This is a genomic window from Arthrobacter sp. efr-133-TYG-118 (assembly GCF_030209755.1).
GTDB lineage: Bacteria > Actinomycetota > Actinomycetes > Actinomycetales > Micrococcaceae > Arthrobacter.
Genome location: NZ_JARVRH010000016.1, coordinates 57,501 through 114,052 on the forward strand (window position 1 = coordinate 57,501; position 56,552 = coordinate 114,052).

General features: G+C 64.6%; 51 protein-coding genes and 2 tRNA genes (2 of these 53 cut by a window edge). 33 read left to right on the forward strand and 20 right to left on the reverse strand.

The window, feature by feature from the left end:
- Positions 1-74: the final stretch of a hypothetical protein gene (locus tag QRN59_RS14700; RefSeq protein WP_284983240.1), read on the forward strand. It extends 889 nt beyond the left edge of the window; 74 of the gene's 963 nt are visible here — the last part of the coding sequence; the start codon falls outside the window, past its left edge; the stop codon is at positions 72-74.
- A 10-nt stretch (positions 75-84) separates the two neighbouring features.
- Here QRN59_RS14700 and QRN59_RS14705 read toward each other — a convergent pair whose 3' ends face one another.
- Positions 85-1,077: a DNA-3-methyladenine glycosylase family protein gene (locus tag QRN59_RS14705; RefSeq protein ID WP_284983241.1), complete on the reverse strand. Its 993-nt coding sequence runs from the start codon at positions 1,075-1,077 to the stop codon at positions 85-87.
- 138 nt (positions 1,078-1,215) lie between these two features.
- On the opposite strand from QRN59_RS14705, the gene QRN59_RS14710 reads away from it, so the two are divergent.
- The gene (locus tag QRN59_RS14710; protein WP_284983242.1) at positions 1,216-1,623 is read left to right on the forward strand and encodes a VOC family protein; all 408 of its coding nucleotides are present in this window, start codon (positions 1,216-1,218) and stop codon (positions 1,621-1,623) included.
- A gap of 179 nt (positions 1,624-1,802) precedes the next feature.
- On the opposite strand, the gene QRN59_RS14715 is transcribed toward QRN59_RS14710, so the two are convergent.
- The gene (locus QRN59_RS14715) at positions 1,803-2,231 is read right to left on the reverse strand and encodes a VOC family protein (RefSeq protein ID WP_284983243.1); all 429 of its coding nucleotides are present in this window, start codon (positions 2,229-2,231) and stop codon (positions 1,803-1,805) included.
- Positions 2,232-2,367: 136 nt separating this feature from the next.
- On the opposite strand from QRN59_RS14715, the gene QRN59_RS14720 reads away from it, so the two are divergent.
- Together QRN59_RS14720 and QRN59_RS14725 are read left to right on the forward strand one after the other, a co-directional pair.
- Entirely contained in the window at positions 2,368-3,753 is a 1,386-nt protein-coding gene (locus QRN59_RS14720) for a cystathionine beta-synthase (protein ID WP_284983244.1), read from the forward strand.
- Between the two features lie 14 nt (positions 3,754-3,767).
- Complete coding sequence (locus tag QRN59_RS14725) at positions 3,768-4,931, forward strand: cystathionine gamma-synthase (protein ID WP_284983245.1); 1,164 nt, start codon at positions 3,768-3,770, stop codon at positions 4,929-4,931.
- 110 nt (positions 4,932-5,041) lie between these two features.
- Here QRN59_RS14725 and QRN59_RS14730 read toward each other — a convergent pair whose 3' ends face one another.
- A complete protein-coding gene (locus QRN59_RS14730; protein ID WP_284983246.1) occupies positions 5,042-7,174 on the reverse strand; it encodes a phosphocholine-specific phospholipase C in 2,133 nt (710 codons plus the stop codon).
- Between the two features lie 165 nt (positions 7,175-7,339).
- On the opposite strand from QRN59_RS14730, the gene QRN59_RS14735 reads away from it, so the two are divergent.
- Together QRN59_RS14735 and QRN59_RS14740 are read left to right on the forward strand one after the other, a co-directional pair.
- Positions 7,340-7,867, forward strand: a complete 528-nt coding sequence (locus tag QRN59_RS14735) for a winged helix-turn-helix transcriptional regulator (protein WP_284983247.1) — start codon at positions 7,340-7,342, stop codon at positions 7,865-7,867.
- Positions 7,864-9,222: an MFS transporter gene (locus QRN59_RS14740; RefSeq protein ID WP_284983248.1), complete on the forward strand. Its 1,359-nt coding sequence runs from the start codon at positions 7,864-7,866 to the stop codon at positions 9,220-9,222. The genes QRN59_RS14735 and QRN59_RS14740 overlap by 4 nt, the downstream gene beginning before the upstream one ends.
- Positions 9,223-9,237: 15 nt before the next feature.
- Here QRN59_RS14740 and QRN59_RS14745 read toward each other — a convergent pair whose 3' ends face one another.
- Complete coding sequence (locus QRN59_RS14745) at positions 9,238-10,422, reverse strand: acyl-CoA dehydrogenase family protein (RefSeq protein WP_284983249.1); 1,185 nt, start codon at positions 10,420-10,422, stop codon at positions 9,238-9,240.
- Positions 10,423-10,513: 91 nt separating this feature from the next.
- Here QRN59_RS14745 and QRN59_RS14750 point away from each other — a divergent pair, with 91 nt between their 5' ends.
- From QRN59_RS14750 to QRN59_RS14780, 7 genes are all read left to right on the forward strand, one after another.
- Positions 10,514-11,998, forward strand: coding sequence for a sensor histidine kinase (locus tag QRN59_RS14750; RefSeq protein ID WP_284983250.1), 1,485 nt, complete (start codon positions 10,514-10,516; stop codon positions 11,996-11,998).
- Positions 11,995-12,669 carry a response regulator gene (locus QRN59_RS14755; RefSeq protein ID WP_236812356.1) on the forward strand — a complete coding sequence of 225 codons (675 nt, stop codon included), beginning with the start codon at positions 11,995-11,997 and terminating at the stop codon, positions 12,667-12,669. Before QRN59_RS14750 ends, QRN59_RS14755 begins: the two co-directional genes overlap by 4 nt.
- 21 nt (positions 12,670-12,690) lie before the next feature.
- A complete protein-coding gene (locus tag QRN59_RS14760; RefSeq protein WP_284983251.1) occupies positions 12,691-13,353 on the forward strand; it encodes an MOSC domain-containing protein in 663 nt (220 codons plus the stop codon).
- A 428-nt stretch (positions 13,354-13,781) separates the two neighbouring features.
- Positions 13,782-15,983 (forward strand): DEAD/DEAH box helicase, encoded by a 2,202-nt coding sequence (locus QRN59_RS14765; RefSeq protein ID WP_284983252.1) that lies wholly within the window; start codon positions 13,782-13,784, stop codon positions 15,981-15,983.
- Between the two features lie 297 nt (positions 15,984-16,280).
- Positions 16,281-16,469, forward strand: a complete 189-nt coding sequence (locus tag QRN59_RS14770; protein ID WP_284983253.1) for a LysM peptidoglycan-binding domain-containing protein — start codon at positions 16,281-16,283, stop codon at positions 16,467-16,469.
- A 118-nt stretch (positions 16,470-16,587) separates the two neighbouring features.
- A tRNA-Thr gene (locus tag QRN59_RS14775) sits at positions 16,588-16,659 on the forward strand.
- 62 nt (positions 16,660-16,721) lie between these two features.
- Positions 16,722-16,798, forward strand: a tRNA-Met gene (locus QRN59_RS14780).
- A gap of 988 nt (positions 16,799-17,786) precedes the next feature.
- On the opposite strand, the gene QRN59_RS14785 is transcribed toward QRN59_RS14780, so the two are convergent.
- The gene (locus QRN59_RS14785) at positions 17,787-18,695 is read right to left on the reverse strand and encodes a LysM peptidoglycan-binding domain-containing protein (RefSeq protein WP_284983254.1); all 909 of its coding nucleotides are present in this window, start codon (positions 18,693-18,695) and stop codon (positions 17,787-17,789) included.
- A 595-nt stretch (positions 18,696-19,290) separates the two neighbouring features.
- Between QRN59_RS14785 and QRN59_RS14790 the strand changes: the two genes are divergently transcribed.
- Positions 19,291-19,947: an NAD(P)H-binding protein gene (locus QRN59_RS14790; RefSeq protein ID WP_284983255.1), complete on the forward strand. Its 657-nt coding sequence runs from the start codon at positions 19,291-19,293 to the stop codon at positions 19,945-19,947.
- A 122-nt stretch (positions 19,948-20,069) separates the two neighbouring features.
- Positions 20,070-21,641 (forward strand): Na+/H+ antiporter, encoded by a 1,572-nt coding sequence (locus QRN59_RS14795; protein ID WP_284983256.1) that lies wholly within the window; start codon positions 20,070-20,072, stop codon positions 21,639-21,641.
- 42 nt (positions 21,642-21,683) lie between these two features.
- Here QRN59_RS14795 and QRN59_RS14800 read toward each other — a convergent pair whose 3' ends face one another.
- On the reverse strand, positions 21,684-22,883 hold the full coding sequence (locus QRN59_RS14800) for an ROK family transcriptional regulator (protein WP_284983257.1): 1,200 nt from the start codon (positions 22,881-22,883) through the stop codon (positions 21,684-21,686).
- 107 nt (positions 22,884-22,990) lie between these two features.
- Here QRN59_RS14800 and QRN59_RS14805 point away from each other — a divergent pair, with 107 nt between their 5' ends.
- Both QRN59_RS14805 and QRN59_RS14810 read left to right on the forward strand, forming a co-directional pair.
- The gene (locus QRN59_RS14805; RefSeq protein ID WP_284983258.1) at positions 22,991-24,685 is read left to right on the forward strand and encodes a glycoside hydrolase family 13 protein; all 1,695 of its coding nucleotides are present in this window, start codon (positions 22,991-22,993) and stop codon (positions 24,683-24,685) included.
- A gap of 98 nt (positions 24,686-24,783) precedes the next feature.
- A complete protein-coding gene (locus tag QRN59_RS14810) occupies positions 24,784-25,749 on the forward strand; it encodes an aldo/keto reductase (protein ID WP_284983259.1) in 966 nt (321 codons plus the stop codon).
- A gap of 85 nt (positions 25,750-25,834) precedes the next feature.
- Here QRN59_RS14810 and QRN59_RS14815 read toward each other — a convergent pair whose 3' ends face one another.
- Genes QRN59_RS14815 through QRN59_RS14830 form a run of 4 tightly spaced genes read right to left on the reverse strand, consistent with a single transcriptional unit; the run spans position 25,835 to position 29,708 of the window.
- Positions 25,835-26,755, reverse strand: a complete 921-nt coding sequence (locus QRN59_RS14815) for a TauD/TfdA dioxygenase family protein (RefSeq protein ID WP_284983260.1) — start codon at positions 26,753-26,755, stop codon at positions 25,835-25,837.
- Positions 26,756-26,800: 45 nt separating this feature from the next.
- Positions 26,801-27,709, reverse strand: coding sequence for an ABC transporter permease (locus QRN59_RS14820; RefSeq protein ID WP_284983261.1), 909 nt, complete (start codon positions 27,707-27,709; stop codon positions 26,801-26,803).
- Positions 27,709-28,659, reverse strand: coding sequence for an ABC transporter ATP-binding protein (locus QRN59_RS14825; RefSeq protein WP_284983262.1), 951 nt, complete (start codon positions 28,657-28,659; stop codon positions 27,709-27,711). Before QRN59_RS14825 ends, QRN59_RS14820 begins: the two co-directional genes overlap by 1 nt.
- 2 nt (positions 28,660-28,661) lie before the next feature.
- The gene (locus QRN59_RS14830) at positions 28,662-29,708 is read right to left on the reverse strand and encodes an ABC transporter substrate-binding protein (RefSeq protein WP_284983263.1); all 1,047 of its coding nucleotides are present in this window, start codon (positions 29,706-29,708) and stop codon (positions 28,662-28,664) included.
- 335 nt (positions 29,709-30,043) lie between these two features.
- Here QRN59_RS14830 and QRN59_RS14835 point away from each other — a divergent pair, with 335 nt between their 5' ends.
- The 8 genes from QRN59_RS14835 to QRN59_RS14870 all read left to right on the forward strand — a co-directional run bounded on the left by QRN59_RS14835 (position 30,044) and on the right by QRN59_RS14870 (position 39,532).
- On the forward strand, positions 30,044-33,100 hold the full coding sequence (locus QRN59_RS14835) for a hypothetical protein (protein WP_284983264.1): 3,057 nt from the start codon (positions 30,044-30,046) through the stop codon (positions 33,098-33,100).
- Between the two features lie 98 nt (positions 33,101-33,198).
- Positions 33,199-34,062 carry an HpcH/HpaI aldolase/citrate lyase family protein gene (locus tag QRN59_RS14840; RefSeq protein WP_284983265.1) on the forward strand — a complete coding sequence of 288 codons (864 nt, stop codon included), beginning with the start codon at positions 33,199-33,201 and terminating at the stop codon, positions 34,060-34,062.
- 330 nt (positions 34,063-34,392) lie between these two features.
- On the forward strand, positions 34,393-34,617 hold the full coding sequence (locus QRN59_RS14845) for a DUF3188 domain-containing protein (protein WP_284983266.1): 225 nt from the start codon (positions 34,393-34,395) through the stop codon (positions 34,615-34,617).
- 12 nt (positions 34,618-34,629) lie between these two features.
- Positions 34,630-36,135, forward strand: a complete 1,506-nt coding sequence (locus QRN59_RS14850) for an FAD-dependent monooxygenase (protein WP_284983267.1) — start codon at positions 34,630-34,632, stop codon at positions 36,133-36,135.
- Between the two features lie 55 nt (positions 36,136-36,190).
- Positions 36,191-36,652, forward strand: coding sequence for an FAS1-like dehydratase domain-containing protein (locus QRN59_RS14855; RefSeq protein ID WP_284983268.1), 462 nt, complete (start codon positions 36,191-36,193; stop codon positions 36,650-36,652).
- Between the two features lie 2 nt (positions 36,653-36,654).
- Positions 36,655-37,092: a MaoC family dehydratase gene (locus tag QRN59_RS14860; protein WP_284983269.1), complete on the forward strand. Its 438-nt coding sequence runs from the start codon at positions 36,655-36,657 to the stop codon at positions 37,090-37,092.
- Positions 37,089-38,411: an MFS transporter gene (locus tag QRN59_RS14865; RefSeq protein WP_284983270.1), complete on the forward strand. Its 1,323-nt coding sequence runs from the start codon at positions 37,089-37,091 to the stop codon at positions 38,409-38,411. Before QRN59_RS14860 ends, QRN59_RS14865 begins: the two co-directional genes overlap by 4 nt.
- Positions 38,412-38,464: 53 nt before the next feature.
- Complete coding sequence (locus QRN59_RS14870) at positions 38,465-39,532, forward strand: UDP-N-acetylmuramate dehydrogenase (RefSeq protein WP_284983271.1); 1,068 nt, start codon at positions 38,465-38,467, stop codon at positions 39,530-39,532.
- Between the two features lie 9 nt (positions 39,533-39,541).
- Here the strand turns inward: QRN59_RS14870 and QRN59_RS14875 are convergent, their stop codons facing one another.
- Positions 39,542-40,012, reverse strand: coding sequence for a hypothetical protein (locus QRN59_RS14875; protein ID WP_284983272.1), 471 nt, complete (start codon positions 40,010-40,012; stop codon positions 39,542-39,544).
- A 109-nt stretch (positions 40,013-40,121) separates the two neighbouring features.
- Here QRN59_RS14875 and QRN59_RS14880 point away from each other — a divergent pair, with 109 nt between their 5' ends.
- Positions 40,122-41,240, forward strand: a complete 1,119-nt coding sequence (locus QRN59_RS14880) for a winged helix DNA-binding domain-containing protein (protein WP_284983273.1) — start codon at positions 40,122-40,124, stop codon at positions 41,238-41,240.
- An 85-nt stretch (positions 41,241-41,325) separates the two neighbouring features.
- On the opposite strand, the gene asd is transcribed toward QRN59_RS14880, so the two are convergent.
- The 8 genes from asd to QRN59_RS14920 form a co-directional block, all read right to left on the reverse strand.
- Positions 41,326-42,480 carry an aspartate-semialdehyde dehydrogenase gene (asd, locus tag QRN59_RS14885; RefSeq protein ID WP_284983274.1) on the reverse strand — a complete coding sequence of 385 codons (1,155 nt, stop codon included), beginning with the start codon at positions 42,478-42,480 and terminating at the stop codon, positions 41,326-41,328.
- Positions 42,481-42,542: 62 nt separating this feature from the next.
- Positions 42,543-42,764, reverse strand: a complete 222-nt coding sequence (locus tag QRN59_RS14890) for an NF038396 family protein (RefSeq protein ID WP_284983275.1) — start codon at positions 42,762-42,764, stop codon at positions 42,543-42,545.
- Positions 42,765-42,766: 2 nt separating this feature from the next.
- A complete protein-coding gene (locus QRN59_RS14895; RefSeq protein WP_284983276.1) occupies positions 42,767-43,354 on the reverse strand; it encodes a dihydrofolate reductase in 588 nt (195 codons plus the stop codon).
- Positions 43,351-44,154 carry a thymidylate synthase gene (locus tag QRN59_RS14900; RefSeq protein ID WP_284983277.1) on the reverse strand — a complete coding sequence of 268 codons (804 nt, stop codon included), beginning with the start codon at positions 44,152-44,154 and terminating at the stop codon, positions 43,351-43,353. The genes QRN59_RS14895 and QRN59_RS14900 overlap by 4 nt, the downstream gene beginning before the upstream one ends.
- Before the next feature lie 18 nt (positions 44,155-44,172).
- A complete protein-coding gene (locus QRN59_RS14905; RefSeq protein WP_284983278.1) occupies positions 44,173-45,141 on the reverse strand; it encodes an NUDIX hydrolase in 969 nt (322 codons plus the stop codon).
- A gap of 11 nt (positions 45,142-45,152) precedes the next feature.
- The gene (locus tag QRN59_RS14910; RefSeq protein WP_284983279.1) at positions 45,153-47,402 is read right to left on the reverse strand and encodes an RNA degradosome polyphosphate kinase; all 2,250 of its coding nucleotides are present in this window, start codon (positions 47,400-47,402) and stop codon (positions 45,153-45,155) included.
- A gap of 104 nt (positions 47,403-47,506) precedes the next feature.
- Positions 47,507-48,478 carry a mycothiol synthase gene (gene mshD / locus QRN59_RS14915; RefSeq protein WP_284983280.1) on the reverse strand — a complete coding sequence of 324 codons (972 nt, stop codon included), beginning with the start codon at positions 48,476-48,478 and terminating at the stop codon, positions 47,507-47,509.
- Positions 48,479-48,726: 248 nt separating this feature from the next.
- Positions 48,727-49,425: a winged helix-turn-helix transcriptional regulator gene (locus QRN59_RS14920; RefSeq protein WP_234749023.1), complete on the reverse strand. Its 699-nt coding sequence runs from the start codon at positions 49,423-49,425 to the stop codon at positions 48,727-48,729.
- A 311-nt stretch (positions 49,426-49,736) separates the two neighbouring features.
- Here QRN59_RS14920 and QRN59_RS14925 point away from each other — a divergent pair, with 311 nt between their 5' ends.
- The 7 genes from QRN59_RS14925 to QRN59_RS14955 all read left to right on the forward strand — a co-directional run bounded on the left by QRN59_RS14925 (position 49,737) and on the right by QRN59_RS14955 (position 55,791).
- Positions 49,737-50,471, forward strand: coding sequence for a permease (locus QRN59_RS14925; RefSeq protein WP_284983281.1), 735 nt, complete (start codon positions 49,737-49,739; stop codon positions 50,469-50,471).
- Between the two features lie 166 nt (positions 50,472-50,637).
- Positions 50,638-51,237 carry a nitrobindin family protein gene (locus tag QRN59_RS14930; protein ID WP_284983282.1) on the forward strand — a complete coding sequence of 200 codons (600 nt, stop codon included), beginning with the start codon at positions 50,638-50,640 and terminating at the stop codon, positions 51,235-51,237.
- Positions 51,238-51,324: 87 nt separating this feature from the next.
- Positions 51,325-52,047: a flavodoxin family protein gene (locus QRN59_RS14935; protein ID WP_284983283.1), complete on the forward strand. Its 723-nt coding sequence runs from the start codon at positions 51,325-51,327 to the stop codon at positions 52,045-52,047.
- 22 nt (positions 52,048-52,069) lie between these two features.
- Positions 52,070-53,155 (forward strand): CAF17-like 4Fe-4S cluster assembly/insertion protein YgfZ, encoded by a 1,086-nt coding sequence (ygfZ, locus tag QRN59_RS14940; RefSeq protein ID WP_284983284.1) that lies wholly within the window; start codon positions 52,070-52,072, stop codon positions 53,153-53,155.
- A complete protein-coding gene (locus QRN59_RS14945; RefSeq protein ID WP_284983285.1) occupies positions 53,152-53,565 on the forward strand; it encodes an ankyrin repeat domain-containing protein in 414 nt (137 codons plus the stop codon). Before ygfZ ends, QRN59_RS14945 begins: the two co-directional genes overlap by 4 nt.
- 90 nt (positions 53,566-53,655) lie before the next feature.
- On the forward strand, positions 53,656-54,216 hold the full coding sequence (locus tag QRN59_RS14950; protein ID WP_284983286.1) for a PadR family transcriptional regulator: 561 nt from the start codon (positions 53,656-53,658) through the stop codon (positions 54,214-54,216).
- Positions 54,217-54,270: 54 nt separating this feature from the next.
- Positions 54,271-55,791, forward strand: coding sequence for a DHA2 family efflux MFS transporter permease subunit (locus QRN59_RS14955; RefSeq protein WP_284983287.1), 1,521 nt, complete (start codon positions 54,271-54,273; stop codon positions 55,789-55,791).
- A gap of 82 nt (positions 55,792-55,873) precedes the next feature.
- Here the strand turns inward: QRN59_RS14955 and QRN59_RS14960 are convergent, their stop codons facing one another.
- Positions 55,874-56,552, reverse strand: partial view of a GNAT family N-acetyltransferase gene (locus QRN59_RS14960; protein WP_284983288.1) — the 3' portion only. 53 nt of this gene lie beyond the right edge of the window; only the last 679 of its 732 coding nucleotides appear in the window; its start codon lies beyond the right edge, outside the window — the gene reads right to left on this strand; its stop codon occupies positions 55,874-55,876.

The following is a 56,552-nucleotide window of genomic DNA, read 5'->3' on the forward strand; positions in this document are numbered from 1 at the left end:
GGATCAAGCGGGCGAAACTCCCAACGCGGGGTCACTTACGGCCCATGCCGGGCCGCAACTTGGGCCGTAAGTGACCCCGCGTTGCTAGTGTCCTCGGTGGTCCTGGATGGTCATCCGCGGTCCGAACGTCGGCTTTCGAAAGCCGCTCAGCCCGAGCATGCGGACTACCCGCTGCCGGTGCCCACGCCAGGGTTCCAGCAGGGCGATCATTCCGGCGTCGTCCGTTTTCCTGCCCGTGAGTGCGTAACCGACGTACGAGGCCAAATGGTAGTCGCCCACCGCGATCGAATCCGGGCAGCCATGGGTCCGCTGGACAACCTCGGCAGCCGTCCAGATGCCAATGCCCGGAATGGTCTGCATCTTGGCCCCGGCTTCGGCCGCGCTGAGCGAGGCGAGCCGTTCAAGCGCGACGGCGGACCGCAGCGCCCGCATGACGGTTGCCGAACGTTGGGGACCCACGCCGGCCTTGTGCCACTCCCATGAAGGAATGGCCAACCACTGGATGGCGGTTGGTGCGACGAGCAGGCCCGACGGCAGGCTCGACGTCGAAAGGCGGCCAGCGCCGGGGGCTGCGGTTCCGTACCGGTACATCAGGTAGCGGTAGCCCCGCCGGGCTTCGATAGTGGTGACCTTTTGCTCAAGAATGGTGGGCACGAGGGAGTCCACCACTCGGCCGGTGGTAGGTAAACGGACGGCGGGGTTCCGGCGTCGGGCTTCCCTGACCATCCGCGGAAGGGTGGCATGGAAGGCAGCATCGTCGAAGCCGGACCAGTCGTCGCCGTTTCCCAACAGTGCAGGAACAGAGGCGATGGCGGAGCCCGACCCGGAGCCCCAAGCTTGGGCATCGACATGCGTGTCTTGGCCGGTTCCCGCGGCGGTGAGGCGCAAAGTGGCCGGACCCTCCGGCGTCGTGAAGGCCATCCACACACCGTCCTGCCGCGCCGCGAACGAGGGATCGCCGTTGCCGCGCATGAGGATTCCCAGGGTCTGCAGAAGGTCGAAAGGGCCGTCGGGATGCCATCGCACGGAGGCGTCGGCCGCAGCCGCTGCGGCCGGTGGGACATCGACGATGGTCATTCATTCATGTTCGCATGCTCGTCCGACAAGACTCCAAAAGAGCGGCGTCCAAGCCCTTACGCCGTGAAACCCACAAGACTAGACTCCACGTGTGGCGCGGGGCGTCTGCGCCTTCCATGACAATCTCAGGAGAACGCAATGGCCGGTGTTGTGCATTTTGAAATCCCCGCGGACGACAAGGAGCGGGCCAACACTTTCTACCAAGGTGCCTTCGGCTGGATGCTTAACCCCATGCAGGAGATGGACTACACGATCGCAATCACCACGCCTTCGGACCCGCAGACCGGTATGCCGAGCGCGCCGGGGGCTATCAATGGTGCACTGTTCCCGCGCTCGGAAGAGTTGAAGACGCCCGTCATCACGGTTGACGTCGAAGACATCGAGGCTTCGCTTGGCCAGATCGAGAGTGCGGGCGGTTCGGTGGTCAAAGGCAAGGACGCTGTTCCGGGCATGGGCTACTACGCCTATTTCAAGGACACCGAAGGCAACATCCTGGGCCTCTGGCAGACCGACTCTTCGGCAGGTAGCCCTGCGCCAGCTGAGTGAGCGGATTGCTCGGGGCCAGTTCGCGCTGATCCCGGGGCTTGTTTCTGATTCCGGGGCTTGTGCCCGCGGTCTCGTAAACAAGCCCCGGAATCGGGCCGGGACCGCCCCGGATTCGCCCCGGAATCGCCCCGGAATCGCCCCGGAATCGGCCCGGAACCGGGCCGGCTCTAGGCCAGGTCCTATTCCCCGAAACGCCCGCGGGCCTCCACCGGGATCAACGGCTTCTCTGCCCGGACCTTGAGTTCCTGCACCGCCCACGTGTTGCCGTCCGGATCGCTGAAGCCGAAGAACGTGCCGCCGTCGCGCGCGTCAAAGACGGTGATTTCGCTGGCCTCGACCCCCCGGCCCAGCAATTCTTCGCGCGCAGCGCGCGCATCGGCGACCACAAGTTGAAGGCCTCGCATGGAACCCGGCGCCATCTCGCTCTGCGCCGGCAGGTCTCCGACGACGATCGAACATCCGGAGCCCGGTGGGGTCAGTTGGGCCACGTGCATGTGCTCGTTGGTGGTGTTGTGGTCAAGGTTGAAGCCCACTTTGTCGCGGTAGAACTCGATGGCACGGTCAATGTCACTCACAGGGAGCACAACCACTTCGAGGGTCCAATCCATGGTGCATGTCCTTTCCTTGGAGGGTGTCCCCGCTAGCTTGCCCCGCAAGGCCATCCTTTGGCTAGGCGCATACCCGCCATCGCCCGGGGCCCCGTCTGCACCGAAGCACTCCCGACCAAGCGGTAACTTGGTACCTATGAAGTACGCCCAGTCCGTCCTGGACCTCATTGGCAATACACCGCTCATCAAGCTCAATCACGTGACCGGGGACCTCAAAGCCACCATTTTGGTGAAGCTCGAATATGTGAACCCCGGCGGCTCCATCAAGGACCGGATCGCGGTGAAGATGATCGAGGAAGCGGAGCGGGACGGAAAGCTCAAGCCGGGCGGAACCATCGTGGAACCCACCTCCGGCAACACCGGCGTCGGACTTGCCCTGGTGGCCCAGCAAAAGGGCTACAAGTGCATCTTCGTTGTCCCGGACAAAGTGGGCGAGGACAAGCGCGCCGTGCTTCAGGCGTACGGGGCCGAAGTTGTCGTCACTCCCACCTCCGTGGCCCCGGACAGCCCGCAAAGCTACTACAGCGTCTCCGACCGGCTCGTGTCGGAAATCCCCGGAGCCTACAAGCCGGACCAGTTCTCCAACCCCGCCGCCCCCGGCAGCCACTATGAAACCACCGGGCCTGAGATCTGGCGTGATACCGACGGAAAGATCACCCACGTTGTGATCGGCGCTGGCACGGGCGGCACCATCACCGGTACGGGGCGGTACCTCAAGGACGTGTCCGCCAACCGGCCGGAGTCCGACGGCGGCCGCGTCAAGGTCATCGGGGCAGACCCGGCAGGCTCGGTCTACTCGGGCGGCACAGGGCGGCCCTACTTTGTGGAGGGCGTCGGCGAGGACATGTGGCCGGCCAACTACGACAAGACTGTGCCGGACGATGTCATTGCCGTGAGCGACGCCGACTCCTTCGAGATGACCCGGCGACTGGCCCGCGAGGAAGGCCTCCTGGTGGGCGGGTCCTCGGGCATGGCAGTGGTTGCCGCATTGCAGGTGGCCAAAGACCTTGGCGAGGAAGCCGTCGTCGTCGTGATCCTGCCGGACTCCGGCCGCGGCTACCTGGCGAAGATTTTCAACGACAAGTGGATGCGCTCCTACGGTTTCCTCTCCGGCGGCGAGGAGGCCTCGGTTGGCGAGGTGCTGAAGTCCAAGACGGGCGAGATGCCGGACCTCGTCCACATCCATCCCAACGAGACCGTCCGCGATGTCATCAACATCATGAACGAATTCGGGGTCTCGCACATCCCGGTCCTCTCGCAGGAGCCACCCGTGGTCATGGGCGAGGTCCTCGGCGCCGTCGATGAGCGCACGCTGACCACCAAACTGTTCCGCGGCGAGGCGAAATTGACCGACAAGATCTCCGAGCACATGGGGGAGCGCCTGCCCGTGATCGGCTCCCTGGAAACCATCTCCGCCGCACGCGAGCTGCTTTCCGACGTCGACACCGTCATGGTGACCTTCGTCGGAGCTCCCGTGGGCATCCTGACCCGCCACGACCTTCTCGCCTACCTGAGCAACTGACACTAGGAGTTCATATGTCTGCAAACGAAGCAGGATTCAACACGCGTGCCGTCCACGCCGGCCAGGCCTTCGAACCGCGCACCGGCGCCGTGGTTCCGCCGCTGCACTTCAGCTCGACGTATGCCCAGGACGGCATAGGCGGTTTGCGGGACGGCTACGAATACGGCCGCGGCACCAACCCCACCCGCGATGCGCTGCAGGAACAGCTCGCCGCGCTCGAGGGCGGAGCCCATGCCTACAGCTTCAGCTCGGGCCTTGCCGCGGAGGACTCCCTGATCCGTGCGGTTGCGCGGCCCGGCGACCACATCGTTCTGGGCAACGACGCCTACGGCGGAACCTACAGGCTCATCAACCGCGTGCTCGGCGAGTGGGGCATCGGCAACACACCAGTGGACATGTCCAACCTTGACGCCGTTGCGGCGGCCGTCGCGGCGAACAAGACCCGCATCGTCTGGGTGGAGACTCCTTCCAACCCGATGATGAAGATCACTGACATCGAGGCGCTCGCCAAAGTGGCGCACGACGCCGGTGCCCTCCTTGTCGTCGACAACACCTTTGCTTCGCCCTACTTGCAGACCCCGCTCGCCCTGGGTGCCGACGTCGTGGTCCACTCGACCACCAAGTACATCGGCGGCCACTCGGACGTCGTGGGCGGTGCGATCGTGGTCAAGGACGCCGAACTGGCCGAAAAAATCGGCTTTGTGCAGTTCGCCGTCGGCGCCGTATCGGGACCCATGGACGCGTTCCTGACGACGCGCGGCCTCAAGACACTCGGCGTGCGCATGGACCGCCACAGCGAGAACGCGCAGGCAGTCGCTGAATGGTTGCTCGAGCGACCCGAGGTTGAAGCCGTGCTGTATCCGGGACTGCCTTCCCACCCGGGCCACGAGCTCGCGGCCAAGCAAATGAAGAAATTCGGCGGCATGATTTCCGTGCAGTTCAAGGGCGGGGAGGCTGCGGCCCGCAAGGTGGCGGAGTCCACCCAGGTGTTCACGCTGGCCGAGTCGCTGGGCGGCATCGAGTCCCTCATGAACTACCCCTCGGAGATGACGCACGCTTCGGTCAAGGGCACGGAGCTGGCCGTGCCGGTGAACCTGATCCGGCTTTCCTGCGGCATCGAGGACGTCGAAGACCTGATTGCGGACCTTGAGCAGGCGATCGGCAACATCACGGACTGAAAGCCCCTCCATTCCTGACCTTCTTTGACTAACGGACCGGCCGGGACACGCCATTACAGCGGCGTGTCCCGGCCGATCTGCGTTCAAATATGGTCAGGAAGGGAGTTCCCTTAGCCGGAGACACCTGCCTGGCCGTCTTCTTCGCGACCCGTGAGGCGGCGACGGAAGGAGGAATCGTCAGGCGAGGTGATTTCGACGTCGTACCAGCCCTGGAGCGTCTGCCAGCCGATCTTCTTCTTCTGGCCCGGCTTCAGGACCTGCTGGTCTTTATCCCCGGCGTACTGCAGGGCAGCGATGTTGAGCTGGACGGTCTTGGCTCCGTTGTTGCGCAACTCGATTTCCACCTCCTTCTTGCCGCGGGGACCGTTGACGGTGATGTCGACGCCGGCCGCGGCCCCCGCCGTCGAGCCCTTCAGTTCGTATTGGTAACGGTTGGGGCCGGTGATGATCAGGTCGAAGGCACCTGCGGAAAGCGGAAGCTGCACGTCCATCGGGCCCTTCACATCGAGGTGCCGTGGCTCAGTAACCTCGCCCGCGTAGCCGTAGACGGCGAAGTGGGCAGACTGCGTGCCGTTGTTGTCCAGCGACAGCGTGATGCCGCCGGTCGTCACCGAAGCGGACGTGCGCGGCCGGTAGGGGAGCGGGCGCGCCGGTCGGCTTCCGGATTCCTGGATGGGCGCCACCTGCACGGCCGGCGGGTTCGGACGCCAACGGGAAATCTTGGCCGGGACGGGACCCGGGTGGTCCAGGACCGGCGGCGTGCCCGCGGCATCGAAATTGAAGACGCCGGTCAAGTCGCCGCACACCTCACGACGCCACGCTGAAATGTTCGGCTCCTGCACGCCGGTCCAACGTTCCAGGAAGCGGATCACGGAAGTGTGGTCGAAGATCTCGGAGCTCACGAAGCCGCCAATCGTCCACGGCGAGACGACGGTCATGGGGACGCGGGGACCGAGGCCGACGGGCAGGGCGGTGGTCCAGTCCGTCGATTCGCCTGACGCCGGGCGCGGCTGTACGGGCGGTGGGACATGGTCGAAGTACCCGTCGTTCTCGTCGAAATTCAGGAAGATGGCTGTGCTGGCCCAGGTCTCCGGGTTGCTGGCAACGGTGTCCAGCAGGCGGTAGACGAAGTTGGCGCTTCCGACCGGAGTGGAGGAACTGGGGTGCTCGGAATCGGCGGCGGAGGGCACCAACCAGCTGACCTGGGGCAGGGAACCTGCGCTGATGTCTGCGCTGAGCCGCTTCAAGAGGGTGTCCGGGCGGCCGCGGCGCATGCCTTTGTCGAAGAGCGCCTTCTCGGCGTCGCTCAGTAGCGCACGGCCTTGTTCCAGCTGGGCCAGGAGCCGGTCCTGCTCGGCGGGCGTCTTGCCGGCGAGTTTGTCGTAGAACTCCTCCGTGGTGCGCAGGCTTCCGTCCACGGCCGCCAGCATCTTGTGGCCGATCGTCTTGAACGCCTGGAAATACTCGACAGCGTTGTCCGTGAAGTTGTCCCAATCCTGATAGATCTGCCAAGAGACGCCGGCCTGTTCCAGCCGCTCAGGGTAGGTGGTCCAGTCGTAGCCGCCATGATCGTAGCTGTAGGCGGCGTTGGTCACTGCCCGCTTGGTGCTGCCGGGCTCGGTCCCCGTGGTGCCGCTCCAGAGGTAGTTGCGGTTGGGGTTGGTGGAGCCGTTCACGGAGCAGTGGTAGGCATCGCAAATGGTGAAGGTGTCAGCGAGCTCGTACTGCAAGGGGATGTCCGAGCGCTCGTAGAACGTCATGGTGGAGGCGCTCTTGGCCGGGACCCACTTGTCGCACCAGCCATGGTTCCACGCTGCGGTAGTGCCGGAGAAGGAGTGGTCCAATGCGTTCAGGTACTGGATATCCGAATCCGGCCGTCCGGCGAGCTCGGCAGCCTTGCGAAGAGAGAACGGCAGGACGGTTTCGCCGGTGGCCCGGGGCTGTTCGAACACGGAGCGGCCGTTGGGCAGCCGGGTGATGGACTTGTCGGCGTAGCCGCGTACGCCGCGCAACGAGCCGAAGTAGTGATCGAAGGAGCGGTTCTCCTGCATGAGCACAATGACATGCTTGATGGACTGCAGGCTTCCGGGCGCGACCGGCTTTGCCATGGCTGCCTGGACCGAGGGTGGCAGGAGGGAACCTGTGGCCGCGAGGGCTGTGGCTGCGGCGACGGTGCCGAGGAAGCCTCGTCGGGAGATTCCAGGGTTGGAATGGTTCTTCGTTTGCGGGGTGTCCGTTGACATCGAAGAGAGTGCCTTTCATAAGCAGGAGTTGACCCTGCGAATCTAGGCTCCCCGGATAAACCCTCGGTAAAATTCGTGGACACCATCCGGCCACCGTGCGGTCTCTTGATGGCCACGGACGGGTGAAATCTAGCTTTCTTTAGAAAAGCCAGCTAACCTCAAACCATGCCTTTACGATCCGATTGGTCCGAGCGGACGTGCAGCCTGGCACGTGGCCTCGATATCCTCGGAGACCCTTGGGGCAGCTTGGTGCTGCGGGAGGTCTTCTTCGGCAACGGCCGCTTCGACGCCATCAAGACGCGTCTCCACATCGCGGACAACGTCCTCAGCAAAAGACTGGGTTGGCTGGTTGAAGCGGGCCTCCTTGCCCAGCGGCCCTACCTGGACGGCGCCCGCACGCGCCAAGAGTATGTCCTGACCCCCAAGGGCGAAGATGCCCTGCCTGTCTTGAACGCCATCATCCTGTGGTCCGAGAAACATCTCGATGCCCCTGCCGACAATGCCCACATGCGCGTGATCCACAACGGTTGCGGACTGCCGACGGCGTCGGCTGATACTTGCTCCCACTGCGGGTCCCGCCTGACCGCCGCCAACACCAGCTGGCATAGCCTCACACGGTCGGAACACCCGTTGGCCCTGGCCACTGCTCCTACCAGCCGCGACCTCCCGAACGAATCGGAGCCATCCGCATGACCGCACCCAACCCGACCAAACTTTCCGCTGGCAAGACCCCGCGGAAGCGGCGCCTCCACCCCGCCTGGATGGTGGCCGCCGTCGCGTTCCTGGCACTTGTCGGCGCAGCCGGATTCCGGGCAGCGCCCGGCGTGCTTATGGTGCCGCTGCAACAGGAATTCGGCTGGTCAACAACCGTTCTGTCGCTCGCCGTCAGCATCAACCTTGTGTTGTTCGGCCTGACGGCGCCCTTCGCTGCCGCGCTCATGGAACGCTTCGGCATCCGTACTGTCACCTCGATTGCCCTCTGCCTGATCGGCCTCGGCTCCGCCCTGACGGTGTTCGTGAACCAGTCCTGGCAGATCCTGCTGACCTGGGGTGTGCTGATCGGACTAGGCACCGGATCCATGGCCCTGGTTTTCGCGGCCACCATCGCCAACACGTGGTTCTCGAAGAACCGCGGACTGGTGATCGGCATCCTGACAGCGGGCAGCGCCGCCGGGCAGCTCGTGTTCCTGCCCTTCATCGCGGTGCTTGCGCAGAGCCCGGGCTGGCGCGGCGCCTCGCTGCTGATCGCCGCCGGAGCGCTCGCGGTGGTGCCGCTCGTGCTGCGCTGGCTCAAGAACTCACCGGCCGACGTCGGGGTCCGACCTTATGGTGCCGAAGAAGAGCAGCCGACGACGGCGGAAGCCGCCCCGGTCGCGGACGTCGCCGGGGTAGAGGGTACCGAAGGCGCCAAGACGCCCAACGCGGCCGTGCGGGCACTGCAGGTCCTCAAACGCGCCAGCAAAGTGCGCACCTTCTGGGCCCTTGTTGCCGGCTTTGCTATATGCGGTGCCACCACCAATGGCCTGATCGGCACCCACTTCATTCCCTCGGCGCACGACCACGGCATGCCGGAAACCACGGCGGCAGGCCTGCTGGCCGTCGTCGGGATCTTCGACATCGTGGGCACCATTGCTTCCGGTTGGTTGACGGACCGCTTCAATCCCAAGGTGCTCCTGGCTGTGTATTACCAGTTCCGCGGGGTCGGGCTGCTGGTGCTGCCCGTGCTTTTGGGCTCCACGGTGCAACCGAGCATGATCCTGTTCGTAGTGGTGTATGGCCTGGACTGGGTTGCCACTGTGCCCCCGACGGCGGCCATCTGCCGGAAAGTGTTCGGGGCGGACGGTTCGGTGGTGTTCGGCTGGGTCTTCGCGGCTCACCAGCTCGGGGCCGCGGCTGCCGCGTTGCTCGCTGGTTACATCCGCGACACTACCGGCCACTACACCTATGCATGGATCGGCGCCGCAGCGATGTGCACAGTAGCCGCCGTCATCAGCGCGACAATCCGCAAGGACGCGGGGAAGAAGGAACCCGTCCCGGTCGACGCCTAGGGTGGCAAGAGCCAGCTACCGGAAAGCCGGAACCCCCGTGATGTGCTGGCCGAGAATCAGCATGTGTACCTCGTCCGTCCCTTCGTAGGTGCGCACGGATTCCAGGTTGTTGGCATGGCGCAACGGCGGGTAGTCCAACGTGATGCCGTTGCCGCCCAGAATGGTGCGGGCTTCGCGGGCGACCTTGATTGCCTCCCGCACATTGTTGAGCTTGCCCACCGAGATCTGCTCCGGGCGCAGCTTGCCTGCATCCTTGAGCCGTCCAAGATGCAGCGCGAGCATGCTGCCCTTCTGGATCTCCAGGAGCATGTTCACAAGCTTCTCCTGGGTCAACTGGTAGCTGGCCAAGGGTTTGCCGAATTGCATGCGGCTTCCGGCATATTCAAGCGCGGCCTCGTAGGAGTCGCGGGCCGCTCCCATCGCGCCCCACGCGATGCCGTACCGGGCCTCGTTGAGGCAGGAGAACGGGCCGCGGAGGCCTTGGGCACCCGGGAGGAGGGCCTCTGGACCCAGCCGGACGGCGTCGAACGCCACATCGCACTGGATCGAGGCACGCATGGAGAGCTTCGACTCGATCGGAGTCACCGTGACTCCCGGAGTGCCGGCCGGAACCAGGAAGCCGCGGATGCCGTCGTCGGTGTTGGCCCACACCACCATGACGTCGGCGATCGATGCCATCCCGATCCAGCGCTTCGAACCATTCAGCACCCAGCCGGCGTCGTCGCCCGACCCTTCGCGGCGCGCAAAGCTGGCCATCGACGAGGGGTCCGAACCCGCCGTCGGTTCCGTCAAGGCAAAGCAACCGATCAGCTCGCCCGCGGCCATGCGCGGGAGCCATTGTTCCTTCTGCTTTTCGCTGCCCCACTTGTGGATCGCCGTCATGGCCAAAGAGCCCTGGACGGATACGAAGGTGCGGATGCCGGAATCGCCGGCCTCGAGTTCCATGGCGGCGAGGCCGTATTCGACGGCGGTGCGGCCCGGGCAGCCGTAGCCCTCCAGATGCATGCCAAGGACGCCGAGTTCGCCGAGTTCGGCAGGCAGTTCCCGCGGGAAGACCGCGTCCTCGTACCAGCGGGCGATGTTCGGCCGGATCCGCTGGTCCGTAAAATCGCGTACCTTCTCTCGAAGCTCCAGTTCCTCGGAGCTCAAGAGGGAGTCGAGGGCAAGGACATCGGAGGTATTCGTCGTTGAATGGCTCATGGCAGCATCCTAAGGCCGGACATGTTCCCCGCAGCGGCCTGCAGGGACCGTCGACGCCGGGGGTGTACCTGCGCCGTGCCAGAATTGAGCCATGGCCGCGGCGGACGTGAACGCAATTGGACTGCCGCTACCGGCAGTCAAGGGGATTGGGCGACGCCGCATTCTGGCGGGCCTGGTCCTGGCCCTGCTGTTACCCGTCGCCATCGAAGTCGTGGTATCCGTGCTGCAATACCGGAACTTCGCCATGATCATGCTTTTCCAGCTGGCTGTCTCCGCCGCGGTTGCCGCAATCGGCGGGTTGTGGCCGGCCGTGGTGTCCGCCGTCCTGGGCAGCATGCTCTTGAACTACTTTTCGGCCGATCCGGTGGGTTCCCTGTCCATCGCGGATCCCGCCACCCTTTTCACTCTGGTCATCTTCCTTGCGGTGGCGTGCGGCGTGGCGCTCGCCGTCGGCTTAGCGACACGACGGGCTCAGGAGGCCGCGCATTCCGGCGCCGAGGCAAAAGCCCTCAGCGAATTGGCCCTTCGTATCCTGAGCTCGGACGGCAGCCTCGAATCATTCCTGAACAAGGTCCGCGTCAACCTCGGCATGGACGCAGTGACGCTGCTCTCCACGTTTGACTCTCCGGACGCCCCCGGCCCCGACTGGCAGGTCCTTGCAAGCTCCGGGATTCAACCGCCGGTGACCCACGCGGCCGCCGACCATGCCGCCGTCGTCGATCGCAACTACACGCTCCTGCTCCGGGGCGGACCGCTTTCCGAACAGCATCGCCGCATGCTCGCGGCGTTCGGCGCCTTCGTAGTGGCGTTGCGGGAGCGCCAGCAGCTCGTCAAGAGCAGGCAGGACAACGTGCGCCTGGCGGAAGGCAACAAAATGCGGACCTCCATCCTGCGAGCCGTCTCCCATGATCTCCGCACTCCTCTCGCGGGAATCAAGCTTGCTGTCAGCAGCCTGCGACAGGAAGACGTGAGATTTGCCCCCGAAGACGAGCGCGAACTATTGGCCACGATCGAGGACTACGCGGACCGTTTGGATCACCTGGTGGATAACTTGCTGGACATGTCCCGAATCACCGCGGATGCCGTGAACCCGCTGTTGCGCGGACTCGGCTGGCACCAGATCATGCCGGAGGCTTTGCGAGGCGTGCCGGGGGAGCGCATCCGCAACGAGCTCCCTGCCAACCTTCCGTATATAGAGGCCGACGCCGGGATATTGGAGCGCGTCGTGGCGAACCTCGTGGAAAACGCAGTGAAATACGCGCCTGACTCCGATGTTGTGCTGGTGGCGCGGACCGGTGCGGGCATCACGGTGGACGGGCGGCCGGCCAGTGAACTGCGGGTGATGGACCACGGTTGGGGAATCGCACCCGCGGCAGTCCTGGAGCTTTTCCAGCCTTTCCAACGACTCGATGATTCTCCATCCAGCCGGGACAGTCGCAGTGGAATCGGCTTGGGACTCGCTGTCGCCAAAGGGTTCACCGAGGCCATGGGCGGTACGCTCATGGCTGAGGCGACGCCGGGAGGCGGGCTGACCATGGTGGTCACACTCCCTCTGTGGACAGGAGGGCGGCCTTGAACCTCGTGCTGATCGTGGAAGATGAGGCGCAGATCGCCCGGGCGATGCAAATCAATCTCCATGCCCACGGTTACCACGCCATCAGCGTCGGCAACGGCGCAGACGCACTCAAGGCGGCGGCCCAGCAGCCAGTGGACATCGTGGTCCTCGACCTTGGGCTGCCGGACATGGATGGCGTGGATGTGATCAAAGGCATCCGTGGCTGGAGCAGTATGCCCATTATCGTGTTGTCCGCCCGGCACGGTTCGGAAGACAAGGTGGAGGCCCTCGACGCCGGAGCCGACGACTATGTGACCAAGCCTTTCGGTCTGGACGAACTCCTTGCCAGGCTCCGTGCCGCCTCGCGGCGGGCAGCGCCCCGGCATGAGGTGCCGACACTCCAGACCGCCGACTTCCTGGTTGACCTGGCCGGAAAGAAGATCACCAAGGACGGCGCAGAAGTGCGGCTGACGCCCACGGAGTGGAACATCCTGGAACTGCTGGTGCGCAACGCCGGCCGGCTGGTCAGCCAGCAGCAGATCCTCACCCAGGTCTGGGGGCAGGCCTACGCCAAGGAGACCCAGTACTTGCGTGTCTACATTGCCCAGCTCCGTCGCAAGCTCGAACGCGACCCCGCCCAGCCCCGCCACCTCCACACCGAGGCCGGCATGGGATATCGCTTCGATCCGTAGCTGCGTACGTAGACTGTAGTCATGGATACCGCATCGTTGCTTGCTGTTTGCCGGGTATACGAGCTCCTGCCCGATCCCGAAGGGTCGGTAGGAGTGACGGCCATTGACAAGCGCCCCGTTGACGGGCCCGTGAAGGTCCACAAGCTGGGAATCCACGGGGACATCCAGGCGAGCCGGATCCACCACGGTGGCGAGGACCAAGCGCTCTATGCGTACTCGCAGGCGGACGCCGATTACTGGGCGAATGAACTCCAGAGGGACATGCCCGCCGGAATCTTCGGGGAGAACCTTCGCGTTGCCGGAATCGAGACCAGCGGTGCCGTGATCGGCGAACGGTGGAAGATCGGCCTGGACGTCGAAGTTGAGGTCACATCTCCGCGTGTGCCGTGCGCAACCTTCCAGCGCCGCATGAATGAACCACAGTGGGTCAAGCGCTTCACGGAAGCAGGGCGGGTCGGCACCTACCTGCGCGTGGTCAAGACCGGCACCATTTCGGCCGGTGACTACATCCACAAACTATTTGTGCCGAAACATGGCATCACGGTGGGGCAGTGGTTCAGCAACCCCAACCTCGATGACATGCAATTGCTTCTCGACGCCGAGGCGGACGGAGAAGTCCTTCTGCAGTCCGACTACCACGATGCCTTCGAAAAGCTCATGCGCCGCAACGGGGTGGACGCCTGAAAGCCGCCCTCGGACGGCGGTCCTGAAGGGCGGTCTTGAGGGCGCTCGGGGCGGGATTGTGCGCAAGCTCACCGCCGCCGTCGACCGTTATGTCGCCAAGGGACCAATCTGTGCCCTACACTTGAAATATCCCCCACTCCGGAAATCCCTTTTTCCTGCCCAATTCTTGAGGCAGGACTGGTCAGTGTTGGGGCCCGCAAAATGTGTGTGGGCAGTTTCATAGGGAGAGCCGGGCGAAGAAAACGCTGTACAGACTGCTGAGATAGCAGCCAAGAGATGCAGCGGGAAGTCCTGCCATGGGATTGCGACAGCGCCGGACTTCTTGCGAGCACCAGAACCTCCTGGTTCTTCTGCCCGCAACGTGTACTGCGGCCAAGCCCAACCGGGCCGCGCCGACTGGCCCCCTATGGATGAGGAAACTTTCCCCTATGCCCGAAAACCTGAACGACCCGTTCGTCGCCGAGTCTGCCGAAGTAGCAGAGACCGCCGTCGAGATCGCCGAAACCGCACCCGCCGCTGAGTTCATCGAGGCTGCAGCGCCCGCTGAGGCCCCGGCCCCGGTTGAGGCTCCTGCCTTTGTTGAGGCACCCGCTGAGGCGCCCGCTAAGGCTGAGGCCCCGGCTGCGGCCCAGGCCGAATCACCCGTCGAGGAAGAGGAAGAGGGCATCCGCTTCGTCGACCTCGGAATCGACCCCCGCGTCCTGGCCGCACTGCAGGACGTCGGCTACGAGAAGCCGTCTCCGATCCAGGCAGCAACCATTCCGCTGCTGCTCGAAGGCCGCGACGTCGTCGGCCTCGCCCAGACCGGTACCGGTAAGACTGCAGCATTCGCAGTACCGGCACTGTCCCGCCTTGCCGAACTCCACGACCTCAACGGCCCGTCCCGCAAGACCCAGGCCCTGGTTCTCGCTCCGACCCGCGAGCTCGCGCTCCAGGTTGCCGAGGCCTTCACCTCGTACGCCAAGCACATTGACGACTTCACGGTCCTCCCCGTCTACGGTGGCTCCGCCTATGGCCCGCAGCTTGCTGGCCTGCGCCGCGGTGCACAGGTTGTTGTCGGTACCCCGGGCCGTGTCATCGACCACATCTCCAAGGGTTCCCTGGACCTGTCCGAGCTGCAGTACCTCGTACTGGACGAAGCCGACGAGATGCTCCGCATGGGCTTCGCCGAGGACGTTGAGCAGATCTTCCAGCAGACCCCGGAAGACCGCCAGGTTGCGCTGTTCTCTGCCACCATGCCGAGCCAGATCCGCCGCATGTCCAAGCAGTACCTGAACAACCCGGCCGAGATCTCGGTCAAGTCCAAGACCACCACCGGCGCCAACACGCGCCAGCGGTACCTGCAGGTCATGGGCCCGCACAAGCTCGATGCGCTGACCCGCATCCTCGAGGTGGAAGAGTTCGACGGCGTTATCGCCTTCGTGCGCACCAAGATGGCTACTGAGGACCTGGCTGACAAGCTGAAGTCCCGCGGCTTCCAGGCCGCCGCCATCAACGGTGACATTCCGCAGCAGCAGCGCGAACGGACTGTCGACGCGCTGAAGGAAGGCCGCATCGACATCCTCGTGGCCACCGACGTCGCGGCCCGTGGCCTTGACGTTGAGCGCATCAGCCACGTGGTCAACTACGACATCCCGCACGACACCGAGTCCTACGTCCACCGCATCGGCCGTACCGGCCGTGCAGGCCGTAGCGGCGACGCCATCCTGTTCATGACGCCGCGGGAGAAATACCTGCTGCGTTCGATCGAGAAGGCCACCCGCCAGCCGGTTGAGCAAATGCATCTGCCCACCGCCGAGACGGTCAACACGTTGCGTCTGGGCAAGTTCGCAGACAAGATCACGGAGACCCTCGAGTCCGAGGACGTTGCCGCGTTCCGTGACTTGATCTCCTCCTACGAAGAGGAGCACAACGTTCCGGCTTCGGAGATCGCTGCTGCACTGGCCGTCATGGCACAGGGCGGCCAGCCGCTCCTGGTCAAGGAACTGCCGGCTGCACCGGAATTCCAGAAGCGCGAGCGCTCCAAGGACGGCTTCGGTTCACGTGGCCCCACCCGCACCCTCACCGAGGGCAACGCCACCTACCGGATCGCCGTCGGACGCCGCCAGCGCGTCATGCCGGGTTCGATCGTTGGCGCCATTGCCAACGAAGGCGGCATCTCCTCGGCACAGATCGGCGGCATCGACATCCGCTCGGACCACTCCCTCGTGGAGCTTCCGGCGGACCTGAGCCCCGAGCAACTGCGTGCACTGTCCCGCACCCGGATCGGCGGCGAGCTGATCCACCTCGAGCTGGACAACGGTCGCAAGCCTGCCTCTGACAGGGGCGGCGAGCGTGGCGGTTACTCCGGTGGCAGCCGCGGCGGCGAGCGTGGCGGCTACTCCGGTGGAGACCGTGGCGGAAACTTCAAGGGCAACGGTGGCTTCAAGAAGGAGTTCCGTAAGACTGAAGGCGACCGCGGCGGCTACGCCGGTGGCGAGCGTTCTTCCGCTGACCGCGGCGGCCGTTCCTACAGCGAGCGCAGCGGCGCCGGTACCGGGACGGGCAGCTACGGCGGCAACGCCGCACGCAAGCCGCGCACTGGCGGCGACGCAGGCAACCGCGATTTCAACCGCAAGGGTAAGTGGTAAACAGGACTAGTTCCTGGGTTTCTGGCCAGAGGCCGGCTTTCGAGCCGGCCTCTGGCTGTTTAACGGGCGCGGGTTAACGGTGGCCCAGGTCCGGCGTCCGCTGTGGAAAGGTAGGTTCATGGGATTCCTTGATGGATTGAAGAAGAACCTCGGCTTCGACAAGGCCGAACGGAAGGCGACTGGAGGGCCCTCCGAGGCCCGCAGGAGGCCGCTGAGGCTTCCACGGGGGAGACGGTCCAAAGTGCCGGGCCGGACCCGTCAGCGGAAGCAGGAGCTCTCGCGGCTCCGGGCGCCGCAGTGTCCGACGCCGGTGCTCCCGCCGCCGGCGCACGGCAGGTCACCGAAGTCGTAGTGGAAGCAGACGATACCCTCAGCGGCATCGCCATGCAGTTCGGCGTTGATTTGGATGCCCTGATCGCAGTGAACGCGGATACCGTGCCCAACCCGGACCACATCTACCCGGGCCAGGTGCTCCGCTTGCCCTGATTCAGACTCTTTCCGGGTCAAGAATCCCGTGCGGATGCAAATTGTGTCGGCGCCGTTTTTCCCTGTCCCGCAGCCGATTTGTGGCCTGAGAAATCGTCCGGTAGAGTATTTACTCGTTGCCCCCCTAGCTCAGTGGTAGAGCGCGTTCTTGGTAAGAACGAGGTCACCGGATCGATTCCGGTGGGGGGCTCTGAATGAGGGCCTGTGTCAAGGCGGTTTTTGACCGGCTTGATGCAGGTTTTTCTCATTCGTGGCGGTGTAGCTCAGTTGGTTAGAGCGCACGACTCATAATCGTGAGGTCGGGAGATCGAGCCTCCCCACCGCTACCAAGAAAATCCCCGCTACGGCGGGGATTTTTTCGTTTCCGGGTATAGTCGCGCCGAGCAAGACGCCGATCGAAGAAGTCGCCCTTCGCCGGCAGGCCAAGCGTTCCCCTGGTCCTGACCGAAGCCGACAAGTCTGCTGGGCACTTGCCGTAAAGATTTCGTAAAGATCCTGTCGAAAAGCTGAGAGCGCGCGAGAGCTGCCGATAGTTTTTAGAGGCGCCGTCACTTGGGTGTCCCCCAATCCTCAGGTGGCGGCGCTTCTCGAAGTTGGCCACTTCCTTAGGGGACAAACAGATTCTTGCATAAGCATTTGGCGCGCGAGCGGGCAGTCTTAGTTGAATCTTGATCTTTTCTTAGTGTTTCCTTGAGGTTCACCCTGTAATGGGGCGGTTTCGTCGGCGGGCTATCTCCAGCTACGATCAGGAGGTTGTCCGGACCGAAAGGCATTCCTGCTCGTGGATTTTGGCCGCTATCTCATGGACCTTGTGGTCTTCCTTGGCATCACAGTTGTGCTGATGTGTTCTTTCCACCTGCTGGTGCTGAGGCACAAGCAGCGGAAGTTCGCGAAGTTGCCGCGCCCTGAGAAACGGTCACTTCCGGGCCGCGATGCCCAGGCGGGCTCGGGGCGAAGTCATATGCGGGTGCTACATGCTTGCGATCAACAGGCGGCTGTCACCGGCGTCCAAAGGCCATGACAATGGCTACTATCGCCGCGACGACCAGCACCGTCGCAACCCAGATCCATTGTTGCCCGTCCAAGTTCGCCCCACTCTCAGGTGTTGGTCCAGTCTCCCAAAATGGAGGGTATTGAGCGAGCTCTGGCCGGAAGATTCCGCCTCTTCGGGACGGCGGAGCCCCAAGGCCTCCCGTCCTGACCTTCTTTGAAAAGCGATGCCGCGCAACACGCCGACGACACGCCGCTGACGGGGCCTTCTCGGATTCAAAGAGGGTCAGGATTGGCGCGCGCACACACCCTGTCGCCGGGATCCCCTTAGTTCAGTGCGATGACAAGCATCTGATTGGTGCCCGGGATGCATGTCTGTAGTATCGCCCGAGGAAAGCCTCCGAATACCGCTGCGACGTTGTTGGTGGTCCCGCCTTGGGGCACCTGGCCGCGTGCCGTCACCGTGTACGTGCCGTAACCGGGGATGCTCACCGTTTCGCCGACGCCGATGCCCGAGAATCGTGCCCACCCGCCGCAGAAATCATGTTCGGTAATGAACAGCGAGTAGGCGTCCGTGGGGGTGAAGTGGATCGGGCCAATGCAACTGTCCACGGCGGCCTGGCCGCCTGAACCTGCAACGTAGATGGTCCGCACCGCCGGAGCGGGGGCCGGAGCCGGAGCCGGGGCTGGTGCAGGCGCCGGAGCGGGTGCCGGGGCCGCGGCAACCGGCGGCCCTGTCAGCTTCAGCACTTGGCCGGGCACGATGACGGAATAGGCGCTGAGCCCATTGGCTGCCAGCATCCCGTTGACGTCGACGCCGAACCTGGCAGCTATCGAGCCAACGGTGTCGCCGCTGACCACCGTGTAGGCGTTCGTGTCAGGCGCAGCAGCCGGAGCAGGCGCAGGAGCCGGAGCGCGTGGAGCTGCGACTGCGGCCGGCGCCTGCGCCTGTACTGGCGCCTGCGTGGCTGCCGGCGTCGGACTGGCATCGGCCTGCGAAGGCGCGGCAATCCCGGCTCCCGAACCGACGTGCGGGGCGATTGCGGCGTTCGTGCCCGCCGGCGCAAGTACCTGTGCGTCGTTCTGCATCGTCACGGCCGCAATGGCGACCACTGCCACAATCGCCCAGGTGGCTATTGATGCCTTGTACCTCGTGAGTGTTCTTACCCCCGCGGATATCAGGGTGAGGACGTTGCCTCCGCTGATCCCGCTGTGCCTGTACTCCTGCTGATACATGTCGGATCCCCGTGGTTCATCGTTTCTGGGGCCGGTCGGTTGGCTGGCCCGGGAAGTGATACGCAGGCGCAGGGGATGGCGCTTGTTGAGACCCTTTTGCATAAATGCGCAGCACTGAGGAATCCCTCGATTCCGCCCATTTTGAATATGTCCATCAACGGGATGTAGCCCGGTTTTTTGGATATATCCATCAATGAGATTTATGAATGAGGCATTCCTTTTCCTGCTGCAGGTGATTTGAGTGTAGGAATGGGAAATTCCCTCCACACGAGTGGGTGCCACTTGCTTTTATTTACGACTGCCCGCCAAGCACTCGTAAGTCTTCTTCGGTGGCGGGAGGTTGCCTGCACGGGCCCGTGCTCCCAGCCCGCGGGGGCGGAGGGGTGTTTAGGATTAAACTAAGCCTGCTTAGTAATTAGTAATCATATTTATCCGGAGAATTTACGAATTCGGCAATGCCCCTCCGCAAATGCGGAGCGGCCATTTTTCGAGAATTTACCCGCCGTCCTGGGGAGGGCTTGACCACTGTGCTTGACCACTGTGCTTGACCGCTGTGCTTGACCGCTGTGCTTGACCACTGCGACAGAATGGGTCCATGAGTCGAATCGCAATCATCGGCGGCCACGGCAAAGTGGCCTTGCAACTCTCCCGCATCCTGAGCAACGAAGGTCACGTGGTCACTTCCTTCATTCGCAATCCGGAACACGCGCCCGACGTCACAGTCACGGGCGCGGCCCCGGTAATACTTGACGTCGAGAATTCGACGACGGCGGAGATCGCCTCTGCGCTTGACGGCCACGACGCTGTGGTGTGGTCCGCCGGGGCAGGCGGAGGGAATCCGCAACGTACGTATGCCGTGGACAAGGACGCCGCCATCCGCTCGATGGATGCTGCGGCGCAGGCGGGCGTGGCCCGCTATGTGATGGTGTCCTACTTCGGCGCAGGTCCCAGCCATGGCGTTCCCGAGGGCAACAGCTTCTACGCTTACGCAGAAGCCAAAGCCGCAGCCGACGAGTACCTGCGCGCTACTGATCTCGACTGGACGGTCCTGGGCCCGGGCGCGCTGACCAGTGAGCCGGGGTCTGCGCTCATTGAGGTAAGCCCGGCGGACCCGGGCACCGGGACTGAAACCTCACGGGCCAATGTCGCCTTGGTGGCTGCCGCCGTCTTGGAACTGCCCGAGACTGTCCGCCGCACCATCGAGTTCCGGGACGGCTCGGTGCCCGTGGTGGAGGCCCTCACCGCGTCCTAGCTGCACCCAAGCGTCGCGGACGGCTCCAAACCGGGCCGGGACTGCGCTCTGCCGGGATATCTTGGTAGGGCTAGTCCCTCGGCCGGGACGCTGCCGCTACGACGTCTGGGGAAATCGGAAACATGGACCAGTTGGCACTCATTGTTGGATTGCTGCTTGCAACCGTGGTAGCCGTGGGCCTGGGGGACCGCTTGCGGCTTCCGTACCCGGTGCTGATGCTGTTGCTCGCTGCGGCGATGACCTTCATCCCGGGGTTCCCCGATTTTGACCTCGCGCCTGAATTGATCCTCCCGATCTTCCTCCCTCCGTTGCTCTTCGCGACCGCCCAGAAGAGTTCCTGGGCCGTCTTCCGGGTCCGGTGGCGGACGCTTCTGCTCATGGCGGTGGCACTGGTTGTAGTTTCGACGGCGGCGGTTGCCGGAGCCGCGTGGCTCATGATTCCAGGGATCGGCATTCCTGCGGCGATCGCACTGGGTGCCATGGTGGCTCCGCCGGACCCCGTGGCGGTTGAATCCGTTGCCGGCCGCGTCCACATGCCGCGCAGGCTCATCACCGTGCTGCAGAGCGAAGGCCTGTTCAACGACGCGGCCGCGATCGTGATCTTCCAGGCCGCAGTGGCAGCGACGGTTTCAGGCACCAAGCTGGGGGCCGGCGTCGTACTCCAATTCGTCATCGGTGCTGCCTTGGCCGTCATTGTCGGCATCGCGATGGGCTGGTTGACGCGGCTGATCACCAAGCTCGTCACCTCCATGGTGGCCCGAAGCGCCGTGACCCTGGTGATTCCCTTCGCCGCATACATCCTGGCTGAAGAGCTGCACGCTTCGGGGGTGATCGCCGTCGTCGTCACCGCCCTCGAGACACAGCGGCATGCGCGGTCGCAGGACGCGGCCGAGCGCGTCACGCGCACCGCCTTCTGGGATGTGGTGGAACTTCTCGCTACGGGCCTGGCGTTCGGCCTTGTGGGGCTGGAGATCCGGCATGTGATCCGGGACGAAGGCGCCGCCGTCTACGGCATGATTGGCCCGGCCGTGGCGGTGTGCGTGCTCGTGTTCGTTGTCCGGTTCGCCTGGCTCGGGCTCTTGGCAATCTCGGCCCGCAAACGGAAGAACCTGCTGCAGCCAACGTCCCCCAAGGAGGTCCTGATCCTGACCTGGTGCGGCATGCGGGGCCTCGCGACGCTCGCCCTTGCCTTGGCCCTTCCGCTGACTATTGCCGACGGCAGCGACTTCCCTGCCCGGCACGAGATCCTGGTCATCGCCTGCGCGGTACTGTTGGCCACCCTGGTGCTGCCGGGGCTGACCCTTCCGTGGCTCATGCGCGTGCTCAAGGCATCCGAAGACGGTTCGCACGAAAAAGATGCCGCGAGGCTCTTGGCCAAGCGCGCCCAGACTGCCGCGATCTCGGCGCTCAAGGAGCACGATCTGATGAAGGAGCTGCCCGCGGACAAGGTGGCCCTCGTCAAGGAAAAGATGACCCGCTTGCATGCCGAGCTGCTGGACGGGACATTGAAGAACGAGTCCGACGCCGAAAAGCGCCAACGCGGCAGGGAACTGGCGATCGCGGTCCAGACCATCGCCCTGGACGCCGCCCGCCAGGAAGTGGTCGCGGCGCGGAGCGAGCCCGGCATGGATCCCGAGGTGGCGGACCGGGTGCTGCGCCAGCTGGACCTCCGCACCATGGCGATGCCGGACTAACGGCCCTCGCCCAGGGGAAACGGCCGGCACCGCAAGGCGCGACTAGGCGCGCCGCAACACCAGATCCAAGGAGTTCTTCTCTACGTGGTCCAGTGCGTGCCGCACGGCGCCGATGCCCACAATCGCATCGCCCAATGGCGATGCCGCTAACCGCGGGGGAGTGGCGGTGTAGGCAGTCAGCTTTCGGGCGGCCGGCTCAAGAAGGACCGACGCCGAATCTGCCACAGCGCCGCCGATCACCACGAGCTCCGGGTTGAGCAAGATGGCTACCGTGGAGACCACCCGGGCAAGCCGGTCCGAAAGCCGGTCCAGGATGCCCAGCGCCACCTTGTCACCCTGGGCAGCGGCGGCGAAGACGTGCTGTGCCGTGACCTCGTGGCCCGCGGGGACTGCCGTCCGCAGCGTGGTTTTCGACTTTCCCGCCAGGGCTTCCGCTGCCCATAATCTGGCCAGCGCGGCGAGGCCGTCCGCTGATCCGACTCCGTCCACCATGTCCAGGTAGGCCATCTCGCCGGCGCCGCCGCGGCTGCCATGAAGCAGACGGCCGGATTCCACCAGGCCCGCGCCGAAACGCTCACCGGCAAGTAGCACTGCCAGGTCCTGGACGCCGCTGCCGGCGCCGCGCCAACATTCGCCCAATGCCGCCAAGTTGGCATCGTTCTCCAGCATTACCGCCCATCCGTGCAGATCGTGCAGGGCCGTCTTCAGGCCGACGTCGAACAGGCTCCAAAACGGCTGGCTGACGAGGATGTTTCCGTCTCGGCCCACCGGGGCAGCAAGCCCGACCGTCACCGCAAGGACCTTGTCCGGCGCCACTCCGGCAGCCTCGAGGGCGATTAGCGCGGTTTGGCTGATGACACGGATCCGTTCCCCGGCTTCGATCTCCCTGGCGCGAAATGGCTTGCTGGCCCGTCCCGTGGTCTTGCCGCGTAGATCGGCCACCACCACGGTGGTCTTGAGGACACCGACGTCGATTCCCAGGACGCAGCCGGCGCTTTCGTCGAGCTCGAAGCGCCGTGCGGGCCGGCCTTTCTGGTAGGTATCGGAGTCCTTTTCCAGCTCGCGGATCCAGCCCCGGGCCATGAGGTCTTCGCACACGGAAATGGTGGTGGCGCGGGTCAGTCCGGTGGCGTCCATCAGCTCGGAAACCGTCACGGCGTTGGAGGAACGGATGGCTCCGAGCACGGTGGCCGCGTTGAACCGCCGGAGCATCTGCGGAGTGGCAGTCGCGATTTCAGGCATGGCTGTTGACCTCCTGTAGGTATGCGTCACATAATACTTGAGGTACTAAATTTAGATTCTAAATAAACACCCATCCACCGCAGCGTCGACACAGAACAGGATTCCCTTTGTCCTCCACCGCCACCATGGCAACTCCCACCGACTCCGAGCGCATGGCCGATCCCAACTGGTGGCGCCAAGCGGCTGTCTACCAGATCTACCCTCGCAGTTTTTCGGATGCGAACGGCGATGGCCTGGGCGATATCAAGGGCATTACCGCCAAGGTGCCGTACCTGAAATCCCTCGGCATTGACGCTGTCTGGTTGAGCCCGTTCTACCCCTCGGCCCTTGCTGACGGTGGTTACGACGTCGATGACTACCGCAACGTGGACCCCAAGTTGGGCACCCTCGCCGACTTCGATGAGATGGCGGCCGCCCTGCACGCCGCGGGCATCAAGTTGATCGCGGACATCGTCCCGAACCACTCCTCGGACCGGCACGAATGGTTCAAGGAGGCGCTGGCTTCCCCGAAGGGCTCGGCAGCCCGTGAACGCTACATCTTCCGCGATGGCCTGGGCGAGAACGGCGAACTGCCCCCGGCCGACTGGGACTCGATTTTCGGCGGGCCCGCCTGGGAACGCATCACCGAACCCGACGGCACGCTCGGGCAGTGGTACATGCACATCTTCACCAAGGAGCAGCCGGACTTCAACTGGGACAACCACGAGGTCCGCGAGGACTTCCTGAAGACCCTGCGCTTCTGGTCCGACCGTGGCGTGGACGGCTTCCGCATCGACGTCGCCCATGCCCTCACGAAGGACCTGCCGGAGGTTCTGCCTTCGAAGACCGAGCTGCCCAAGGAGGGCGAAAACGCTTTGGGCGCCCACCCGTTCTGGGACCGCGACGAGGTGCACGAGATCTACGCCGAGTGGCGCAAGGTGTTCAATGAGTACAACCCGCCCCGGACGGCCGTCGCCGAAGCGTGGGTCCACGCGGACCGCCGCGCCCGCTACGCCAGCCCCGAAGGCCTGGGCCAGGCCTTCAACTTCGACCTCCTCCAGGCCGATTTCGATGCCGGGCAGTTCCGCACGATCATCACCAAGAACCTGAGCGAGGCTGCCGCGTCGGGTGCTTCGTCCACGTGGGTCTTCTCCAACCACGACGTCGTCCGGCACGCCACGCGGTACGGCTTGCCCGCGGGTGGCGGCCGTGACGGCCTGGGCCAGGACGGCAAGCAATGGCTGCTCGACGGCGGTTCGGCCGCCGACGTCGACGCCGAACTCGGCCTGCGCCGTGCCCGCGCCGCGTCGCTGCTGATGTTCGCCCTGCCCGGGTCCGCGTACCTCTACCAGGGCGAAGAACTTGGGCTGCAGGAAGTCGGCGACATCGCGGCCGGCCAGCGACAGGACCCGGCGTTCTTCCGCAACCCGGGAGTGGACGTCGGCCGCGACGGTTGCCGTGTCCCGCTGCCGTGGACCAGCGAAGGTTCGTCGTTCGGCTTCGGCGATGGACATGCCCACTTGCCGCAGCCTGAATGGTTCGCGGGCTACGCGGTGGAGGCGCAGGAGAACGTTCCCGGCTCCACGCTGGAGCTGTACCGCAAGGCCCTGGAACTGCGTTCGGAACTGCGGGCAGCCGAGGATCTTGAATGGATCCCCTCCAGCAACGAATCCGTACTGCACTTCGCCCGGCCCAACGGCTGGCAGTCGGTGACGAACTTCGGCACCGAGCCCGTGGCACTTCCGGAAGGCACCGTCGTCGTGAGCAGCGCACCGCTCGACGGCGGCAAGCTCCCGGCAAACACGACGGCCTGGATCGTCTAATCCCCCCATGCAACGCGGGGTCACTTACGGCCCATAATGTCCCTCGGGACGGGCCGTAAGTGACCCCGCGTTGCTGTGCGTTGTGAAAGAGTTTGAAAATGACTGCAAAAAGCAAAATCGCGTCCGGCCGGCTCATCTATGGCTGCATGGGCCTCGGAGGTCCTTGGGAAGGCAGCGAATACGGGGCTGCCGAAATTGAGCAGGCAGCGTCAGCGATCGAAGCCGCCATGGGCATCGGGATCGCCCTGTTCGACCATGCCGACATCTACCGCAGCGGCAAGTCCGAGGCAGTCTTCGGTGAAGTCCTGGCCAGGACGCGAGGGCTGCGGGAGAAGATCCAGCTCCAGACCAAGTGCGGCATCAAGCTCGGCCAGCCCGGAGTCGAAGGCCACTACGACCTCAGCAAGGATGCCATCCTGGAACGGGTCAACGGAAGCCTGGAACGGCTCAGGACCGACTACGTCGACGTGCTGCTGCTCCACCGCCCCGACCCCCTGATGGAACCAGCAGAGGTGGCGTCCGCCGTCGGGCAGCTCATGGCGGAAGGCAAGGTGCGGCAATTGGGCGTGTCCAACATGTCCGGCGCGCAGATCGCCTTCCTGCAGGACCTCCTGGAGGTGCCGATCGTGGCCAACCAGCTGGAAATGAGCCTGCACCGGCGGGCTTGGCTTGAGGGCACGGTGCTGGTCAACCACGACGATGCCCTCGGCTACAGTTTCCCGCACGGCACCTTGGAACACTGCATCAGCCAGGGGATTGAGCTGCAGGCCTACGGTTCCCTCGCCCAGGGCCGGTACACGGGCTCGACGCCGGAGTCCCAGACCGCCGCCGACACCGCAACTGCCGCTCTGGTCGCCCAGCTCGCGGAGGCAAAGGGTGTCACTCCTGAGTCCGTGTTGTTGGGGTGGCTCATGAAGCATCCGGCACGCATTTCCCCTGTGCTGGGCAGTTCCAACCCGGCGCGGATCGCTGCCTGCGCGGATGCTGCCGCCGTTGCCGCAGCCATGACTCGGACCGAGTGGTACGGCCTGTGGGTGGCTGCGCGGGGCAGCAAGCTCCCCTAAGCGCGTGAAGCCCAACTGACTCGCATTTAATGTCGTTTTGAGGGCTCATAACGACAACAACTGCGAGTCAGTTGGGCTAAGGCAGCTACAGCGGCGCGACAACGGAATAGGCGGACGAGTCACCCTGGATCGACTGGCTCGGCTTGCCGTCCACCCCCACCGGAATGTCGCCGGCGATCGTCACGCGGTTGAGCTTGCGCGGCTGGCCGTCGTAATTGTCGGGGGCGTAGTGCTGGGTGATGCGGTTGTCGAAGAGCACCAGCTGGTTCGGTTCCCAGTTCACGCGCACCACGTTCTCCGGACGGGTGACGTAGGCCTGCAGCAAGCGGATGATGTCCTTCGACTCCGTGTTGGACAGCCCCACGATCCGAAGGCGCTGCGCGAAGCCCCCAATGAACAATCCGCGCTCGCCGGTCAGGGGATGGACACGCACCACCGGGTGGGCGGTTTCGAATTTGATGCGGGTGAATTCCTTGCGGCGCTCATCGGCATTCTCATGTTCCAGGTTCTTCGGCACCGAGTAGTCGTAGTCGTTGGTGTGGATCGCCCATAGCGTGTCCGCGAAGTTCCGGAGCTCGTCCGGCAAGTCCGTATATGCTCCTGCCGTAGAAGCAATCAGGGTCTCGCCACCGTAGGACGGCAGGTCGATGCTGCGCAGGGTGGAAGCCTGCGGCGGGTTGACCACGAACGTGACGTCGGTGTGCCAGTTGTTGGCCGAACCGTTCTCGCTGTCCACGGGCAGTACGTTCTCTTGGCCCTCCACGGAGGCCACAGTCGGGTGCGCCGTGGTGAGCGGGCCGAAATGGCCGGCGAATTTCACCTGGGCCTCGTCGCTGGGAATGTTGGCCTCCCGGAAGACGAGGGCCTTGTGTTCGTTGAGCGCGGCCCGGATCTGCCCCACGATTTCCGGGGAGAGATCGCCGCTGAGGTCGAAGCCGCGGATTTCGGCGCCGATGCGGGATCCGAGCTTGGCGAATTCCAACTTTGTTTCGGTAATGACGGACATTTTGTTCCTTTTCTGTTGTGACTTGCGGGATGGATGGATTGACGGTCAGGACCCGGACCCCACGGCGGTCCGCCAGCGGGAAAAATGCCGTTCCAGGGCTACTAGGAGGAAATTAACGGACAATCCCAGAAGGGACACCGTGAGAATGCCTGCGTACATGTCCGGGATGAGGAAACTGCTCTGCGCGTTCACAATGAGGTAGCCGAGCCCGGCCTTCGCCCCCACCATTTCCGCGGCGATCAACACCAAAATGGAGGCCGTGCCGGCCATGCGGATTCCCGTGAAAATGGTGGGCACCGCGGAAGGCAAGATCACTTTGCGGAACAGGGCGAGGCTCGAGAGGCCGAGCGACTTCGCAGCCCGGATAAGCAGCGGATCCACGGTCTTGACGCCCGCGATCGTGTTCAGCAGGACCGGAAAGAACGCCGCATAGGCAACGATGCTGATCTTGGACTCCTCGCCGATCCCCAGCAGCAGTGTGAAAACAGGCAGCAGTGCAAGCGCGGCAGTGTTGCGGAACAGTTCCAGGAGCGGGTTCAACACCGAATTGAGCCGTCCGTACCAGGCGATCAGCAGACCGAGGGAAACGCCAGCCACGAGGGCCCCGCCGAATCCCGACACCGAACGGGTGAGGCTCGCGGCCAAATGCCCCTGGATGGTGCCGGATTCGAACAGCTTGCCCCACGCGGCCACGACCTCGTGCAAGGGTGGCAGGAATACCCGGGTGGACGGGCTGGCCAGATATGTCGGCCCGAGTTCCCAGAGAGCCAGGAAAGCGATGATCCCTGCGGACTTCCACAGGGCGGAACCGGCGCGGGCGGCGGCCGTCCGTACAAAGGCGGGTATCGCCGTCGTGCTCCGACGCCCCTCCTCCACGGGACCGGAGTGCCCGACGGCGGGCGCTTGCTTGGGTGCGGCGCTCGCCGCGGGCTGTTGCGCGAGCGTTGTGGTCATCAGGCTGCGCTCCTTTCGAGAGTGGTTCCCGGGATTTCATCCGGGGCGGTGCCGTCCGGCAGGATCTTGCGATGCCCGGCGTCCTGGGCAAGGCGGACTTCGTCGTGCAGCAAGGTCCAGACCTTGTGCCGTTGTTCGACGAAGGCGGGGTGCGAACGGATGTCGTCCTCGCCGTCGCGGTCCGGGATGTCCACGTCCACGATTTCCTTGAGCCGTCCGGGCCGGGCGCTGAGGACTGCGACGCGCTGCCCGAGGTACACGGCCTCGTCGATGCCGTGTGTGATGAACACGATCGTCTTTCCGGTGGCCCGCCAGATCCGCAGGAGCTCGTCCTGGAGCTGTTCACGGGTCTGGGCATCCAACGCGGCGAAGGGTTCGTCCATGAGGAGCACATCGGGCTGGTAAGCGAGGCTCCGGGCAATGGCCACTCGCTGCTTCATGCCACCCGAGAGCTCATGCGGGAAACGCTCCTCGAAGCCGGCCAAGCCAACCAGTTTGAGGTATTCGCTTGCCTTGGCGGCACGCTCCCGGCGGTTGGGCTTGCGCCCGTCGATGCCCCTGCCCTCGAGCCCGATCGACACATTGGCCGACGCCGTGCGCCAGGGAAAGAGCGCGTACTGCTGGAAAACAACGGCACGATCCTTCCCGGGTCCCGTCACCGGCCGGCCGTCCACCAATACCTCCCCGGAGGTGGGCGTGGACAGGCCAGCCAGGAGGTCCAGCAAGGTCGTCTTGCCGGAACCGCTCGGCCCCACCAAGGTGAGGAACTCGCCGTCGCGCACGTCCAGGCTCAGGGAGTCAAGGGCGGTCAGCGTAGCGGGCTCTTGCGTGCCGGTCTTGCCAGCCGCCCCGGGCTGGGAGTCCTGGGAGCGCCGGGAGGCCTTGGAACCCTTGCCGGGGCGGACGGTGAATTGCTTGGTGACATTGCGGAGGCTGATTTTTGCGGCCATCACTATCCCTTCGCTGTGCTTGGGGTTGGGGTGCTTGATGCGAGATCGTTGAACTTGTTCGTGTAGTACTTCGACGGTGTGAGATCGTTCTTGACGATTCCCGAGCTCTTCAGCCACGCAGACCAGCGTGTGAAGTCCTCGTCCTTGATCACGCCGTTGTCGGGTACGCCGGGGCTCTTCCAGTACTGCAGGTTCGCGGTACTCTCGTTGCGTCCGCGGGCCTCGATGATCTTCTTGAAGCGCGCGATCACTTGCTCGCGCGGCGTCTCGGTCTCCCACTTGATGGCCTTGGCCACGCCCGTTGCAAAGGTCCGGGCCGTGTTGGGGTTCTTTTCGATGAAGTCGTTGCGGAGCACGTACTGTCCGCCGGCAAACGTGCCGAAGAGTTCATAGTCGTTGAAGAGCGAGCGCAGTCCGCCGGCGGCAACGGCATGGTCCTGCAGGACACCGCCCAGGCTTCCTGCGTCTACCTGTCCGCGGCGTACGGCTTCTTCCGTGTCGTTGGGCGCGAGCACTACTAGTTGTACTTGCTTGATTTCGTCCGGGCTGAGGCCGTTCTTGCTGAGGTAGGTGTTGATGACGGCTTCGGAATGGGCGCCCAGGGTGTTGACTGCGATCTTCTTGCCGATGAGGTCCCGGGCGGTTTTGATGGGGCTGTCCGCCTTGACGTAGAAGCCGTTGAAGGTCTTCGCATCCTCGCCGTAGTAATTCACGACGGCGGTCACCGGAGCCCCTGCCTCAATCAGCTTCACCACGGCTCCGGCGAACGCTCCGCCGAAGTCGGTCTGGTTGGTGGCCGCCGACTGGATGTCCTGGGGACCGCTGATGGTGTTGCCTACCCAATTGAGTTTGATGTCACCCAGGTAACCGAGGTCCGCCGCCAGTTCGGGGAGGCCGACGTTGTTGGCCGAGCCTTGGTAGCGGAGCTCCTTGACTTCCGGTTGGCCGGCTTTCTGGTCTCCCGCTTGGGCATTGCCGCCGCAGCCGGTCACTGTCAGCGCAAGTACGACGGCGGCCGCGACGCTTAGCAGGGGCTGGTGCAGTTTCATGGGAGCTACTTTCTGGGGAGTGGATTTCGTTTTTCCGGACGCCGTCTGGAGCAGACCGAACTGCCGGTGGGAACGATGTAAGCGCATGTCCACTGCTCAGGGGAAGCCCGGCAGTAACGCCCGGAAATGCCGGGAAACCGGGCGAAATCCGGCGAAATGCGCGCGCAACATGGCGACGTATTTCGGAGCGGGTCACCGCGTTGAGGACTGTGACGCCATGCGTACGTCCCGGAATTCATACAGTCGATTGACAAATGGTGCGGCCCGGCGCATCATTCAGGCACGCTCGGCGTTTACCGCGCGCGTAATGGTCGGCACCCGGTGATGGGGGTTGCATGGCAATGAGTCAAGGAACAATCGCTCTGGTGGCCCGCTGGCGGACAGCAACGCTGCTGATTGCCGCGGCGACACTGTGGATAGCCATGGCCGAGATCGACCGCCTGATCGCCGGTACTGTCAGCGCCAACGGCGAGAACAGCAGCATGGCCATCCTCACCGGATTCGGTTCCTGGGGTGCCCGGGACACGTGGCGGATCTGGAGCTCTGTGGGGAACGTGGAACACGGCAATCTCGTCATACTGGCGACCCTCCACGTCGTGCTCGACGGCTTTCTTGCAGCCCTCTACGGGTACCTCCTTTTCCGGCTCGCACGCGGTGCGAAGGTGCTCAGGACTGTCGCGGTATTGGCCGCCCTCACGGATATCGCGGAGGGTTTCCTGACGGTAGGTGCCGTCCAGGACCCGGACCGGGGAGCTCCGGTGGTTGCCGCCGTCCTGGGTACTACGTCCAACATCAAGTGGCTGCTGCTGGGCTTTTTCCTGATAGGGGCCGTGGCGGTCCCGGCGGTGCGGAACGACATGGTGGGCAGGGCTGTCCGAATTGCGCGGGTCGCGCAATTCCACCGCCTGACGGTGACCGCCGCCGCACTGGTGGCAATCCTGGCACTCTTGCCGGTTCCGGGCGTGAATGACCAGATGCCCGACTCCCAGCGGCTGTGGGCTGAAGGGGACGCCCAGCCGCTTATCGCGAGTTCCGTCGTGGTGCCGTTGCTGGCTGTGGGCCTGCAGTACATCGGAAGGCTACGGTCCGTCCTTGCGTGGGAACTTTGGGCACGCTCCTTCACGCAAGAGCTGCCGCCCAGGTGGCGGCTTTGGCTCGCCGCTCCCTTGATCCTTGCTGCCGGAATTGTCCTCATGGTTTTCCTGGGGCCCGTGGAGCGGACAAATTGGTGGCAGTTCGGGATCTTTGTCACTGTCCCCTTGCTCCTCCTGGCAATTTCCATGGTCCTGAAGGCCGCCTCGGTCCTGATCTCTCCTTGGGCTTTCAGGCGCAAATGGGTCATGGAAAAGCATCCGCAGGATCGCCGTCGGGCCTTGGACATCTGGCGCGGAGGCGACTACCTGGCCACGCTGCTGATTGCCGTGGCCGGTATGGCGCTCGTCCGCAGCTTTGCCGGGCCCGTGGCAATGCTGCTCTTGACCCAGAGGACCGGAGCCAGCACCATGCCCCCCGGGTGGCCCGTCAACGCGGTGCTCCTGCTGTCGTTCGGCGCAGTCTTGGCCTGCGGCGTTTTCCCCGTCCGGTGCCTTCTCTTCAGGCGCTTTCCGCGTTGGTTCGGCCCGGACCCGCGCCAAGGCTTCGGCCAGCGCCCGTATTTGAAGCTCCTTGTCCTCTTCCTGGGTGCCGTGCCCTTGCTCCTGCTGCTGGTGGGCCCTTCGTTCCTCACGGCGATCCTTGGAGTCTCCGCGACCGCGGTCCTTGGACTCGGCTCCTGGGCCCTGCTCTTCGGCGCGGTGGTCGTGTGGGCCCAGCAGCGGCAGCCCCTGGAGATCTTCCAGAGAATGGGCCTGCGAGCCAACCCCGTCCTCTCCCTTATGGCTGCCGCTCTGGCACTCGGCCAAATCAGCGGCGGCGCCGGAGAGACGATGCACCTGCCACGGACGAGCCCGGTGCCGGCCACCGTCACCCGCAATTCGCTCGCCGACGAGTTTACGTCTTGGCTTCAAACGTCCGCGGTGTGCGACATGGATCCCGGGCACGGCAAGACCGCGAGGCCGATGCTCATTGTTGCGTCCGAAGGCGGCGGCATCCGGGCTGCCAGTTGGACCACCAGGGCGTTCGGGGCCATCGCGGAATCCCCGTGCGGCAAAGCAGCCACGCTCCTCTCGAGCGGCGTCAGCGGCGGTTCGCTCGGCCTGGCCCTTGTGACCCGTTACGGCTCGCGCACGGGAAGCACAGAGATGACGCCTGTGGTGGCGTCAGACAGGGTGGCAACGCCCGGGGCCCTCTCCGTGAGCGTCGGGGGAGCCATCGCGTCGGATCTCGTGGCCGGAGGGACTGGCCTCCTGCTGCCGAATTGGAGCCGAGGCGAGTATGCCTGGCACGACCGCGCAGCGCTGATGGAACGGGAATGGGAGGCAGAGGCCCCGCTGTTGGCGGATCCTTTCGACCCTTCGGCCCGGGGGCCGGCTGGCGCCCTCATGCTCAATTCCACAGTCACTGGTTCCGGCTGTCGGCTGGTTCTGAGCCAGGTGGCGTTGCCAGGAAGTGATCAGCCAAAGGCGGCCGATGCCGGCGGCAGGTCCCTGGCGACGCCGGATCGTGCCGCGCCCCCTACCCCAGGTCCGCAGTGCCTCTCCGCGGACCATACCCCAGTGTCGATCGACTTCTTTGACCCGGCGAACGGCTTCTGTGGGACGGACGTTGCCTGGTCCACCGCGGCTATGCTCTCGGCAAGGTTTCCGCTGATTTCCCCGGCAGGGCGGGTTCGCTACGGAGTCGCCGGCAGCGCTGGAGCACCGAATGCCGAGACGTCCTGCACACCGGCCGGGGCCTTCCAAGCGATCGACGGCGGTTACGCCGAAGGCTCGGGGCTAGGCACCGTCTCCGATATGTGGGGAGGCTTGAGGCAGCTTGTCGAGGCGCACAACCAAGCGGTGGACGACGGCGACAGCTCGGTTCCGGCGTCGTCGTCCTATGTGGTTCCGATTTTCGTCTACATCCGCAATTCCCTCGGCGTCGACGTCACCGCAAAGGTGCCTGCGCCGATCGCCGAGCTTGCGGTCCCGTTGGCGGGGCTGAAGGCCAAGGCATCCCAAGTGGATGCGGAAGCGTGGCTCCAAAGGTTGGAGCAATCGGCCGATGTGTGCCTCAGCCCGAGCTGTGAGGAAGCAAGCAACGCCGTCCTGGGCCGACTGGGAAGCGGCAGGACGGTGGTGGTTGCGCCGCGGAGCGAGGCAGCCATTGACCCGCCGCTTGGTTGGACCTTGTCCATGCTCTCGCGCACCCGCCTGGACAATGCCTTGGCAGATGAGCGCGGTGCATGCGGCACGAAAGCCAGTCTCTGCCGATTGCTGTCCGTTCTCTCCGGTGCCGCTGTGGCAAGCCGCTGAACTGCCGGTGGCCTGTCACAATCGTTTTGTTCGTATTGATGCCCACACCGGCGACAGATTCTTAGCGTTCCTGGCGGCTGGCCGGATACGGTAGATACATGACGTCTAGCACCGCCGCCGAGTCCATTCGGTCCACCCGCAAAATTCCCGCCGACATTGCCCGCTCCTGGCTCCTTGTGAACGCCATGAAGACGGAGCTTTTCGACCAGTCGGCCTCATCGCGCGCGGACGCCATCATCCTTGACATCGAGGACGCTGTGGACCCGTCCCAGAAGGACATTGCCCGCGACAACGTCATCAACTGGCTGACCGCTGGCGGCCAGGCCTGGGTCCGCATCAACGACGCCACAAGCCCGTTCTGGGCCGATGACCTCGCCGGTCTGCGTGGCACGCCCGGCCTGTTGGGCGTCATGCTGGCCAAGACCGAGTCCGCGGACCAGGTCACCGAGTCCTTCCACCGCATGGACGGCAAGATCCCGGTGGTTGCCCTCGTGGAATCGGCCCTCGGCATCGAGGAAGCCAACCACATCGCCCGTGCCCAGGGCGCCTTCCGCCTGGCCTTCGGTTCGGGTGACTTCCGCCGGGACACGGGCATGGCCGCCACGCCTGAAGCAATGGCCTATCCGCGTGCCAAGCTCGTTGTTGCCAGCCGCGTGGGCAACCTGCCGGGCCCCATCGACGGCCCGACCGTCGGCACCAACCACCCGATCCTGCGCGAGCAGACCGGCATTACGGTGACCATGGGCATGACCGGCAAGCTCTGCCTGGCCATCGACCAGACCACGGTCATCAACGAGGTCATCAGCCCCACGCCGTCGGACGTCGCCTGGGCCACCGACTTCATGAACGACTTCGAAGCCAACGGCAGGGTCATCCGCGACGGTTCCGACCTTCCGCGCCTCGGCCGCGCCGAAAAGATCATGAAGCTCGCCGTCGCCTTCGGGGTCCAGCCCTCCCTGTAAGGGCGCACCCTCCGACGCTCGCTCACTTATCTCCTGCTTTTTCATGACGCCCGCTCACAAACAAGCCCAAACGACCGGATCCTCCTGCAGATGATTTGAGCGAGCGTCCGCGGTTTGGCCCCTATAGGTGAGCGAGGGTCCGCGGTTTGGCCCCTTTAGGTGAGCGAGCGTTCTTTGGAGTCGAGCGGATCGGGGTGTTTGGTTGCCGACGGCGTTCCCGTCCCGACGCTCGCTCACTTAAATCGGGTTCTGGCTGGACGCTCGCTCACTTACATCGGGTTTCCGGCCCCGCAGGACCCGCTGTTCCGACAAGTGCCCTAAACTTGGGTGGTGCTGAACGAATTCTGGGCCACGGCCTCTATCGCCTACAAGACGCTGGTTTTCGGCGCGATGGGGCTCATCGCCGTCGGGATCATCCTTACGATCATCGGCAACACTTCCCATAACCAGGGCCTAGCGCTGACGTCGTTGTTCGTGATCGGGCTCGGCCTGGTCCTGCATGTCGTGGGCATGGTGGTCCGCGGACAGCAGGTCCGCAAGGGCTTGAAGAAGTAAGCCTGCCGGAGCATGGCGATGACCAAGCATGCGGTGGTGATCGCAGGGGGAGGCCCCACAGGGCTGATGCTCGCGGGCGAGCTGGCATTGGCCGGCGTCGACGTCGCGATTGTCGAGCGGCGTGCAAACCAGGACCTCGCCGGCTCACGCGCAGGCGGTTTGCACTCACGTACCATCGAGGTCCTCGATCAGCGCGGAATCGCTGATCGGTTCCTGTCCGAGGGGCAGGTGGCCCAGGTCGCCGGGTTTGGCGGCGTCCGTTTTGACCTCAGCGATTTTCCCACACGACACAACTACGGGCTCGGGCTGTGGCAGAACCACATCGAGCGCATCCTGGCCAGCTGGGTCGCCGAGCTGGCGGTGCCGATCTACTACGGACGCGAGGTGACCGGTTTCGCGCAGGACGAGACCGGCGTCGACGTCGAGCTGTCCACTGGCCAGGCGCTGCGCGCGGAATTTCTCGTCGGGTGCGACGGAGGACGCAGCCTGGTCCGCAAGGCAGCCGGAATCGAATTCCCCGGGTGGGATCCGACCACGAGCGCCCTGATCGCCCAGGTGGAGATGGCCGAGCAGCCGCCCTTGGGCGTCCACACCAATGCTTTCGGCATCCACTCCTTCGGCAAGCTGGAGTACAAGATCCTCGACGGCAAGGTGGTCTACGCGGATGGCGGGCCCGTGGGGGTCATGGTGACCGAGCAGCATGTCGGACCCACCACTGAACCCACCCTTCATGACTTGAGCGAGGCGCTCATCGCCGTATGCGGGACGGATTACGGGATCCACAGTCCAATCTGGATCTCCAGATTCACAGACATGACCCGGCAGGCTGCGAGCTACCGCGACAGACGGGTCCTGCTCGCCGGCGACGCCGCACACGTGCATGCGCCGGACGGTGGACAGGGCCTCAACACGGGGGTGCAGGATGCCGTGAACCTGGGATGGAAGCTGGCCCAGGTGGTCAAGCGGACATCGCCGGAAAGCCTCCTCGACACCTACCACGCCGAGCGCCACCCGGTGGCCGCCCGCGTGCTGCGCAACACCATGGCGAGTGTCGCGCTTCGCCGACCGGACGAACGCACGAAAGCCGTGAGCGAGGTCATTGCCGATCTCCTCGGCATGGAGGAACCGCGCAAGCGCTACGCCGCGATGCAGTCCGGCCTCGATGTCCATTACGACGTCGGCGACGGGCACCCGCTGCTCGGACGCCGCATGCCCGATCTGGACCTTGTCACTGCCAACGGCCCGTTGCGCGTCTTCAGCCTGCTGCACGATGCCCGGCCGGTCCTCCTCAACCTTGGCGAGCCGGGCGGCATCGACATCACGCCGTGGGCGGACCGGGTTCAGCTGATCGACGCCACGTACCCTGGGACCTGGGAGCTTCCGGCACTCGGGGCGGTCACGCCTCCCGCCGCCGTGTTGATCCGGCCGGACGGATATGTGGCCTGGCTGGGAGACCGAACCCGGCTGGGCCTCGACGACGCGCTGACCAGATGGTTCGGACCGCCTGCCGCGCGGTAGAGGCCCGGCGACGATGCTAATCCGGAGACACGTCCCGGGCCGATAGGGTTGGAGCATGACTATTAACCCGGACTTGCAGGGCCGCAGCTACCCTGCCGCAGAGGTGTACGACGTCGGCCGCGAAAAGATCCGGGAGTTCGCCCGGGCCGTGAAGGCCACCCATCCCGCCCACTTCGACGTCGAAGCCGCCAAGGCCCTTGGCCACAGCGACCTCGTCGCTCCGCCGACCTTTGCCATCATCGTCGCCCAGCGGGCCGATGCCCAGCTGATCGAGGACCCCGATTCCGGGATTGACTTCAGCCGCGTAGTGCACGCAGACCAGCGCTTCACGCACCACCGCCCGATCGTTGCCGGGGATCAGTTGCGCGCCGAACTGCACGTCGACGGCGTCCGCGCCATGGGCGGCGGGGCCATGATCACCACGCGTTCGGAAATCTTCGCTGTCCGCGAAGACAACCAACGCGAGAGCGTCGCCACCACCACCTCGTCCATCCTGGTCCGCGGAGAGGGACAGTAACCATGAGCTTGAAACTTGAAGAACTCGCCATCGGGCAGGAAATCGGCACCCGCAAAATCGAGGTCACGCGCCAGGACTTGGTCAAGTACGCCGGCGCGTCCGGCGACTTCAACCCGATCCACTGGAACGAGTCCTTCGCCACCAGCGTCGAACTTCCCGGAGTCATCGCCCACGGTATGTTCACCATGGGCTCCGCCGTGCAATTGGTGAGCGACTGGGCCGGCGACCCGGCCGCCGTCGTCGACTATCAAACGCGCTTCACCAAACCGGTACTGGTCGCCGACACCACCGGTTCCAACGAGCCCGGTGCCGTGATCGAGGTTGCCGGAGTGGTGGGAGCGCTCGACGCCGAAGCCCGCACCGCGCGCATCGACCTGACCGTCACCTTTGCCGGCCAGAAGGTCCTCATGAAGTCCCAGGCCGTTGTGAAGCTCGCTTGAGCCGGCTGCAACAATCAGCACCTCGCGCCACCGCGGCGGAATTGTCGCGGTGGCGCAATGCTGTGGTGGCCGCGTACGGCGCCAGCGGGCTGGCCTTCTCGTCCTGGGTCTCCCGCTTGCCCGCCATCCGCGACGGCCTGAACCTGACGCCCGGCACGGTTGGCCTCCTGCTGATGTGCATGACTGTGGCATCGTTCCTCTCCGTGTCCGCGTCCGGGGTGATCGTGATCCGTCTCGGATCACGACTGACCACGCGGATCGGCGGTGCCATGGTGGGCCTCGGCCTGGCGGTCGCCGGTTTTGGCACCTCTGTGCTGGCCAACCCCGTGGTCGTGGCCCTTGGACTCATGGTGATCGGCCTCGGCACGGCCAGCTGGAACACGGCCTCCAATGTAGAGGGGGCGTCACTTGAACGCGCCCTTGAGCGGCACATCATGCCCCGCCTCCACGGATCCTTCAGCCTCGGTACCGTTGCGGGAGCAGGGCTCGGAGCCTGGGCCGCTGCCGCGGGATTGCCGGTCTTCTGGCATCTGGCTGCGGCCGGCTTGGTGGTGGCGGTCTCGGTGGTGACAGCCGCAGCCTGGTTCCGTGCGGATATCACCCGCCATTCCACTGCACGCGGTACCGCAAAGGCCTTCAAGCCCGGAAAGCCGGACACCTTCGAAGATCCTTCAACCGGCCCCTTGCCCATCATCCAGCCCGGCCAGCAGGGACCGGCCGAACCATTGGACAGCAAGCGCATGGTGGCGCGGGCGTGGCGCGAACGCCGGACCCTCCTGCTCGGCCTGCTAGTCCTCGGGCTCGCCCTGGCAGAGGGCGCCGCGGGGGATTGGGTGGCTTTGGCGTTGGCCGATGGCCACGGTCAGTCCGATGCAGCCGGAGCTGTGGGTTACGGAATCTTCGTGACATTCATGACTGTGGGCCGCTTTGCCGGGACCGTAGTCCTGGACCGCTTCGGGCGGGTGCCTGTAATGCGCTGGTGCTCGGCCACGGCTGTGGTGGGGCTGGCACTCTTTGTCTTCGCCCCGGTACCGTGGCTCGCCTTCGCGGCCCTGGCTATCTGGGGTCTGGGTGCTTCTTTGGGCTTCCCGGTGGGCATGTCCGCTGCCGCGGACGATCCAGCCCACGCCGCGGCCCGGGTTTCGGTCGTCTCCACGATCGGCTATGGGGCTTTCCTTTGCGGTCCGCCGCTCTTGGGGTTACTGGCGGAGCACTTCGGCATCCTGCATTCCTTGCTCGCCGTCCTGGTCCTGCTCGTCGCGAGCTTCTTCCTGGCTCCCGTCTCGCGTAAGCGCGCGCCTGAGCCGGCGTGTCCGTGAGTCGGCGCGTCCCTGAGTCGGCCAGGGCAGGCAATCCCCGCTAGGCTTGTTTGGTGACCCTGACGATGCTTTCCGAACTGACCACGGCCGCCGTTGGTGGCCCTGCCGGCACCTTTGTGGAGGCCCGCACCGAAGGGGAAATCATCGACGCCGTCCGCTCGGCGGATGCCGCGGGCGAGAAACTGCTCATCATAGGTGGGGGATCCAACCTCCTGATCTCCGACGCCGGATACCCGGGGACCGTCCTCAAGATCGCTTCGCAAGGCTTCACCGTCAACTCGGAAGATAGCTGCGGAGGCGTTTCCGTGGTGGTCCAGGCCGGGCACAACTGGGATGCCCTCGTGGAGCACTCCGTGCTGCACGCGTGGTCCGGGCTGGAGGCCCTCTCAGGCATCCCCGGAGCCACAGGTGCCACTCCTGTACAGAATGTGGGCGCTTATGGTGCCGACGTCTCCCAGACCATCGCCGCAGTGCGTACATGGGACCGCGAACGCAACGCTGTGCAAACCTTCACCAACTCCGAGCTCAAGTTCGGCTACCGGGACTCCATCCTCAAACAGACCACCACCGAGGGCTCACCCCGTTATGTGGTTTTGACAGTCGAATTTCAGCTGCCGCTCGGACGCATGAGCGCGCCCATCCGGTACGCGGAGCTGGCCCGGTCCCTCGGGGTCGAGGCGGGGAAGCGCGCGTATTCCAACGACGTCCGGCGCGAAGTCCTGCGGCTGCGTGCCTCCAAAGGCATGGTCCTGGACGCTTCGGACAGGGACACGTATTCCACGGGTTCCTTCTTCACCAACCCGATTGTGCCGGCCACAGCGGCCGCAGCGCTGCCCGAGGGTGCGCCGCAGTACCCGGCCGGAAACGATGGCCTCGTCAAGCTGTCTGCAGCCTGGCTGATCGACCAAGCCGGCTTCGGAAAGGGCTTCGGACTCGAACCCGCAAGCGTCTCCGGCGGCCGCGCCTCGCTGTCCACCAAACACACCTTGGCCATCACCAACCGGGGAGGAGCCAGCGCGGAGGACATAGTGGCGATCGCCCGTGAGGTGCGTCGCGGCGTCGTCGAGCGCTTTGGCATTGAACTGCATCCGGAGCCGCTGCTGATCGGTTTGGCCCTGTAGGAACGCGCTTCAGCGCTTTCCGGTCGGAAGGACCTTGTTGAGCAGCAGGAACGTCAGCCCGCAGCTGGCGGCCCCCAAGAGGAAGATCTGGCTGAACGCTATGCTCTGCGGCGACGGACCGCCGGGCGAAATCCAGCCGGCGGCCGCGAAGCCTGCCACGCCCAGGAGCATGACGATGGCTGCAAGCAGGAAGCTGCGCACTTGATCGCCCGCGCCTGTCTGGAACCCCGATTCGGGATCGTCAAGGTCCCGGTCGGACGATGGCTGGCATGCGGCAGCAAGGCCCAGGAGGAGGGCCGCGGCGCCAGTAGCGGCGAGTCCCACTTCTTGGACAGTCTGCATCGACGGGGACAATCGCACCCCCGCACCAACGGCTATTGCCAAGCCGCAGACAAGCCCGACGGCGGCGGCGCACCAACCAGCGGCCGCTAACCGCCGGCTGAGCGGCCGCAGCAGCGGACCTAACTCACCGAACAGCATTCCCCTAGCGTAGGAGGGCCCGCTGGAAGGCCCCTGTGAGCGGCATGGGAGTTCCTCCTGCGTGCTATTGAGGACCGAAGCTGTCCACCGTGCGTCCTATGATGGGGCCATGGCAGCTTCGGCTAAGATCAGCGTCACTCCCAAAGTCATGGGCAGGCTGCGCCTTGCGAGCCAAGGATTGCTTGGGGGATTCAGCAGCCCGGAGGAATGCGTCTCCAGGATGGGCGCCATGCAGGCCCAAGACCTGGCCTCGGCGTTCTGGGCGGTGGGCCAGCGGGTCCCCGGTTCCGGCCTCTCGAAGGTATTGGAGGCGCTGGAGAACGGCACAGTGGTCCGGTCGTGGCCCATGCGAGGAACGCTGCACCTGGTGCCACCGCAGGACTTGCGCTGGATCCTGGCCATCACTACCGAGCGATCCATGCGTTCGGTGGCCGCGCGGCACCGGGAGCTCGGCATCGACGAAACAGACGTCGCAACGTGCCGGGAGCTTGCCCTTGAACGCGTCGCCGGCAGCCCCGGCGCCACGCGCGAGGAACTCTTCAAGATCTTCGAATCCGCAGGCCAAGTGACCACGGCCCAGCGCGGGATCCATTTGCTTTGGATTTTGTGCCAGAACGCTTGGCTCGTCCAAGGGCCCCCGGCCGGCACGGCGGGCAAAGCCCTTGGACAGCAACTGTTCGTGGCCTTCGATGAGTGGATTCCGGAATCCAAGACGCTGAGCCGTGAAGAAGGGATTGCCGAATTCCTGCTGAGGTATATGCGCAGCCACGGACCGGCCACGCTCTTGGACTTCGCGTGGTGGACCCAGATCCCCAAAGCCGAAGTCCGGGCAGCCCACGAGGCTATTCGCGGCCAACTCGTGGAGCTCGTCTTCCGGGGAGCGTCCTATTGGCTGTCGCCCGAGACGGCGGCACTGCTCGACGACGGCGTTCCCGGCTCGCGGACGGTCCTCGCCTTGCCGGGATTCGATGAATTCCTGCTCGGGTATACGGACCGCAGCCTTGTCCTGCCCCCGGAGCATTTCCAGAAGGTTGTTCCGGGCGGCAACGGGGTCTTCAAGCGGATGATCGTGTCGGGCGGCGAAGTGGTGGGCACCTGGTCCCGCAGCCGCACCGGCCGGAGCGCCGTCGTCGTGCCCGAACCGTTCGCCCCGGAAAGGCTGACTCCGGCAGCCAATCGGTCGTTCGAACTCCAGGCCGCGAAGTACGTGCTGTTCATGGAGAGTTGAGGGACTCCCGAAAACGCCGCTGGCCCGCCATGCAGTCGCGGGCAGCGACTGGACAGCGGGCCAGTACGGATATTGCGCAAGACTCCTAGAGGGTGCCCGTAGCGATCTTCAGCATGCGGCGCAGCGGCTCGGCAGCGCCCCAGAGGAGCTGGTCGCCCACGGTGAAGGCGCTGATGTATTCCGGGCCCATCTCGAGCTTGCGGATACGGCCTACGGGGATCTCCAAGGTACCGGAGGCAGCAACCGGGGTGAGGTCCGCCATGGAGGCTTCCTTGGTGTTGGGCACAACCTTGGCCCACTCGTTGTCAGCGTCCAGGAGCTTCTCGATTTCGGCGACGGACAAGTCCTCGCGCAGCTTGAGCGTCAGTGCCTGGGAGTGGGAGCGCATGGCGCCAATACGGACGCAGAGGCCATCCATAACCACATGGTCCTTGCCGGGCTTTCCATTGCCCGTGCCGAGGATCTTGTTGGTTTCCACCCCGGCCTTCCACTCTTCCTTGGACTGGCCGTTGCCGAGGTCGGCGTCGATCCAGGGGATCAGGGAGCCGGCTAGCGGGACGCCGAACTGGGTGGCGTCGACGCCGGAGCGCTGGGTCGCCAGGACCTTGCGGTCGATTTCCAGGATCGCCGACGCCGGATCGTCCAGTTCGCTGCTGACTTCGTTGTTGAGGGTGCCGAACTGGTTGAGCAGTTCGCGCATGTGGCGTGCACCGCCGCCCGAGGCCGCCTGGTAGGTCATGGAGGTACCCCACTCGACCAGGTTGTTCTTGAACAGGCCACCGAGCCCCATGAGCATGCAGGACACGGTGCAGTTGCCGCCGATGTAGTCCTTCACGCCGCCGGACAGGCCTGCGTCGATGACGTCGCGGTTGATGGGGTCCAGCACGATGATGGAGTCGTCGTTCATGCGCAGCGTGGACGCGGCATCGATCCATAGCCCGTCCCAGCCACGGCTGCGCAGCTCACCGTGGACCTGCTTCGTGTAGTCGCCGCCCTGGGCAGTGACAATAATCGGCAGCTTGGCAAGAGTCTCAATATCGAACGCGTTCTCGAGCTTGCCTGCGCTGCCTTCTGCTGTACCAGCGAATGACGGCGAGGCACCTCCCGCGTTCGAGGTGGAGAAAAATACCGGGTTGATGTTGGCGAAGTCGCCCTCTTCCTGCATGCGCTGCATCAGGACGGAGCCGACCATGCCACGCCAACCGACCAGTCCAACGGACGGATTAGCTGCTGTAGTCATTGAACCAGTCTAGACTTTCGCGGCTCCCGGCCGCTGTCGGTTACGTCACGAGGCCGTGGGCCCTACTTGCCGGAGCCGGGTTCTTCCAGCAGGGCCGCCTTGCGGGCACGCAAGGCGTAGAAGGCGCCAAAGGCGAAGACCTGGGTAACCACGACCAGGACGATGATCCCCAGGATCTTGTTGCCGCCGAGGATCATGGTGAGCCCAACGATCGCGGACAAGAGCGCGAAGAGCGGCAACAACATGTAGCCGAGCACGAACAGGGTCTCAGGTTTCTTCAGCATTCTCAGTCTTCCGTCCGGCGCCACGTGGCGATCCGGTAGTTGGTGCCGTTCTTGGAGGTCAGCCAGCCTTCAGCCGGCTGCATCGCCTCAAGATTCCAGGCCTCGCCGAACTCCGGCGCGAATGTGTCGCCGTCGGTGTCGGAATCGATGACCGTGATGACGGCGACATTCGCGATATCCACGGACTGCCGGTAAATTTCGCCCCCGCCAATGATCCAGACATTCTGGCCGCCCGGTGCGAACTGGGACTCGAGCAGGGCGGCATCAAGGGAGGAAACCACGACGGCGCCACGTGCTTCGGGCGAGTCCGCCCAGCCGTGTTGCCGGGTCACCACGATATTGGTGCGACCGGGCAGGGGGCGGTACTTTGCGGGAAAAGACTCCCAGGTTTTCCGGCCCATGATGACCGGATGCCCTGTTGTCAGCCGGCTGAAGTGCTGCAGATCTTCGGGAACGTGCCAGGGCATGGTCCCGCCCTTGCCGATCACTCCGCTGCCGGTCTGTGCCCAGACCAGGCCGATTCCGTTGAGCGTTTCCGCGGCCTCCCCGGAGGAAGGCGAGTCCGCGGCAGGAGTTTCGTAGGTGTTCATACCGCCACGGGCGCCTTGATCGAGGGGTGGTGGCGGTAGCCGACTACTTCGAAGTCCTCGAAGGTGTAGTCGAAGATCGAGTCCGGCTTGCGGGTGAAGCGCAGCTGCGGGTACTCGTAAGGCTCGCGGGAGAGCTGCTCGGTGACTTGCTCCACGTGGTTTTCGTAAACGTGGACGTCCCCGCCGGTCCAGACGAAATCGCCGGGCTCGAGGCCCAGCTGCTGGGCCACCATGCAGGTCAGCAGCGCATAGGAAGCGATGTTGAAAGGAACGCCCAGGAACATGTCTGCCGAACGCTGGTACAACTGGCAGGACAACTTGCCGTCGGCAACGTAGAACTGGAAGAACGCGTGGCACGGCGGCAAGGCCATGTCCTTGATCTCGGATACGTTCCATGCCGAGACGATGTGGCGGCGGGAATCCGGGTTGGCGGCCAGGCCCTTCATGAGCTCGGCGATCTGGTCAATGTGCCCGCCATCGGGGGTCGGCCAGCTGCGCCACTGCACGCCGTACACCGGGCCGAGTTCGCCGTCGGCGTCCGCCCATTCATCCCAGATGGTGACACCCTGCTCCTGGAGCCACTTCACGTTCGACTCGCCGCGGAGGAACCACAAGAGCTCCAGCGCGAGCGATTTGAAGTGCACCCGCTTGGTGGTTACGAGCGGGAAACCCTGGCTCAAATCGAAGCGCAGCTGGCGGCCGAAAACGCTCCGTGTGCCGGTGCCCGTGCGGTCCGACTTATGCGTGCCGTTGGCCATGACGTCGCGCAGGAGGTCTTCATATGGGGTTGGGATGCTCACGCACCCAGCTTACTTGAGTCAGTCGTCGAAGGGCTTGATCTGTTCCACGGCCACTACGCGCTGGCCGTTTCCACGGGCCACGTGGCACACGATCATCTCGCCAGGCGCCAGATACGGATCCTGGGCAGGCAGCATCTCGCGAAGCTCGGGACCCATGCGTTCGCCGAGCGCCTTCAAGACGGTGGGGAGCGCCGGCCGGTGGGTGCACAGCGCAACCCCGCGCTGCTTGTCGAACAAGCCCTCGACGACGGCGGTTGTCTTCTTCGGGCTCCGCTGGTGGTTGTGCTCCGTCAGGGCATCCACAAGTTTCACCTTGGCTCCGGCTGACTTGGCGTATGGCGCGATAGTGGATACGCACCTGGCCCAGGGACTGCTCACGATCCGCAGGGGCTTCCACACGCCTAGAAGCCGTTCCACGGCCAGCGCCTGGCGCAGACCCGTCACGGCCAGCGGCCGGCTGCCTTCGGCCTTGGTCCAGGAGGATCGTGGCTTGGCCTTGGCATGGCGCACCAGAATCAGGGGCCAGGTCTCCAGCTCACCATTGAGGTGCGCCTTCGCCAGCGCCTGGAGGGGGCCCACATCCGTCGGGTTGCTCAGGAAACGTGCCGCTTTATCCGGTGCGGCCCACATGTAGGCGTCCACTTCCGCACCGTCCGGCTTGATGACGGACCCATTGACCTGAGTGGCCCAATAGTGGACTACCTTCAGCCCAGCTGCCACATGGTAGTGCGTCGGAGGAAGGGGGATCCCGAGGGCGGCCTTGAGGCCGATTTCTTCCCTGATCTCGCGGACGGCGCACTCCGGGATGGTTTCCCCGGCGTCGAGCTTGCCCTTGGGCCAGGACCAGTCGTCGTACTTAGGCCGATGGATCAGCAGGACCTCAAGGGCGCCCTTGGTAACGCGCCAGGGAATGGCGCCGGCCGCCGTGACGGCGATCGGTTCCCCGGGATGGTCCGTCTGGTCTGCAACAGGTGTATCGCTCTTCAACTTTTCGCTGCCTACCGCCGGGCAACTGCACGTTGACGGGACCGGGAGGCAAGCAGCCAGGACTGGATGTCCAACAGCGGCGTGCCGTCTTCGGCCTGGTGGAACCTGGTCCAGTGGCCTTGGTTGTCGAGGTGCCAGCTGGCAGTGCCTGGGTCCATGTAACGGCGCAGCAGGTCCATGACTTCGGCTGTGTCTTCGCGGTTGGAGAGCTGCACCAAGGCCTCAACCCGGCGGTCGAGGTTGCGGTGCATCATGTCCGCGGAGCCGATATAGACCACGGGATCGTTGGCATTGGCGAAGGCAAACACGCGCGAGTGCTCCAGGAAGCGGCCCAGGACGGAGCGGACTGTGATGTTCTCGCTCAGCCCAGGCACTCCCGGGCGCAGCGAACAGATGCCACGGACAATGACGTCAACCTTCACCCCGGCCTGCGACGCCCGGTAGAGGGCGTCGATCGTGGCTTCGTCAACCATGGAGTTGACCTTGATCTGCACCTTGGCGGCAATTCCCGCGCGGGCGTTGCGGATCTCGGTCTCGATCCTGTCGATCAGCCCGGAGCGCACCGAGCGCGGCGCGACGAGGAGCCGCTTGAAGGTCGACTTGGGGGCATATCCGGAGAGCTGGTTGAAGAGCTTGGACAAGTCCTCGCCCACCTGCTCATTGGAGGTCAAGAGGCCAAGGTCCTCGTAGTAGCGGGCCGTCCGTGGGTGGTAGTTGCCCGTGCCGATATGGCAGTACCTGCGCAGGCCATCCACTTCCTGACGGACAACCAGGGACAACTTGCAGTGCGTCTTGAGTCCCACGATGCCGTACACCACGTGCACGCCGGCCTGCTCCAGTTTGCGGGCCCAGGAGATGTTGGCCTGCTCGTCAAAGCGGGCCTTGATCTCCACGAGGGCCAGGACCTGCTTGCCGGCCTCGGCGGCGTCGATCAGCGCGTCCACGATCGGGGAATCGCCGGAGGTGCGGTACAGGGTCTGCTTGATGGCCTGGACCTTGGGGTCTGCGGCCGCCTGCTCCAGGAAGGCCTGGACCGACGTCGAGAACGAGTCGTACGGGTGGTGCAGCAGGATGTCGCGGCGACGCATTGCCGCGAAGACGTTGGCGGCCTTGGATGTCTCGGATTCGTTCAAGTACCGCGAGGTGTGGGGCACGTGCTTCGGATAGTGGAGGTCGGCGCGGTCAATTCCGCCGATGACCGACAGGCCCCGGAGGTCCAGGGGAGCCGGAACGGAGTAGACCTCGGATTCCTCGACGCCGAGTTCGCGCACCAGGAGCGCACGGATATTCGGGTTGATGTCCGTGGTGACCTCAAGCCGGACGGGCGGGCCGAAGCGGCGGCGCAGCAGTTCTTTTTCAAGCGCCTGCAAGAGGTTCTCGGCGTCGTCCTCTTCAACTTCCACGTCCTCGTTGCGGGTGACGCGGAAGGAGTGGTGCTCCATGACTTCCATTCCGGGGAACAGCTTGTCCAGATGCACCGCGATGACCTCTTCGAGCGCGATGAATCGTGCGACGCGACCCGGGACCGCACCGGCACGCGGTCCGTCGATCGAGACGAGCCGCGGCAGCTGGTCCGGAACCTTGACGCGGGCGAACAGTTCCTTGTCGCTCACGGGGTTTCGGACAATCACGGCCAAGTTGAGGGAAAGACCGGAGATATACGGGAAGGGGTGGGCAGGATCGACGGCGAGGGGCGTGAGGATCGGGAAGACCTTCTCGCCGAACATGATGCTCAAGCGGTGCTGGGCCTCGTCGTCGAGTTCGTCCCAGCGCATGAGGTGGATGTGCTCATAGGCCAAAGCGGGGCGGATCTGCTCGGCAAACACACGCGCGTGGCGTTCCTGCAGCTTTCGGGCGGCATCGCCGATCTGCTCCAGGACTTCGATCGGGCTCAGCCCGGCGGGGGAGGGCACCGCGAGTCCGGTGGCGATGCGGCGCTTCAAGCCGGCAACCCGCACCATGAAGAATTCATCCAGGTTCGAGGCGAAGATGGAGAGGAAATTGACCCGCTCCAGCAGGTAGAGGTCCGGATCCTCTGCGAGCTCAAGAACCCGGGAGTTGAAAGCGAGCCAGCTCAGCTCGCGGTCCAGGAAACGGTCCGGAGTGATGTCGCCTTCCGGCTCAAGGGAGGGTGCAAATTCGGGAATGTCGATGCGGTCCTGGGTTGCCCGCGCAGCCGGGACTTCGGAAGATCCGAAGCGGGGAGGCAAGGTTGCGCCCTTGACCTCGGTTTTGGTGGTTCCGACCGGGTCCGGGTTCATCGGGCTCTCCTTCGTTCAGCGCGGGGGTTTGATTCAACCCTACAAGGATTCCACGTGCCGGAATCCTAGATGTCCTAGCCTTTCAGATACGCCTTGGTTCCGGGTTACTTCCGGGGTAACGGCGCATACATGACATCGACGTCCCAGCGTACGAAGCCCAGCTTGTGGTACAGGGCGACGGCCGCGGTGTTGTCGGCATCCACGTACAACATCACGGAGTGCAACTCGTGGCTTTGGAGATACCTGATCCCGGCGACGGTGAGCGCCTTGCCAAGCCCCAGCCCCTGGGCCGCGGGCGTCACACCCACGACGTAAACCTCTCCGATGGCCGGATGGGGTCCTTGCCGGGGGTGCACCTTGGTCCAATGGAATCCAAGCAGCTCCCCGGCCGGGTTCACAGCCAGCAGGAAACCTGCGGGATCGAACCAGTCCTCGGCCATCCGGGCTTCCAAGTCGGCCCTGGTCAGGGAACCCTGCTCGGGATGGTGGGCAAATGCTGCCCTGTTGGCTGCCAGCCAGGCGGACTCATCCTGGCCCGGCACGAAGGCGCGCAGTGAAACTCCCCCGGGCAGGCCGGCGTCGGGCAGTTCCGCCGTGGAGGACATGAGCCGCATCTTCCACAGTTCGCGCGCCGGGCCGTAGCCGTAGCGGGCCGCAAGCTCCGCGGCGGCCTCGTGATTCCCGTGGGACCAGGCGTTCAGCCCCTCGAGCCCGCGGCTGTCCCGGAGTGAATCCAGCAGGCGGCCTGCGACACCTTGGTTGCGGTAGCTGGGGTGCACTGCCATTTCCAGGACCCCGGTCCCGTCGTCCGCTTCAACCACGACGGCGATTCCCGCCAGATCCTGCCCGCTCGCCGGATCGGACTGCTCGTCCGGGGCATACAGGGCCAGTGCGAGCACAGAGTGGTCGCCGGCATCGGCTCCGCGCAGCATGACCAGGGTCTGTTCGGACAGCGGGGGATTGCCGTCGGACTCCTCGGCAGCTGCGGCGAGCGTCTTGATGTCTTTCAACAACTCGTTGTCCGACGCGCCTTTGACGACGAGGACGGGCCAGTTCTCCGGGTGCGCAGGGCTCATGCTGCAAGGCTATACGCCTCCGGCCGGTTTGGCGGGATGGATTTTGCAGGCGCTGTCTTGGCCGTGTAAGGTCTATATCTCGTCCGGCTTCGCGAAGCAGGATACGAGGGGGATCCACCAGTGGGGTGGCCTCGATACGTTCGACCCGTATGTCCTCCACTCAAACACAGGGAAGGCCCGGACTCACTGAGTCCGGGCCTTTCCTGTGCTTCGCAGCTTGGGTTCCAGAGGCTCGGCGGTTCGGAAGCCTAGGCCTCCGTGAGCTCGTCTTCCGGCAAACGGACCAACGTCAGCCGGTAGCCGACGTTGCGGACCGTGCTGATGAGGTTCTCGTGGTCCACGCCCAACTTGGCACGCAGGCGCCGGACGTGGACGTCCACGGTGCGGGTGCCGCCGTAGTAGTCGTAGCCCCATACCTCGGTGAGAAGCTGTTGACGCGTGAACACCCTGCCCGGGTGCTGGGCCAGATATTTCAGGAGTTCGAATTCCTTGAAGGTCAAGTTGAGCGGCTGCCCGTTCACGCGGGCCGTATAGCTTGCCTCGTCGATCACGACGCCGGCCGCCCGGATTTCGGTGTTGGCCTCCTCTTCGCCGGGGATGGCACGGGCCACGGCCAGGCGGATCCGGGCCTCGACTTCGGCCGGCCCCGCCGAGTCGAGGACGATGTCATCCACGGACCATGCGGAAGAGACGGCAGCCATGCCGCCTTCCGTGAGGATCAGGATGAGAGGGGCGCTCAAGCCCGTGGCTTTGAGCAACTGGGTCAGGGATCGGGCCCCCACGAGGTCCTTGCGGGCATCAAGGAAAACGACGTCGGTGGGGTCGGTTTCGAGCAAGGCCGTTGGCTCTGCCGGAAGGATGTGGACCCGGTGGTTCAATAGCTCCAAGGCGGGCAGGATGTCTACCGACGAGCCGGTGCTGTTCGTCAGGAGCAGGATGTGCGACATAGTTCCTCCAATGGGCGGTCCGCGCATCATCGGGCGTCTGAACCGGGTTTCCACCGGCCGGTAGCTGCTTATGGGGCGTGGTTCCGTTGTAACGGAAGCGTTGCAACAAGAAGCGCTGTTGACAACCGAGTATACCCAAAGGCCCCTGCAACGTCAGGGATTCGTGTCACCTTCAACCCATGTTTGCGACATATTTGCGCCGTATAAGGCAGGATTGGCAGGAGGTTGCTCGCAGCTTGGAACGAAATGGGCCCGTCGAGGATCCCACGAAGGCGCGGCGAGGTTAGGGACACAGTGAGGTCAGGGGCGCAGTGAAGTCTTGGAGCATCGGGGTGGTCGGCCTCGTGGCGCTCGCGGTTTTCGTCGCCAGCTCTTACGGCCCCACGGAAGGGTTGGTCGCCGTCGGAATTCTGGCGTCGGCCGCGGTTGGCATCGGCTGGCCCTACTTTCTAGCGGTCCCCGCCAAAAAGACCTTGGCCACGGTGATCGGGCTGAGCGGTGCTGGTTCGGCCCTGGCAGCCGGATTGGTGCCAGCCCCCGGATTTCTCGACGCAACTCCCGCCTTCATCGCCGCAGGCGTGATCGCGGTGTTCGTCGTGCAGCTGATTCGCGGAACCGGCCAGGCCCAACGGCTCGAATCCACCCTTGGTAGCTGCGCCGGCGTCCTGCTGAGCTGCCTTGGCGCGGGCTGGATTGCGGGGGCGAGATTCAACGGGATCAAGGAAATGGTGTTGGTCGCCGCTCTCAGCGCCGCGGTCGCCCTCCTCGCCGGCTTGTTGCGCTGGCCGGACCGGGTCGTGGCGCCTTTGGGCATCGTGGCGGCCGGGCTGGTGGCTCCGCTGGCCGGCCTGGTGTTCTCCAACATCGCGATCGTGGCTGCCATCGTGGTGGGCGTGGTCATCGCCTCGGTCCTGGTCAGTTTCCGTCGGATGGTGACGCTTCGGCTCGGCCGCCTGAATTTCCCGGCTGTCCTTGGAATGGGCGTCGCCCCCGTCTGGGCGGTCGGCGCGTTGTCCTACTTCATCGACAAACTACTCATCTACTAACAGTTAGGATGGCATCATGTCCGTACTTGCATTTGAAATCTTCTTCCTTGTCCTCCTCGGCCTGGCCAGCCTCTCGATGGCGTGGTTCGCTGGTTTTGTCGTTTACCGTCTCTTCAAGGGCCAGAAGTAGAGCTTCTGTACCTTCCGGTCCACTGAGGTAATTGCTGTGCCCATCGAAATTCCTTCCGACCTGACACCCGAATTAGTACCCCTTTCCTGGCTCATTGGTGAGTGGGAAGGCCGGGGACGGCTTGGAAGCGGTGAGGAAGACTCGGATCACTTCATCCAGCATGTCTCCTTTACGCACCACGGTCTGCCGTACTTGGAGTACCGCGCGGAAAGCTGGCTCATCGACGAGGACGGCACCAAGTTGCGGCCACTCACTGTGGAGACAGGCTTCTGGGCGCTGGAGCGGAAAATGCTCGACGCCGACGGCGGCCCCGGCTTGATTCCCGCGGAGATTGTCCCCGTATTGAAGACGGCCGACGACGTCGAGGCCCACCGGAACGCCGACGGCGGGTTCGACATCGCTGTGACGATCGTCCATCCCGGTGGCATCAGCGAGCTGTACTACGGCCAAATCAAGGGGCCGCAGATCCAGATGAGCACCGATATGGTGATGCGCGGCGGCCACTCCAAGGAATACACTGCGGCCACGCGCATCTTCGGACTCGTCGATGGCAATCTGTTGTGGCGCTGGGATGTGTCCACTCCGGGTAAGTCGCTCGAGGCCCATGCCTCGGCTTTCCTGAACAAGCTCTCTTAGGGGGGCTTGTTCCCTGGCTTCAAGGTCTCACCGAAGAGGTCTCACTGAACGTCCCGTTTCGCAGTCCGAACCAAAGGGGAGCAGCAAGTGAACGAAGCAACAAAACCCGCCCGCTATGACGATCTCAAGGCTTTGTTTTTCAACGGGACGCTCAAGCCATCCCCGCAAGTGAGCAATACCGACGGACTCATAGCCATCAGCCGGCGCATCATGGAAAAGCAGGGCGTCAGTACCCGTGTAATCCGCACTGTGGACCACGACATTGCCGCCGGTGTGTATCCGGACATGCGCGAACACGGCTGGGCCACGGATGAATGGCCCCAGTTGTATCCGGCCGTGCTGGAGGCCGACATCGTGGTGGTGGCCGGCCCTATCTGGCTTGGCGATAACTCCTCCCAGACCAAGAAGCTCATCGAGCGGCTCTACGCCCATTCGGGCCAGCTCAACAGCAAAGGCCAATGGGCCTACTATCCAAAGGTCGGCGGCTGCCTGATCACCGGCAACGAGGACGGCATCAAGCACTGCGCCATGAACGTCCTGTACAGCCTCCAGCACGTCGGCTTCACCATTCCGCCCCAGGCCGATGCCGGCTGGATCGGGGCCGTCGGCCCCGGACCCAGCTACCTCGACGAAGGATCCGGTGGCCCCGAGAGCGACTTCACCAACCGGAACACCACCTTCATGACCTGGAACCTGCTCCACTACGCCCGGATGCTCAAGGACGTAGGCGGCATTCCTGCCTACGGCAACCTCCCGGATGAATGGAAAGCCGGCACGCGCTTCGATTTTGAAAACCCGGAATACCGCTGAGCCCCAAGGACTTCTACTACATATGACTTACAAGAGCCCCTTATTGTCGCGCCCCGGAGCTGTAGAAGGCGGCGGCGAGGACTCCGGCGTTGCGGCCCACTACGGCGAGCCCCTGCGTGAGCAGCGCGCACTCGCCGCCGGCACCGCCGTCGTCGACCTTTCCTATCGGGGCGTTGTCACGGTCACCGGACCGGACCGCCTCAGCTGGCTCAACACCCTTTCCTCGCAGCAACTGACCAACCTCGAGCCGCGCGTCTCCAGCGAGCTGTTGCTCCTCACCATCCAGGGCCGCATCGAGTTCGACGCCCGCGTGGTGGACGACGGCGGGACCACCTGGCTGCTGGTCGAGGCCGCCGAGGCCGCCCCGCTGGCCGAGTGGCTCGACAAAATGCGGTTCATGTTGCGCGTCGAGGTGGCCGACGTGTCCGCCGATTGGGCCGTCGTCGGCTCAACCAAGCCTGTTGACGCCTGGTCCGGGCGGCTCGTCTGGGAGGACCCGTGGCCGCACATCGGCGTCGGCGGCTATTCCTACAGCGTGGTGGAGGAAAGCTCCCATCCCGGCCTTGAGCGTCCCTGGTTCGAGTACCTCATTCCCGCGGCCGGGCTTGAAGCTGCCGTTGAGGGTATGGCCCTCGCCGGCTCGTTGGCCGCGGAGGCGCTCCGCATTGCCGCCTGGCGTCCCCGGCTCGGCGCGGAGACGGACGAGAAGACCATTCCGCACGAGCTCGATCTCCTGCGGACCTCGGTCCACTTGTCCAAGGGCTGCTACAAGGGCCAGGAGACCATCGCCCGTGTCCACAACCTTGGACACCCGCCCCGGCGGCTCGTTTTCCTCCAATTGGACGGCTCGCAGCACACCCTCCCGGCGCCGGGCAGCGTCGTATTTGCCGGAGAGCGCAAGGTGGGTACGCTGACATCTGTGGCCCAGCATTTCGAGATGGGGGCAGTGGGACTGGCGCTTATCAAGCGGTCCGTAGACCCGCAGGAAGTGCTGACCGTGCTGGACGGTGAGGAGCCATATCCGGCCGCCCAGGAAGTAATCGTTGCGCCCGATGCCGGACAGGTGGTGGGGCGTCAGACCGGATTCCTGAAGGGACCCCACCGATGAGCGAAACGACGGGCGCCGACGCCCAAGCGACAGGCGCCGATGACGAGGCCATTGCCTTGGCGCACACCTTGTTCGATGCCGCCAGGGAAGGCAACTCGGAACTCCTGCGCAGCTACCTCAATGCCGGGGCGCCTGCCGGAATGCGCAATGCCGCGGGTGATTCACTCCTGATGCTGGCCGCGTACCATGGCCACGCTGAAACCGTTCAGCTTCTGCTGTACCACGGCGCCGAGGCAAACGGCGCGAATGACCGTGGCCAGACCCCGCTGGCCGGCGCAGTTTTCAAGGGCTACACGGAGGTGGCCCGCGTTCTGATCGACGCCGGGGCCGATCCCGACGCCGGTGCCCCCACAGCGCGCGAGGCCGCCCGGATGTTTGCCCGCACGGAGATTCTCGGACTGCTCGGATAGCATTGACCGCCCCGCTGCGGTGGCTTTCTTGCGATCAAATATTCCATGTGGAATAGTTGATGTGGAATAGTTCGTACGGAGGATGGGGAAATGGCACGAGCCGCACTGACTCCACTTGGCGTCGCCGCATTGGCCCTCCTTGTCGAGGCGCCGATGCATCCATACGAGATGTACCAGCTCCTGATGGCCCGCCATGAGGACCGCTTGGTCAAAGTCCGCCCGGGTACGCTCTACCACGCAGTCGGTCGCCTGGACGAGGCGGGCTTGGTCGAGTCCACAGGCATTGACCGTGCCGGAAACCGGCCCGAGCGCACCACTTACCGAATCACCGGAACCGGCAGGGACGCGCTGACCGAGCGCCTCCAGAACATGCTGGCGGAACCCGTGAACGAATACCCGGTCTTCCCCCACGCGATCGCCGAGGCACACAACCTGCCGTCCGGCGTCGTACTCGAACTCCTGGACCATCGCGTGGCGAACCTGGAAAACCAACTCGACTTCCTGGTCCGGGGTGAAGAAGCTGTCGCTGCAAAAGGCGTCGAACCCAAGTTCTGGATCGACGTCAAGTACCAACAAACCATGCTGCGGACGGAAATCGACTGGATACGCAGCTTCCAAAATGATCTCCGCAGCGGGCAGTTGCCATGGTGACAGCCCATCCCACGCACCAACTTGCAAGAAATTCAGCACAGTCAAAGGAAACCCATGGAAAACGTAGCTAAACCGTGGCCCGCACTGTGGTCCCTCGTGGTCGGGTTCTTCATGATCCTGATCGACACCACCATTGTTTCCGTGGCGAACCCACGGATCATGGAGGGCCTGCACACCGATATCAACGCCGTCATCTGGGTGACGAGCGCCTACCTCCTCGCCTACGCCGTGCCGTTGCTGATCACCGGACGGCTCGGTGACCGCTTCGGGCCGAAGAACCTCTACCTGATCGGCCTCGTGGTCTTCACCCTGGCGTCGCTGTGGTGCGGCCTCTCGGGCGATATCGGCATGCTGATCGCGGCCCGGGTGGTTCAGGGCATCGGCGCGGCCATGATGACGCCTCAAACCATGGCCGTCATCACCCGGATTTTCCCGCCGGACCGCCGCGGCGCGGCCATGGGCCTCTGGGGAGCCACGGCCGGCATGGCCATCCTCGTCGGCCCGATCCTCGGTGGCGTGTTGGTTGACGGCCTCGGCTGGCAGTGGATCTTCTTCGTCAACGTTCCCATCGGCGTCGTTGCCTTCGTCCTCGTGACCCGGCTGGTACCGAAGCTGACCACGCACAGCCACAAGTTCGACGTCCTGGGTGTGCTGCTGTCCGCAGCAGGCATGTTCCTGCTGGTGTTCGGCATCCAGGAAGGCCAAAGCTACAAGTGGGGCACCGTCAGCGGACCCATTACCGTGTGGGGACTGATCATCACCGGGCTCGTCGTCCTGGCCGCGTTTGTCTTGTGGCAGTGGCTGCTGGAGCGCCGCGGCGGCGAACCCCTGCTGCCGTTGGGCCTCTTCAAGGACCGCAACTTCTCCTTGGGCAACACCACCATCATGGCGGTGGGCTTCACCATCACCGCGTTCCCGTTGCCCACCATTTTCTACTACCAGGTAGTCCGCGGGTTGTCCCCGACGCAGTCCGCGTTGCTCATGATCCCCATGGCTGTGATCTCCGGCGCGCTGGCACCTTTCGTTGGCAAGCTGATCGACCGCATCAACCCGCGTTGGTTCGCCGCTTTCGGGCTCCTCTGCCTGTCAGGCGCCCTGTTCTGGACCGGAACGCTTCTGAAGCCGGACACCCCCATCTGGATGTTCCTGCTGCCCAGCGCCCTCCAGGGCGTGGCCAACGGCTTCATTTGGGGCCCGGTCTCCAACGCGACTACCCGCAACCTCCCGCCGCGCTCGGCCGGCGCCGGTTCCGGTGTCTTCAATACGACGCGCCAGATCGGTGCGGTGCTGGGATCTGCCGCTATTGCTGCCCTCATCCAGTCCCGGCTGGCGGCCGAGCTGCCTGCGGCGCCCCCAGGGGCCGCCCCGGCCGGCGAAGGCGGATTCACCGGCAAGTTGCCTGAATTCCTGCATGACGGCTTCTCGACGGCGATGAGCCAGTCGGTCCTGCTCCCGGCCTTTGCGATTCTGCTGGGCGCAGTGGCGGCGTTGTTGTTCGGCAAGCCCAAAGCCGTCCAGGGCTGGGGTTCCCCGGCTGCCGCAGCCAAGCCTGAGACTGTTTCGCAAGACGGTTAGCCCGCGCGAACTGGCAGATGATGCCCTCAAAATGCCGCGATTTTGAGGGCATCATCTGCCAACTCGAGGTCAAGAGAAGGCGCTAGCGGAGCAGCACGGAGGTCTGGATACCGCCGTCGACGAATCCCAGCCTTCGGGCCAGGGCCATGGAACCACGGTTATCCAGCGCGGTCCGCCATTGCAGCGTCAGGCCCGAGGCGAGTGCCTCGTGGGCGGCGATCGAAGCAGCGAGGGTTCCGAGTCCTTGCCTGCGCAATTCAGGCGGCACCAGGACCCCCATGTCTGCGAGGATCCCCTGCCATTCTGCATAGGCGCCGCAGGCCACCGGTTTGCGGTCCGGTTCGTTGCCATCCATCACGGTGAAATGGTGGTCCATCCTTGAGAGGTGGACTTCATTGACGTCGTCCGGTGGGCACCTGCCCTCCAACTCGATCGCCTCCGGATGGCCGTGGGAGACGGTGACTTCGCCGCCCGGCTGGAAGAGGGGAAGGTCGTCGGCGAACAGCAGCGCCGACGTCCCGAGTCCATGGCCGCCGTGTTCGCGGCTGATCCGCAACAGTTCGGAGTGCTCGCTCAGTTGATCGTCCGAGAGTTCGACGGCGGCAGCCACCGCCCACCCCGGACCCACCAAGGCGGAGCGGCCAAAGAGCCTCACGAACGTGATGGATTCAGCGTCCTCGTCTTCCCTGACCAGCCGCTCCCCGGTGCGGGCAGCAGGTGAGCCGGAGACGAAACTGAAGGCCTCGTCGTCGAACCCTAAA

What these genes read in the sequence shown, in the direction of transcription:
- QRN59_RS14720 (WP_284983244.1), top strand. Translation starts at nt 2,368, where the DNA reads ATGAAGTACGCCCAGTCCGTCCTGGACCTCATTGGCAATACACCGCTC.
- QRN59_RS14750 (WP_284983250.1), top strand. Translation starts at nt 10,514, where the DNA reads ATGGCCGCGGCGGACGTGAACGCAATTGGACTGCCGCTACCGGCAGTC.
- QRN59_RS14740 (WP_284983248.1), top strand. Translation starts at nt 7,864, where the DNA reads ATGACCGCACCCAACCCGACCAAACTTTCCGCTGGCAAGACCCCGCGG.
- QRN59_RS14710 (WP_284983242.1), top strand. Translation starts at nt 1,216, where the DNA reads ATGGCCGGTGTTGTGCATTTTGAAATCCCCGCGGACGACAAGGAGCGG.
- ygfZ (WP_284983284.1), top strand. Translation starts at nt 52,070, where the DNA reads ATGACTTACAAGAGCCCCTTATTGTCGCGCCCCGGAGCTGTAGAAGGC.
- QRN59_RS14860 (WP_284983269.1), top strand. Translation starts at nt 36,655, where the DNA reads ATGAGCTTGAAACTTGAAGAACTCGCCATCGGGCAGGAAATCGGCACC.
- QRN59_RS14825 (WP_284983262.1), bottom strand. Translation starts at nt 28,659, where the DNA reads ATGGCCGCAAAAATCAGCCTCCGCAATGTCACCAAGCAATTCACCGTC.
- QRN59_RS14735 (WP_284983247.1), top strand. Translation starts at nt 7,340, where the DNA reads ATGCCTTTACGATCCGATTGGTCCGAGCGGACGTGCAGCCTGGCACGT.
- QRN59_RS14840 (WP_284983265.1), top strand. Translation starts at nt 33,199, where the DNA reads ATGACGTCTAGCACCGCCGCCGAGTCCATTCGGTCCACCCGCAAAATT.
- QRN59_RS14875 (WP_284983272.1), bottom strand. Translation starts at nt 40,012, where the DNA reads ATGCTGTTCGGTGAGTTAGGTCCGCTGCTGCGGCCGCTCAGCCGGCGG.
- QRN59_RS14800 (WP_284983257.1), bottom strand. Translation starts at nt 22,883, where the DNA reads ATGCCTGAAATCGCGACTGCCACTCCGCAGATGCTCCGGCGGTTCAAC.
- QRN59_RS14880 (WP_284983273.1), top strand. Translation starts at nt 40,122, where the DNA reads ATGGCAGCTTCGGCTAAGATCAGCGTCACTCCCAAAGTCATGGGCAGG.
- QRN59_RS14910 (WP_284983279.1), bottom strand. Translation starts at nt 47,402, where the DNA reads ATGAACCCGGACCCGGTCGGAACCACCAAAACCGAGGTCAAGGGCGCA.
- QRN59_RS14715 (WP_284983243.1), bottom strand. Translation starts at nt 2,231, where the DNA reads ATGGATTGGACCCTCGAAGTGGTTGTGCTCCCTGTGAGTGACATTGAC.
- QRN59_RS14725 (WP_284983245.1), top strand. Translation starts at nt 3,768, where the DNA reads ATGTCTGCAAACGAAGCAGGATTCAACACGCGTGCCGTCCACGCCGGC.
- QRN59_RS14945 (WP_284983285.1), top strand. Translation starts at nt 53,152, where the DNA reads ATGAGCGAAACGACGGGCGCCGACGCCCAAGCGACAGGCGCCGATGAC.
- QRN59_RS14795 (WP_284983256.1), top strand. Translation starts at nt 20,070, where the DNA reads ATGGACCAGTTGGCACTCATTGTTGGATTGCTGCTTGCAACCGTGGTA.
- QRN59_RS14950 (WP_284983286.1), top strand. Translation starts at nt 53,656, where the DNA reads ATGGCACGAGCCGCACTGACTCCACTTGGCGTCGCCGCATTGGCCCTC.
- QRN59_RS14765 (WP_284983252.1), top strand. Translation starts at nt 13,782, where the DNA reads ATGCCCGAAAACCTGAACGACCCGTTCGTCGCCGAGTCTGCCGAAGTA.
- QRN59_RS14760 (WP_284983251.1), top strand. Translation starts at nt 12,691, where the DNA reads ATGGATACCGCATCGTTGCTTGCTGTTTGCCGGGTATACGAGCTCCTG.
- mshD (WP_284983280.1), bottom strand. Translation starts at nt 48,478, where the DNA reads ATGAGCCCTGCGCACCCGGAGAACTGGCCCGTCCTCGTCGTCAAAGGC.
- QRN59_RS14895 (WP_284983276.1), bottom strand. Translation starts at nt 43,354, where the DNA reads ATGAACACCTACGAAACTCCTGCCGCGGACTCGCCTTCCTCCGGGGAG.
- QRN59_RS14705 (WP_284983241.1), bottom strand. Translation starts at nt 1,077, where the DNA reads ATGACCATCGTCGATGTCCCACCGGCCGCAGCGGCTGCGGCCGACGCC.
- QRN59_RS14815 (WP_284983260.1), bottom strand. Translation starts at nt 26,755, where the DNA reads ATGTCCGTCATTACCGAAACAAAGTTGGAATTCGCCAAGCTCGGATCC.
- QRN59_RS14785 (WP_284983254.1), bottom strand. Translation starts at nt 18,695, where the DNA reads ATGTATCAGCAGGAGTACAGGCACAGCGGGATCAGCGGAGGCAACGTC.
- QRN59_RS14890 (WP_284983275.1), bottom strand. Translation starts at nt 42,764, where the DNA reads ATGCTGAAGAAACCTGAGACCCTGTTCGTGCTCGGCTACATGTTGTTG.
- QRN59_RS14730 (WP_284983246.1), bottom strand. Translation starts at nt 7,174, where the DNA reads ATGTCAACGGACACCCCGCAAACGAAGAACCATTCCAACCCTGGAATC.
- QRN59_RS14745 (WP_284983249.1), bottom strand. Translation starts at nt 10,422, where the DNA reads ATGAGCCATTCAACGACGAATACCTCCGATGTCCTTGCCCTCGACTCC.
- QRN59_RS14850 (WP_284983267.1), top strand. Translation starts at nt 34,630, where the DNA reads ATGGCGATGACCAAGCATGCGGTGGTGATCGCAGGGGGAGGCCCCACA.
- QRN59_RS14920 (WP_234749023.1), bottom strand. Translation starts at nt 49,425, where the DNA reads ATGTCGCACATCCTGCTCCTGACGAACAGCACCGGCTCGTCGGTAGAC.
- QRN59_RS14830 (WP_284983263.1), bottom strand. Translation starts at nt 29,708, where the DNA reads ATGAAACTGCACCAGCCCCTGCTAAGCGTCGCGGCCGCCGTCGTACTT.
- QRN59_RS14955 (WP_284983287.1), top strand. Translation starts at nt 54,271, where the DNA reads ATGGAAAACGTAGCTAAACCGTGGCCCGCACTGTGGTCCCTCGTGGTC.
- QRN59_RS14810 (WP_284983259.1), top strand. Translation starts at nt 24,784, where the DNA reads ATGACTGCAAAAAGCAAAATCGCGTCCGGCCGGCTCATCTATGGCTGC.
- QRN59_RS14855 (WP_284983268.1), top strand. Translation starts at nt 36,191, where the DNA reads ATGACTATTAACCCGGACTTGCAGGGCCGCAGCTACCCTGCCGCAGAG.
- QRN59_RS14790 (WP_284983255.1), top strand. Translation starts at nt 19,291, where the DNA reads ATGAGTCGAATCGCAATCATCGGCGGCCACGGCAAAGTGGCCTTGCAA.
- QRN59_RS14835 (WP_284983264.1), top strand. Translation starts at nt 30,044, where the DNA reads ATGGCAATGAGTCAAGGAACAATCGCTCTGGTGGCCCGCTGGCGGACA.
- asd (WP_284983274.1), bottom strand. Translation starts at nt 42,480, where the DNA reads ATGACTACAGCAGCTAATCCGTCCGTTGGACTGGTCGGTTGGCGTGGC.
- QRN59_RS14820 (WP_284983261.1), bottom strand. Translation starts at nt 27,709, where the DNA reads ATGACCACAACGCTCGCGCAACAGCCCGCGGCGAGCGCCGCACCCAAG.